Annotated in this window: 51 protein-coding genes and 1 tRNA gene (2 of these 52 running past the window's edge); 34 read left to right on the forward strand and 18 right to left on the reverse strand. The window is 74.0% G+C overall.

The genetic code is table 11. The features are described 5' to 3' along the window. Window positions 1–55 carry the 3' portion of a hypothetical protein gene (locus ACIOGZ_RS16035; RefSeq protein ID WP_063348761.1) on the forward strand. It extends 212 nt beyond the left edge of the window, so only the last 55 of its 267 coding nucleotides appear in the window; its start codon lies beyond the left edge, outside the window; the stop codon is at window positions 53–55. A gap of 88 nt (window positions 56–143) precedes the next feature. Here ACIOGZ_RS16035 and ACIOGZ_RS16040 read toward each other — a convergent pair whose 3' ends face one another. Continuing rightward, window positions 144–1,301 (reverse strand): acyl-CoA dehydrogenase family protein, encoded by a 1,158-nt coding sequence (locus ACIOGZ_RS16040; RefSeq protein ID WP_363582410.1) that lies wholly within the window; start codon window positions 1,299–1,301, stop codon window positions 144–146. A 209-nt stretch (window positions 1,302–1,510) separates the two neighbouring features. On the opposite strand from ACIOGZ_RS16040, the gene ACIOGZ_RS16045 reads away from it, so the two are divergent. Then, window positions 1,511–2,788, forward strand: a complete 1,278-nt coding sequence (locus tag ACIOGZ_RS16045) for a TetR family transcriptional regulator (RefSeq protein WP_400809922.1) — start codon at window positions 1,511–1,513, stop codon at window positions 2,786–2,788. Between the two features lie 53 nt (window positions 2,789–2,841). Here the strand turns inward: ACIOGZ_RS16045 and ACIOGZ_RS16050 are convergent, their stop codons facing one another. Further along, complete coding sequence (locus ACIOGZ_RS16050; protein WP_363582406.1) at window positions 2,842–3,162, reverse strand: hypothetical protein; 321 nt, start codon at window positions 3,160–3,162, stop codon at window positions 2,842–2,844. A gap of 344 nt (window positions 3,163–3,506) precedes the next feature. Between ACIOGZ_RS16050 and ACIOGZ_RS16055 the strand changes: the two genes are divergently transcribed. The 8 genes from ACIOGZ_RS16055 to ACIOGZ_RS16090 all read left to right on the forward strand — a co-directional run bounded on the left by ACIOGZ_RS16055 (window position 3,507) and on the right by ACIOGZ_RS16090 (window position 15,308). Continuing rightward, window positions 3,507–5,444 carry an ATP-binding protein gene (locus ACIOGZ_RS16055; protein WP_363631810.1) on the forward strand — a complete coding sequence of 646 codons (1,938 nt, stop codon included), beginning with the start codon at window positions 3,507–3,509 and terminating at the stop codon, window positions 5,442–5,444. Between the two features lie 61 nt (window positions 5,445–5,505). Further along, a complete protein-coding gene (locus tag ACIOGZ_RS16060; RefSeq protein WP_400986223.1) occupies window positions 5,506–7,863 on the forward strand; it encodes a hypothetical protein in 2,358 nt (785 codons plus the stop codon). A gap of 177 nt (window positions 7,864–8,040) precedes the next feature. Continuing rightward, window positions 8,041–8,694 carry a VTT domain-containing protein gene (locus tag ACIOGZ_RS16065; RefSeq protein ID WP_363617692.1) on the forward strand — a complete coding sequence of 218 codons (654 nt, stop codon included), beginning with the start codon at window positions 8,041–8,043 and terminating at the stop codon, window positions 8,692–8,694. A 209-nt stretch (window positions 8,695–8,903) separates the two neighbouring features. Continuing rightward, window positions 8,904–10,679, forward strand: coding sequence for a threonine/serine exporter family protein (locus tag ACIOGZ_RS16070; RefSeq protein ID WP_363582400.1), 1,776 nt, complete (start codon window positions 8,904–8,906; stop codon window positions 10,677–10,679). A 78-nt stretch (window positions 10,680–10,757) separates the two neighbouring features. Continuing rightward, entirely contained in the window at window positions 10,758–11,840 is a 1,083-nt protein-coding gene (locus ACIOGZ_RS16075) for a hypothetical protein (RefSeq protein WP_400842981.1), read from the forward strand. Between the two features lie 238 nt (window positions 11,841–12,078). After that, window positions 12,079–13,350 carry a C40 family peptidase gene (locus ACIOGZ_RS16080; RefSeq protein WP_363631805.1) on the forward strand — a complete coding sequence of 424 codons (1,272 nt, stop codon included), beginning with the start codon at window positions 12,079–12,081 and terminating at the stop codon, window positions 13,348–13,350. 115 nt (window positions 13,351–13,465) lie between these two features. Then, on the forward strand, window positions 13,466–13,987 hold the full coding sequence (locus ACIOGZ_RS16085; protein ID WP_400809928.1) for a GNAT family N-acetyltransferase: 522 nt from the start codon (window positions 13,466–13,468) through the stop codon (window positions 13,985–13,987). A 40-nt stretch (window positions 13,988–14,027) separates the two neighbouring features. Then, window positions 14,028–15,308 (forward strand): GNAT family N-acetyltransferase, encoded by a 1,281-nt coding sequence (locus ACIOGZ_RS16090; RefSeq protein ID WP_363631787.1) that lies wholly within the window; start codon window positions 14,028–14,030, stop codon window positions 15,306–15,308. 75 nt (window positions 15,309–15,383) lie between these two features. Here ACIOGZ_RS16090 and ACIOGZ_RS16095 read toward each other — a convergent pair whose 3' ends face one another. After that, window positions 15,384–16,160 carry a TetR family transcriptional regulator gene (locus ACIOGZ_RS16095; protein ID WP_363582390.1) on the reverse strand — a complete coding sequence of 259 codons (777 nt, stop codon included), beginning with the start codon at window positions 16,158–16,160 and terminating at the stop codon, window positions 15,384–15,386. A gap of 194 nt (window positions 16,161–16,354) precedes the next feature. On the opposite strand from ACIOGZ_RS16095, the gene ACIOGZ_RS16100 reads away from it, so the two are divergent. Continuing rightward, complete coding sequence (locus ACIOGZ_RS16100; protein WP_400809931.1) at window positions 16,355–16,927, forward strand: GNAT family N-acetyltransferase; 573 nt, start codon at window positions 16,355–16,357, stop codon at window positions 16,925–16,927. Here the strand turns inward: ACIOGZ_RS16100 and ACIOGZ_RS16105 are convergent. Both ACIOGZ_RS16105 and ACIOGZ_RS16110 read right to left on the reverse strand, forming a co-directional pair. Beyond that, window positions 16,912–17,391, reverse strand: coding sequence for a macro domain-containing protein (locus tag ACIOGZ_RS16105; RefSeq protein ID WP_363631783.1), 480 nt, complete (start codon window positions 17,389–17,391; stop codon window positions 16,912–16,914). The genes ACIOGZ_RS16100 and ACIOGZ_RS16105 overlap by 16 nt on opposite strands. 10 nt (window positions 17,392–17,401) lie before the next feature. After that, on the reverse strand, window positions 17,402–18,682 hold the full coding sequence (locus tag ACIOGZ_RS16110) for an MFS transporter (protein WP_400986225.1): 1,281 nt from the start codon (window positions 18,680–18,682) through the stop codon (window positions 17,402–17,404). A 112-nt stretch (window positions 18,683–18,794) separates the two neighbouring features. Here ACIOGZ_RS16110 and ACIOGZ_RS16115 point away from each other — a divergent pair, with 112 nt between their 5' ends. Beyond that, on the forward strand, window positions 18,795–19,757 hold the full coding sequence (locus ACIOGZ_RS16115) for a LysR family transcriptional regulator (RefSeq protein WP_400986226.1): 963 nt from the start codon (window positions 18,795–18,797) through the stop codon (window positions 19,755–19,757). Window positions 19,758–19,898: 141 nt separating this feature from the next. Here the strand turns inward: ACIOGZ_RS16115 and ACIOGZ_RS16120 are convergent, their stop codons facing one another. Continuing rightward, window positions 19,899–20,507, reverse strand: coding sequence for a YceI family protein (locus ACIOGZ_RS16120; RefSeq protein WP_400986228.1), 609 nt, complete (start codon window positions 20,505–20,507; stop codon window positions 19,899–19,901). A 182-nt stretch (window positions 20,508–20,689) separates the two neighbouring features. Between ACIOGZ_RS16120 and ACIOGZ_RS16125 the strand changes: the two genes are divergently transcribed. The 7 genes from ACIOGZ_RS16125 to ACIOGZ_RS16155 all read left to right on the forward strand — a co-directional run bounded on the left by ACIOGZ_RS16125 (window position 20,690) and on the right by ACIOGZ_RS16155 (window position 27,867). Then, entirely contained in the window at window positions 20,690–23,932 is a 3,243-nt protein-coding gene (locus ACIOGZ_RS16125; protein ID WP_400986230.1) for an SNF2-related protein, read from the forward strand. Further along, a complete protein-coding gene (locus tag ACIOGZ_RS16130; RefSeq protein ID WP_400809938.1) occupies window positions 23,929–24,210 on the forward strand; it encodes a hypothetical protein in 282 nt (93 codons plus the stop codon). Before ACIOGZ_RS16125 ends, ACIOGZ_RS16130 begins: the two co-directional genes overlap by 4 nt. A gap of 43 nt (window positions 24,211–24,253) precedes the next feature. After that, window positions 24,254–25,147: an RNA polymerase sigma-70 factor gene (locus ACIOGZ_RS16135; RefSeq protein WP_400809940.1), complete on the forward strand. Its 894-nt coding sequence runs from the start codon at window positions 24,254–24,256 to the stop codon at window positions 25,145–25,147. A 34-nt stretch (window positions 25,148–25,181) separates the two neighbouring features. Beyond that, a complete protein-coding gene (locus tag ACIOGZ_RS16140) occupies window positions 25,182–26,297 on the forward strand; it encodes a MerR family transcriptional regulator (RefSeq protein WP_400986232.1) in 1,116 nt (371 codons plus the stop codon). A 69-nt stretch (window positions 26,298–26,366) separates the two neighbouring features. Next, window positions 26,367–26,837: a helix-turn-helix domain-containing protein gene (locus ACIOGZ_RS16145; RefSeq protein WP_400986234.1), complete on the forward strand. Its 471-nt coding sequence runs from the start codon at window positions 26,367–26,369 to the stop codon at window positions 26,835–26,837. Between the two features lie 2 nt (window positions 26,838–26,839). Continuing rightward, window positions 26,840–27,394: a hypothetical protein gene (locus tag ACIOGZ_RS16150; RefSeq protein ID WP_363582368.1), complete on the forward strand. Its 555-nt coding sequence runs from the start codon at window positions 26,840–26,842 to the stop codon at window positions 27,392–27,394. Between the two features lie 122 nt (window positions 27,395–27,516). After that, window positions 27,517–27,867 (forward strand): DUF2516 family protein, encoded by a 351-nt coding sequence (locus ACIOGZ_RS16155; RefSeq protein ID WP_063348783.1) that lies wholly within the window; start codon window positions 27,517–27,519, stop codon window positions 27,865–27,867. An 83-nt stretch (window positions 27,868–27,950) separates the two neighbouring features. Here the strand turns inward: ACIOGZ_RS16155 and ACIOGZ_RS16160 are convergent, their stop codons facing one another. Further along, window positions 27,951–29,447 (reverse strand): SpoIIE family protein phosphatase, encoded by a 1,497-nt coding sequence (locus ACIOGZ_RS16160; protein WP_363582366.1) that lies wholly within the window; start codon window positions 29,445–29,447, stop codon window positions 27,951–27,953. A 455-nt stretch (window positions 29,448–29,902) separates the two neighbouring features. Next, window positions 29,903–30,733: a class I SAM-dependent methyltransferase gene (locus ACIOGZ_RS16165; RefSeq protein WP_400986236.1), complete on the reverse strand. Its 831-nt coding sequence runs from the start codon at window positions 30,731–30,733 to the stop codon at window positions 29,903–29,905. 230 nt (window positions 30,734–30,963) lie between these two features. Between ACIOGZ_RS16165 and mshA the strand changes: the two genes are divergently transcribed. Both mshA and ACIOGZ_RS16175 read left to right on the forward strand, forming a co-directional pair. Continuing rightward, window positions 30,964–32,334: a D-inositol-3-phosphate glycosyltransferase gene (gene mshA / locus ACIOGZ_RS16170; protein ID WP_400809995.1), complete on the forward strand. Its 1,371-nt coding sequence runs from the start codon at window positions 30,964–30,966 to the stop codon at window positions 32,332–32,334. A gap of 120 nt (window positions 32,335–32,454) precedes the next feature. Then, window positions 32,455–32,967, forward strand: a complete 513-nt coding sequence (locus tag ACIOGZ_RS16175) for a YbjN domain-containing protein (RefSeq protein ID WP_363582360.1) — start codon at window positions 32,455–32,457, stop codon at window positions 32,965–32,967. Between the two features lie 22 nt (window positions 32,968–32,989). On the opposite strand, the gene ACIOGZ_RS16180 is transcribed toward ACIOGZ_RS16175, so the two are convergent. Then, the gene (locus tag ACIOGZ_RS16180) at window positions 32,990–34,336 is read right to left on the reverse strand and encodes an MDR family MFS transporter (protein ID WP_400986238.1); all 1,347 of its coding nucleotides are present in this window, start codon (window positions 34,334–34,336) and stop codon (window positions 32,990–32,992) included. A 149-nt stretch (window positions 34,337–34,485) separates the two neighbouring features. Here ACIOGZ_RS16180 and ACIOGZ_RS16185 point away from each other — a divergent pair, with 149 nt between their 5' ends. Together ACIOGZ_RS16185 and ACIOGZ_RS16190 are read left to right on the forward strand one after the other, a co-directional pair. Further along, window positions 34,486–35,244, forward strand: coding sequence for a phosphoglyceromutase (locus ACIOGZ_RS16185; protein WP_063348789.1), 759 nt, complete (start codon window positions 34,486–34,488; stop codon window positions 35,242–35,244). A 282-nt stretch (window positions 35,245–35,526) separates the two neighbouring features. Continuing rightward, window positions 35,527–36,117 carry a lytic polysaccharide monooxygenase gene (locus ACIOGZ_RS16190; RefSeq protein ID WP_063348790.1) on the forward strand — a complete coding sequence of 197 codons (591 nt, stop codon included), beginning with the start codon at window positions 35,527–35,529 and terminating at the stop codon, window positions 36,115–36,117. Between the two features lie 114 nt (window positions 36,118–36,231). Here the strand turns inward: ACIOGZ_RS16190 and ACIOGZ_RS16195 are convergent, their stop codons facing one another. Both ACIOGZ_RS16195 and phoU read right to left on the reverse strand, forming a co-directional pair. After that, window positions 36,232–36,411, reverse strand: coding sequence for a hypothetical protein (locus ACIOGZ_RS16195; RefSeq protein WP_063348791.1), 180 nt, complete (start codon window positions 36,409–36,411; stop codon window positions 36,232–36,234). 270 nt (window positions 36,412–36,681) lie between these two features. Beyond that, the gene (gene phoU, locus ACIOGZ_RS16200) at window positions 36,682–37,362 is read right to left on the reverse strand and encodes a phosphate signaling complex protein PhoU (RefSeq protein WP_350878362.1); all 681 of its coding nucleotides are present in this window, start codon (window positions 37,360–37,362) and stop codon (window positions 36,682–36,684) included. Window positions 37,363–37,669: 307 nt separating this feature from the next. Here phoU and ACIOGZ_RS16205 point away from each other — a divergent pair, with 307 nt between their 5' ends. Together ACIOGZ_RS16205 and ACIOGZ_RS16210 are read left to right on the forward strand one after the other, a co-directional pair. Further along, window positions 37,670–39,091, forward strand: coding sequence for an ATP-binding protein (locus ACIOGZ_RS16205; RefSeq protein ID WP_363631769.1), 1,422 nt, complete (start codon window positions 37,670–37,672; stop codon window positions 39,089–39,091). A 2-nt stretch (window positions 39,092–39,093) separates the two neighbouring features. Next, window positions 39,094–39,789, forward strand: a complete 696-nt coding sequence (locus ACIOGZ_RS16210; protein ID WP_030061050.1) for a response regulator transcription factor — start codon at window positions 39,094–39,096, stop codon at window positions 39,787–39,789. Between the two features lie 109 nt (window positions 39,790–39,898). Here the strand turns inward: ACIOGZ_RS16210 and ACIOGZ_RS16215 are convergent, their stop codons facing one another. Continuing rightward, on the reverse strand, window positions 39,899–40,567 hold the full coding sequence (locus tag ACIOGZ_RS16215; protein WP_363582351.1) for a DUF461 domain-containing protein: 669 nt from the start codon (window positions 40,565–40,567) through the stop codon (window positions 39,899–39,901). Between the two features lie 428 nt (window positions 40,568–40,995). Between ACIOGZ_RS16215 and ACIOGZ_RS16220 the strand changes: the two genes are divergently transcribed. The 7 genes from ACIOGZ_RS16220 (at window position 40,996) to ACIOGZ_RS16250 (ending at window position 48,048) form a co-directional block, all read left to right on the forward strand. Next, complete coding sequence (locus ACIOGZ_RS16220; RefSeq protein ID WP_030244332.1) at window positions 40,996–41,478, forward strand: CarD family transcriptional regulator; 483 nt, start codon at window positions 40,996–40,998, stop codon at window positions 41,476–41,478. 281 nt (window positions 41,479–41,759) lie between these two features. Then, window positions 41,760–42,515 (forward strand): 2-C-methyl-D-erythritol 4-phosphate cytidylyltransferase, encoded by a 756-nt coding sequence (gene ispD / locus ACIOGZ_RS16225; RefSeq protein WP_363631814.1) that lies wholly within the window; start codon window positions 41,760–41,762, stop codon window positions 42,513–42,515. After that, complete coding sequence (gene ispF / locus ACIOGZ_RS16230; protein WP_363582349.1) at window positions 42,505–43,026, forward strand: 2-C-methyl-D-erythritol 2,4-cyclodiphosphate synthase; 522 nt, start codon at window positions 42,505–42,507, stop codon at window positions 43,024–43,026. Before ispD ends, ispF begins: the two co-directional genes overlap by 11 nt. A gap of 146 nt (window positions 43,027–43,172) precedes the next feature. Next, on the forward strand, window positions 43,173–43,565 hold the full coding sequence (locus tag ACIOGZ_RS16235) for a PPOX class F420-dependent oxidoreductase (RefSeq protein WP_063348796.1): 393 nt from the start codon (window positions 43,173–43,175) through the stop codon (window positions 43,563–43,565). 94 nt (window positions 43,566–43,659) lie between these two features. Next, window positions 43,660–45,069 carry a cysteine--tRNA ligase gene (cysS, locus tag ACIOGZ_RS16240; RefSeq protein ID WP_363582347.1) on the forward strand — a complete coding sequence of 470 codons (1,410 nt, stop codon included), beginning with the start codon at window positions 43,660–43,662 and terminating at the stop codon, window positions 45,067–45,069. A 135-nt stretch (window positions 45,070–45,204) separates the two neighbouring features. Then, the gene (gene rlmB, locus ACIOGZ_RS16245) at window positions 45,205–46,197 is read left to right on the forward strand and encodes a 23S rRNA (guanosine(2251)-2'-O)-methyltransferase RlmB (RefSeq protein WP_363582345.1); all 993 of its coding nucleotides are present in this window, start codon (window positions 45,205–45,207) and stop codon (window positions 46,195–46,197) included. A gap of 252 nt (window positions 46,198–46,449) precedes the next feature. Then, a complete protein-coding gene (locus ACIOGZ_RS16250) occupies window positions 46,450–48,048 on the forward strand; it encodes a DoxX family membrane protein (protein ID WP_400986241.1) in 1,599 nt (532 codons plus the stop codon). Between the two features lie 104 nt (window positions 48,049–48,152). On the opposite strand, the gene ACIOGZ_RS16255 is transcribed toward ACIOGZ_RS16250, so the two are convergent. The 3 genes from ACIOGZ_RS16255 to ACIOGZ_RS16265 all read right to left on the reverse strand — a co-directional run bounded on the left by ACIOGZ_RS16255 (window position 48,153) and on the right by ACIOGZ_RS16265 (window position 50,789). Continuing rightward, window positions 48,153–48,944, reverse strand: a complete 792-nt coding sequence (locus tag ACIOGZ_RS16255; protein ID WP_400809953.1) for an NDP-sugar synthase — start codon at window positions 48,942–48,944, stop codon at window positions 48,153–48,155. A 108-nt stretch (window positions 48,945–49,052) separates the two neighbouring features. Then, a complete protein-coding gene (locus ACIOGZ_RS16260; protein WP_363582339.1) occupies window positions 49,053–49,502 on the reverse strand; it encodes a hypothetical protein in 450 nt (149 codons plus the stop codon). 195 nt (window positions 49,503–49,697) lie between these two features. Continuing rightward, a complete protein-coding gene (locus ACIOGZ_RS16265; protein WP_363582337.1) occupies window positions 49,698–50,789 on the reverse strand; it encodes a sn-glycerol-3-phosphate ABC transporter ATP-binding protein UgpC in 1,092 nt (363 codons plus the stop codon). Window positions 50,790–51,072: 283 nt separating this feature from the next. On the opposite strand from ACIOGZ_RS16265, the gene ACIOGZ_RS16270 reads away from it, so the two are divergent. Continuing rightward, window positions 51,073–51,146 (forward strand) — tRNA-Thr (locus tag ACIOGZ_RS16270). A gap of 120 nt (window positions 51,147–51,266) precedes the next feature. On the opposite strand, the gene ACIOGZ_RS16275 is transcribed toward ACIOGZ_RS16270, so the two are convergent. After that, window positions 51,267–51,680 carry a CU044_2847 family protein gene (locus tag ACIOGZ_RS16275; protein WP_400986243.1) on the reverse strand — a complete coding sequence of 138 codons (414 nt, stop codon included), beginning with the start codon at window positions 51,678–51,680 and terminating at the stop codon, window positions 51,267–51,269. A 124-nt stretch (window positions 51,681–51,804) separates the two neighbouring features. Here ACIOGZ_RS16275 and ACIOGZ_RS16280 point away from each other — a divergent pair, with 124 nt between their 5' ends. Continuing rightward, the gene (locus ACIOGZ_RS16280) at window positions 51,805–53,028 is read left to right on the forward strand and encodes a hypothetical protein (protein WP_400986245.1); all 1,224 of its coding nucleotides are present in this window, start codon (window positions 51,805–51,807) and stop codon (window positions 53,026–53,028) included. On the opposite strand, the gene ACIOGZ_RS16285 is transcribed toward ACIOGZ_RS16280, so the two are convergent. Beyond that, window positions 53,018–53,611: an NUDIX hydrolase gene (locus ACIOGZ_RS16285; RefSeq protein WP_363582190.1), complete on the reverse strand. Its 594-nt coding sequence runs from the start codon at window positions 53,609–53,611 to the stop codon at window positions 53,018–53,020. The two genes, ACIOGZ_RS16280 and ACIOGZ_RS16285, sit on opposite strands and share 11 nt — an antisense overlap. A 43-nt stretch (window positions 53,612–53,654) precedes the next feature. Further along, a protein-coding gene (locus tag ACIOGZ_RS16290; protein WP_400986247.1) for a trypsin-like peptidase domain-containing protein crosses the window boundary here: on the reverse strand, window positions 53,655–55,818 show its 3' portion. The gene runs 1,019 nt beyond the window's last position; only the last 2,164 of its 3,183 coding nucleotides appear in the window; its start codon lies beyond the right edge, outside the window; it ends in the stop codon at window positions 53,655–53,657.

Genomic DNA, 55,818 nt, shown 5'->3' on the forward strand with positions numbered 1-55,818 from the left:
GGCGTCCAGCGCGGGCTGGGAGGCCTGGCGCGCGGAGCACGGTTCGCCCAACTGAGCGCACCCGTCGACCTGAGCCGCACCCGCGCCCGTCCGGGTGCGGCGGGCCGCCATGGGGGTGCGGCCCGCCGCGGCTGTGGACCCGCCTAGAGGCCGAGGGACTTGGCGATGATGCTGCGCATGACCTCGCTGGTGCCGCCGTAGATCCGGAACACCCGGTTGTCGGTGTAGAGCCGGGCGATCGGGTACTCCAGGATGTAGCCGTAACCGCCGTGCAGCTGAAGGCACTTGTCGATGACGGTGGAGGCCGACTCGGTGCAGAACAGCTTCGCGGCGGCCGCGTCGGCGACGGTCAGCTCCCCCTGCTGGTACAGCTCCAGCGCGCGGTCCACCATCGACTGCTGCGCCACCACCTGGGCCTCGCAGTCGGCCAGGGTGAACTTGGTGTTCTGGAACTCGGCCACCGCTTTGCCGAACACCTTGCGGTCCTTGACGTACTGGAGCGTGAACCGCACCGCCGCGGCCGCCGACGCGTACGCGCTGACGGCGATGGCCAGCCGCTCCTGCACCAGGTTGTGGGTCAGGTAGGAGAAGGCCCGGCCCTCCTCGCCGAGCAGGTTCTCCACCGGCACCCTGACGTCGCTGAAGGCCAGTTCGGCGGTGTCCGAGGTGCGCAGGCCGATCTTCTGCAGCTTGCGGCCGACCGTGTAGCCGGGGGAGGTGGTGTCCACGCAGAGGATGGACAGGCCGGCCCGGCGGTTGTCCGGGTCGTACGGGGCGGTGCGGCAGACCACCAGGACGAGGTCGGCCAGCACGCCGCCGGTGATGAAGGTCTTGGCGCCGTTCAGGACGTAGTGGGTGCCGTCCTCGGAGAGCTTCGCGGTGGTGGCGATGCCCGCGAGGTCGGAGCCGGCGCCCGGCTCGGTCATCGCGATGGCGGTCATGATGTCGCCGGAGACGAAGCCGGGCAGCCAGCGCCGCTTCTGCTCCTCGGTGGCGTACTCCAGCAGGTAGGGCAGGACCAGCGCGGTGTGCACGCCCGAGGAGCCGAAGCTCACGCCCGCCCGGGCGGTCTCCTCGGTGATCACCGTCTGGTACTTGAAGCCGCTCTCGCCCGCGCCGCCGTACTCCTCCGGCACCTCGATGCCGTAGACGCCGAGCGCGCCGAGCTGCCGGTAGAAGTCGCGCGGCGGGTGGCCGTCGGCCTCCCAGCTCTCGTAGACCGGGACGACCTCGTTGGCGATGAAGTCCCGGATGGTCTCCCGGAAGGCCTCGTGGTCCTCGTTGAACACGGTGCGGCGCACGGCGGCGCTCCCTTCGGTGGTGACCGGCTGCGGGCGCCGGCGGGGGCTGAACGTGCCAGGTGATGGCCTCACAAGTTAATCCCGGGTAGCTTCGGCTGTCCAGGGTCGACGGCACCGGAAAAGGCTGGTGGCCACCGGCGGTCGGCGCCCTCAAGTGAATCCTTGCTAGCCTTCGGGCGGCAGTCCGGAGCGCGGGAGGGGGGCTCGCCATGGTGGTCCGACGACCTCCCGGGCGGCGCGCCCAGATCCTCGCCGTGGCGGCCGACCGGTTCCACCGCAGCGGCTACCACCAGGTCTCCATGACCGAGGTCGCCGCCGGGGTCGGCATCACCGCGCCCGCCCTCTACCGGCACTTCCGAGGCAAGCCCGAACTGCTCGACCGCGCCGTCCGGCTGGGGCTGGACGCGCTGGCCTGCGGGCTGCGCGGGGCCCGCACCGCCGGCGACCTCGGCGCCGCGCTGGCCGCCGTCGCGGTCGGACACCGCCCGCTCGGCACCCTGGTGCAGCGTGACGCCAGGCTGCTGCCGCCGGCCCGGCGGGCGGCGCTGCGCCGCGAACTGCGCGCCGACGTCGCGCTGATGACCGCCGTGCTGCGCGCCGGACGGCCGGAACTTCCGCTGCCGGACGCCGAGTTGCTCTGCTGGTCGGCGCTCTCGGCCTGCACCGGGCTCTCCTACCAGTCGGCCGCGCCGCAGCCGCGCCGCGCCGAGGCGGTGTTGCGCGAACTTGTCGCCGCCGTCCTCGCGGCCTCCCCGGGCGGCGCCGCCGCCCACCCGGATCCCGCCGCCCACCCAGGTCCCGCTGTCCACCCGGATCCCGCTGTCCACCCAGGTCCCGCTGTCGCCCCCGCTCCCGTCCCCGCCGCCGATCCCGTCGCCCCGGGGTCGCCGGAGCCCAGGCCGCAGGCGCGCCGCGAGGAGCTGCTCGCGGCGGCCGTCCGGCTCTTCCACCAGCGCGGCTTCGACAACGTCAGCACCGACCAACTCGGCGCCGCCGTCGGCATCTCCGGCCCCAGTGTCTACCGGCACTTCGACAGCAAGGCCCAGTTGCTCGCCGCCTCGCTGGTGCGCAGCCGCGAACGGCTCTGGCAGGAGGTGGACGGCGCGTTCGCCGCCGCCGCCGGGCCGGAGGCGGCGCTGGCGGCCGGCCTGGGTGCGTACGTCGGCTTCGCGCTGCGCAACGGCGACTACCTGGGCGCGATGCTCAGCGAGACGGAGCGGCTGGCCCCGCCGGACCGCCGGGTCGCGGTGGACTTCCGGCGCGACTTCCTGCGCACCTGGGTCGGCCTGCTGCGGCGGGTCCGGCCCGAGTACGACGCGGTCGAGGCCCGGATCCGGGTCCACGCCCTGTTCGCGCTGGTCAACGACGGGGTGCGGAACCGCCCGCACAGCGCCCGCCCGGACCTCGGGAACTGCCTGCTGCACCTCGGCCGGGCCGTCCTCGGACTGCCCGGAACGGACGGCGGCCGGGTGCCCGCCCCGCGTTGACGGGGCGGGCACCCGGCCCGGAGGGTGTGGCTGCGCCCGGGGCCGGACAGGACCTAGCCGACGGCGCCCGGGAAGAAGGCCCGGGCGTCGAGGTTGCCGTTGCCCTGCAGAGCGCCGATGTTGCCGCCGTTGCCGGTCGCGGCGAGGCCGTTGTTCTGGTTGCTCGCGCCCGAGCCGGTGGCCGTCTGCTGGGTGACGACCACGTTGCCGTGGACGTTGCCGATGACGTTGGCGGAGCCGGTGTTGCTCACGACGCTGCTGTTGGAGTGGTCGATGGCACCGGCGCCGTTGTCGGCGTGGGCGCTGGCGGCGCCGAAGCCGACGAGGAGGAACGCCCCGAGGGCGGTGGCGGCGGCTGCGCGGATACGGGACACGGTGGTCTCCCTGAGCTGGGGGTGCGAAATGTGGCGCGATCCGGAGTGGCCGCTCCGTGGCGCCGTTGCCTGACGTCGCACGTTCAGCATTCACCAGCAGCGTGGACGAACTCCACCAAACAGGTGGCAATTCCCCCGATGGTGTCATGGTGACGCCGTATCCGGAGATAGCCCGACGGTTGCGACGGCGGCATCTCCACTCCTCAAAACTGCTGGTGGAGATGGAAGTTGACGTGCAAGGCGGCAAGGCCGGACAACCCTGAGCTGTCAACGCGGAGTTGACCGAGTTTTCTCAGGGAGAAAGAAATGGTGGCCGGATAGTCGCACTGGCACACTGGGGACCCATGTCTGAAGGTGCCCCGCCCGAGCCCGCCCCCGCCGAGGATCTGCGTACGACCGAGGTCGATCTCGGCGGACTGGTGAACGTCCTCGCCACCCACCTCTACTCCACCCCGCTGGTCGCTCTGCGCGAACTCGTCCAGAACGCCCACGACTCGCACACCCGCCGACTCCTGGAGGACCCGGACGGCGACCACCGCCCGCTGATCCGGGTGCGCGGCGACGCCGCCCGGCGGACCGTCTCCATCGAGGACACCGGCGCCGGCCTCACCGAGCCGGAGATCCATGCCTACCTCGCCACCGTCGGCACCGGCTACACCCGGATGCTGCGCGACCTCACCGGCAACCAGGAGCTGATCGGCGCCTTCGGCCTCGGCTTCCTCTCCGCCTTCTCGGTGGCCGACGAGGTCGCCGTCACCACCACCTCGCACCGCGAACCGCACCTCGGCCACCGCTACCGCAGCCGGGGCGGCGAGCAGTACCAGGTCGACCCGGTGCCCGCCCGGCCCCGCCCCGGCACGGTCGTCGAGCTGACCCTCAAGGCCGAACACGCCCACCTCGCCGACGAGGACGCGCTGCGCGACGTGCTCGGCCGGTACTGCGTGCTGCTGCCGATCCCGGTCCACGTCGGCGACGACGAGCAGCCCGTCAACAACGTCGAGGTGCCCTGGCGCCACAGCGTGCCGGGTGACCAGCACGCCGCCCGGATGCGCTTCGCCACCGCCTTCGGCCGCCGCTTCGAGCCGCTCACCGCCTTCCCCGTCCACCCGGCCGAGGGCGGCACCGGGGGAGGGGCCGCGGGCGGCACCGACGCGATCGGCCTGCTCTGGGTCCAGGACGGCGGCACTTACGGCAGCAGCGACAACCGCGACCTCGCCGTCTACCTGCGCGGCATGCTGCTCGCCGAGGACGCCCGCGACCTGCTGCCCAGCTGGGCCGGGTTCATCGGCGGCGTGGTCGAGTCCAGCCGGCTCACCCCCACCGCCAGCCGCGAGGACCTCCAGCGCGACGACCACTACCGCGCACTCCAGCGCGCCCTCACCGACGCCATCGTCGACGGCCTGTACGAGACCGCCCGGCTGCGGCCCGCCGCCTGGCGCCGCATCCTCACCCGGCACGGCCAGGACCTGCTCGGCGCCGCGCTCTGCGACGAGCGGCTGTTCACCCTGCTCGCCGACGACGTCCCCGTCCCCACCTCCCAGGGCGACCTCACCGCCGGCGCGCTGCGGGCCGCGGGCGGGGGCGCGGTGCACGTCGCGCTCGGCAGCGGCGGCGGCTTCGAGGAGATGCTGTACCGGGCGATGCGGGTGCCGATCGCCCGCGGCGACCGCTACGCCGTCCTGCCCTTCCTGCGCCGCTACGCCCAGCTGCGCGGCTGCCGCCTGGTCGAGCTGGGCAGCGAGCACGGCGACCGCGAGCTGTTCCGCGACCCGGAGCGCCCGCTGCCGGCCGGCGAGGCGGCCTGGCTGGCCGGCGCCCTCGCGGACGAGGGCGAGCAGCTCGTCCCTGCCCGGTTCGACCCGCCCGGCCTGCCGCTGGTCCTGGTGCCGGACCGCGAGGCCGAGCTGAAGGCCCGGATCGAGGACGACCAGGCCGACGCCCGGATCCCGTCCGCGGCGCTGCGGCTGGCCCGGGCGTTCACCGCCCGCACCGACGGCGAGGTCAGGGCCCGCCTCTACCTCAACCTGTCCTGCCCGGCCGTGCTGGACCTGCTCGCCGCCTACCGCGCCGGGCACACCGGCAGCGCCACGGCGGCGGGGCTGCTCCGCTCGCTCAAGGTGATCATGGCAGCCGCCTCGGCGGGCCCGGCCGGCTCGTCCGGAGGCGACCTCACCGCCGCGCTGTCCGGCGTCGGCACCGCGGTCTCGGCACTGACCGCCGCCGTCCCGGCCGGCCTGCCGGGCGTCCCGGACACCCTCGGCGCCCTCCCGGACGAGGCGTGACGGACGGATTGTCAGTGGTCCGCGGTAGACATCACATCAGCACCACGCAGGGGGACACCACATGAGTACCGACATCTGGGCCTGGGTCCACGACGCCCACCGCCAGCTGGCCGAGGCCGGCCACCGGCGGCTGGCCGACGCCATCTACGAGCTGCCCGGCCACGCCAACGAGGGCCGCAACGACCAGGTGGACGCCGTCTACCCGGAGGCGCTGGCCGCCTCCCGGGCGCTCGGCCTGCCCTGGGTCGAGGTCTACCTGCGGCACTGGCGGATGCAGAACCTGCTGAACAAGCGCCACCAGGGCGAGCAGGCCCTGCCCGAGGCGGTCGACCTGCTGGAGTTCGCCCACCGCGAGGAGACGGCGGGCTGCCCGCAGTCCGTCTGCGTGGTGCAGGACTTCGCGATCTGCCACGCCCGGGTCGACGGCCCCGGCTACGTGCCGGAGCGGCTGGCGGTGCTCGGCGAGACGCTGGAGCGGATCGAGCCCGGCCGCGCCTGCTTCGACTGCCTCTCCCGCGAGTACTCCGACGCGCTGGAGGACGACGGCCGCCACACCGAGGCGCTCGCCCACCTGGACACCGCCGCCACCCGGATCCAGGCGGCCGGCGAGCGGCTCTCGCTGCACTTCCACCACGCCCGGGCCGGCACCCTGCACCGGCTCGGCCGGCACCAGGAGGTGCTCGCGCTGCTCGACACCGCCGAGCAGGCCGAGCGCTCCCGCGGCCACGAGATCGACGAGAGCGACCGGCTCTGGGGCGGCCTGCTGCGGGCCCGCGCGCTGGCCTCGCTCGGTCGGACGGAGGAGGCGCTGGCGCTGCTGCCCGACCGGGAGGCCGCCGAGCGCCACGCCGACCTGCGGGACGGCTGGACGCACACGGTCGAGCTGCTGGTCGCGGCCGGCGCCTGGGAGAACGACGCCGAGCTGGGCGCCGCCGTGGCCGGCTGGGTCGGCTACCTGGACGGCACCGGCTCGCACCGCCCGTGCGTGGACCTGCTGCTGGCGGCGGGTCGGCTCGCCCTCGCCCGCGGCGCCCGGACGGTGGCGCTGACCCTCGCCGCGACCGGGGAGCGCAAGCTCGCCCAGCTGCGCCGCACCGACGGCGTGGCCGCGGAGGTCGCCGCGCTGCGGGCGGCCGCCGAGGCGCTGCCGGAGCCCGAGCTGCCCGTCCCGCCCGGCGAGCTGGCGGCGCACCTGGCCGAGGTCGGTGTGCCCTACGAGACCGGCGCCGACCTGCTCTCCGTCGCCCTGGACCAGTACCGGGGCGAGCCGGCCGGTGCCACCGAACTGGCCGTCAACCTGGCCGCGGTGCTCGGCGGCCTCGGCCACGCCCGGGCCGCCGGCGACCTGCTCTGGCACTGGCTCGACACCGCCCCGACCGACGAGGTGCTGATCGGCATGCTCGGCTCCGCCCTGATCGACGCGGGGGACGGCGAGGGCGTCCGCCGCCTCGCCGACCGGCTGGCCGACGACAGCCCGGAGGACGGGCACTGGATACGCGCCCGCTGGGCCGCCGCCGAGGGCCGCTGGGCCGAGGTGCTGGAGCAGTGCGAGGCGATCCTGGCCCTGGACGCCGGCCGGATCAACACCCGCCGGCTGGCCGCCGGCGCCGCCACCGAGCTGGGCGACCACGCCACCGCGCAGCGGCTGTACCAGGAGCTCCTGGAGCACGCGCTGCCCGCCGAGGCCGCCCCGGAGGAGGAGCGCCACCGCACCGTCCAGGAGTCCGACCTCTGGCACCTGATCACGGCGGCCACCGCCAACCGGGACTGGGCCGCGGTCCGTTCCGCCGGCGCGCTGCTCGGCATCGAGTTCGACGAGCCCGAGGGGCCGGTGGACGAGGAGTGGCAGCTGGTCACCGTCCGGGCCACCCGCACCAACGGCGCCACCGCCGACCTGCCCGCCGTCCGCACCGGTCCGGCCACCGCCCGGATCCTGCCGGTGCTCGGCGAAGACCTGACGCTCAACCACGGCGACGTGGTGGTCTTCGCCCCGGCGCTGCTGGAGCCGCCGCCGGCCGAGGACGCCCCCGAGGAGGAGCGGCGCGGCTGGCGCCCGGTGTTCGAGCTGCTCACCCTGCTCGACCCGGCGGGGTACACCACGTACTGGATCGACGGCGGCTGGCCCGGCGACGAGCCGTGGGCGGCGCTGCGCGAGAGCCTCCAGCAGGCCGGCTACGCGGTCTGGGCGTACAGCGGGGAGCAGTACCGCATCACCGACCCGGCCGACGAGGACGGCACGCTGCCCGGCGTGTACGCCGCCCTCGGGGTGCCGCCGACGGCCTCCGCCGCCGAGGCCGACGCGCTGCTGCACCGGCTCACCGGGGACTGGGCGCACCCGCTCGCCTGGCTCGACCTGGCCAAGGCGGCGGGCGCGGACGCCGCCCGGCACGAGGAGGTCGTCGAGCGCTACGGCCTCTGACCCGGTCCGGCCCCGGCCGCCGGCCCCGGTCTGGTCCGGCCCCGGCCCGGTCCGGGCACGCGCGCCACGGGGGCGGGGCGCGCGTGCCCGGACCGGGAACCATCCCGGGATCTGTCGAGTCTTGGTAAATGCTTTACCATTTCATTGCCAAGACTCGACCCCCAGGAGTGTCCGCCCGTGACCAGCCTCGCCCTCGGCCCGTCCTGGCTCGATCCGACCAACCTGATCTCCGCCTTCGGTCTGATCGGCATCCTGGCCATCGTCTTCGCCGAGTCCGGCCTGCTGATCGGCTTCTTCCTGCCGGGGGACTCGCTGCTGTTCACCACCGGCCTGCTGGTGGCCGGCGGCACCTACCTGCACCAGCCGCTCTGGCTGGTCTGCGCGCTGATCGTGGCCGCCGCGGTGGCGGGGGACCAGGTCGGCTACCTGTTCGGCCGCAAGGTCGGGCCGAGCCTGTTCCGCCGCGCCGACTCCCGGCTCTTCAAGCAGGAGAACGTGGAGAAGGCCGCCGCCTTCTTCGACCGGCACGGTCCCAAGGCGATCGTGCTGGCCCGCTTCGTGCCGATCGTGCGCACCTTCACCCCGATCGTCGCCGGGGTGAGCAGGATGAACTACCGCACCTTCGTGGTCTTCAACCTCGTCGGCGGCGTGCTGTGGGGCGCCGGTGTCACCGTGCTCGGCTACTTCCTGGGCCGGATCCCGTTCGTCCGGGAGAACATCGAGGCGATCCTGGTCGGCATCGTGCTGGTCTCGGTGGTCCCGGTGGCGGTCGAACTGCTGCGGGCCCGCCGTTCCGGCGCGGCGTCCGCCGACCGCCACCGCGCCGGGTAGGCGTCCGCGGCCCCCGCCGGGGTACGCCACGTACATGTGCGTCCGGCAGTTCGATCAGGCAAGGTGTAACCCGAGATCGAACGGTGGCCGACGGCCACCAGGGGCGGCAAGGAGCGGAAGTGCCTAAGCGGGGCCGACCGGGCGCAGGCAAGCGGGCGAGGGGAGGCCGGGCGGTCCGTCAGACCCGGCGGACGCCGCCGGTACGGCCGGTGAACCCCGCCGAGGCGCCGCCCACCGAGGGCCTGCTGGGCCATCCGGCCCCGACCGTCGAGCCCGCCACCGTCGTCCCCTTCGTCCCGCCGATCACGGAGACCAGGGGCCTGCTGTCCCCGGAGCCGGAGCCGGAGCCGGCCCCCGAGTCCGGGGCGCCCGCCGGGTCCGGGCCGCACCCCGCGCTCGGGCCGCACCCCGTGCCCGGGCAGGCGCCCGGCCCGGAGGACGCGCGCCCGGCCCGCCGCCGATCGGTCGCCGAGGACACCCTCACCCCCGAGGAGTGGCGGGCCGCCGGCTACACCCCGCCGATGGGCATCCCGGTCCCGGAGCTGACCGCCGGTGCCCCCGGCGAGGCGCCCTGGCCGGACCGGATGCGCACCCTGCTGCGCATGCCGATGTCCGAGCGCCCCGCCTTCGAACGGACCGCCCGCGAGCTGCACCCCTCCGCGGGTGCGACCCGCAACGTCCCCCGCATCCTCGACCTGACGCTGCGCATCGGCGAGCTGCTGCTCGCCAGCGGCGAGGCCGCCGAGGACGTCGAGGCGGCGATGCTCGGCATCGCGCACGCCTACCGGCTGGACCGCTGCGAGCCGCAGGTGACCTTCACCCTGATCGGCATCTCGCACCAGCCCTCGCTGGTCGAGCCGCCGATCACCGCCGACCGGGTGGTGCGCCGCCGCACCTCCGACTACACCCGGCTGAACGCGGTCTACGAGCTGGTCGCGGACATCACCGCGGAGAAGGTCACGGTCAACGACGCCTACCGCCGGCTCGCCCTGATCCGCCGCAACCGGCACCCGTACCCGGGCTGGATGCTCGCGCTGACCACGGGTCTGCTGGCCGGCGCGGCCACCTTCCTGGTCGGCGGGCGGATCGACGACAAGGCCTGGCTGGTGTTCGCCAGCGCCTTCGTCGCGGCCGTCCTCGGCGACCGGCTGGCCTCCACGCTGGCCCGGCGCCGGCTGCCGGAGTTCTACCAGTTCGTGGCAGCCGCGATGCCGGCCGCCGCCTCCGGGATCATCCTGTCCTTCAACGACTGGGGCCTGCGCGGCTCGGTGGTGATCACCGGTGGCCTGTTCGCGCTGCTGCCCGGCCGGGCGCTGGTCGCCGCCGTCCAGGACGGCCTGACCGGCTTCTACATCACCGCCGCGGCCCGCCTGCTGGAGGTGATCTACCTGGTCGCGGGCATCGTGATCGGCGTGATGCTGATCCTCTACCTGGGGGTCGGCTTCGAGGCGAAGCTGCGGCCGGACGAGAGCCTGGCGGGCGTCACCTACCCGCCGGTCCAGATGATCGCCGCGATGCTGCTGACCCTGGCCTTCGCCACGCTGCTGCAGACCGACCGCCGCTCGCTCGCGCTGGTCACCCTGAACAGCGGCATCGGCTGGGCCAGCTACGGCGTGCTGGCGTACAACGCGGGCATCTCCCCGATCGTGGCGACGGGGGTGGCGGCCGGCCTGGTCGGCCTGTTCGGCCAGCTGATGGCGCGCTACCGCAACGGCTCCGCGTTGCCGTACGTGACCGCCGCGATCGGCCCGCTGATGCCCGGTTCGGCGCTCTACCTGGGGATGCTGTCCTTCGCCCAGGGCCACGCCAGCGCGGGCCTGGTGTCCGTCTCCCGGGCGGCGGCGATCGCGATGGCGCTGGCGATCGGGGTGAACCTCGGCGGTGAGATCGCCCGGATGTTCATGAAGCTGCCGGTCGGCGGCGAGCGCCCGTCGCTGTACCCGGTCGTGCCGCGCCGGGCGGCCAAACGCACCCGCGGGTTCTGACCGCGCGTTGGACCGGTGTTGGGCTCCGGGCCATGTCACGGCAGGCCGCACGCAGGACCAGGAACGAAGGTAAGACGCATGACCACACTGCTGGACGGCTACCGCGAGCACATCGTCGCCGCGCACAAACAGCCGCTGTTCCTGCTGCTGGTCGGCTTCATCACCTCCTTCGTGTGCATCCGGTTCAGCGTCCGGATGATCCGCGCCGAGGTGCGGTGGTGGTTCGGCAACGTCACCCCCGGCGGCCTGCACATCCATCACATGGTGTTCGGCCTGGGCTTCCTGCTGGTCGGCGGCGTCGGGGTGTTCGCCACGTACGGCGGGCACCCGTGGATCGACTGGTTCGGGCTGGTCTTCGGCATCGGCTGCGGCCTGGTGCTGGACGAGTTCGCGCTGATCCTGCACCTGGACGACGTGTACTGGAGCGAGCAGGGCCGCAAGTCGGTGGACGCGGTGATCTTCGGGATCCTGTTCACCGCCCTCCTGCTGGTCGGGTACGTGCCGCTCGGCGTGGTGCCCAGCCAGGAGACCAGGTGGGGCCTGATCACGGTGATCTCGGTGAACGCCCTGGCCTCGGTGATCACCCTGATCAAGGGCAAGATGTGGACCGGCCTGCTCGGCATCATGGTCCCCGGCCTGTCCTGGATCGGGGCGATCCGGCTGGCCCGCCCGAGCAGCCCGTGGGCCCGCTGGCGGTACGCCACGCGCCCGCGCCGCCGGGCGCGTGCGCTCCGGCGCGAGCGCCTGCTGCACCGGCGTGCGGACCGGGCCCGTACCTGGCTTTTCGACCTGATCGCCGGCGCTCCCGACAAGGTGCCCGCGAACCACCCCGCCGCCCACCGGGTGGCCGAGCGGATGTCCGCCCGGGCCACCGCCCACCTCGACGCGCATGCCGCCCGGGCGCTGGCCCGGCGTCAGGCGCGGCTGGCGGACCGCCGCTCGGCGGCCGCCGCCGGGGCCGGGGCGGCGAACTCCCCGGCGGCGGGTGGGCCGTACGGCGGGGGCGGCCCCGGCGCGGGCCCGTCCCTCGGGGCGCAGCAGCGCCGTCGTGCGATCCGGGCGGGGCGCAATCGGACGTACGCGGTTCGTCCGACCGGGGTGGAGCACCGGTCCGGGCGACACCCCCACCTGCGGCCGCACACCCGCCGGATCCACCGGTAGTTCGCATACCCTGTGCGCCCGGCTGAAGGTGACTTGTGGTCAGATCATCTGATGGTCACCCGCCCGGCGGAGTGCGTCCGAGGTGTGAAAAGCGCCGGAGTTGAGAACATGATCGGCGAGTGACCGTTCTGTCATGTGATGGGATGATTCGTCGGACCTGCTCCGCCCGGCCGCCCCGCCCGAGCGCCGCGGACCGTCCGCCGCCGTCCCCTCCGGACCCGTGAGAAGGGGATGTCTCGTGGCGCGCAGGCTCCTGCCGACCCTCCTGTTGTCCCTCACCGCCCTGCTCGGGCTGCTCCCCGCAGCCCAGGCCGCCCCGGCGGACCCCGAACCGGCCGCCGGCCCCGCCCGGACGGAGGACCCGTACCCGACCACCGGGGAGATCGACCGGGCCCGCGCCGAGGCCGACCGCACCGCCGCCTCCGTCACCGCCATCGAAGCCGGCCTCGCCGCCGCCCGGACCGAACTCGACCAGGCCGGCCGCAGCGCCGAACAGGCCGTCGAGGCCTACAACGGCGCCCAGCTCGCCCTCGTCCGGGCCCGCGCCGACGAGACTGCCGCCGCCCGGAGCGCCACCGCCGCCGAGGCCGACCGCACCGCGGCCGCCGAGGACGCCGCCCAGCTCGCCGCCGAAACGTACCGCCAGGGCGCGGGCGCCGCACTCTCCGCCCTCAACGCCCTGCTCGGCGCCCACGGCCCGCGCGAAGCCGGCGACCGCGCCGCCGTGATCGGCGTCGCCAGCGAGCGCACCCGGCAGATCCTCGACGCCGCCACCTCCACCGCCGCCGCCGCGACCCGAGCCTCCGCCGCCGCCCGCGCCGCCACCGAGAACGCCGAGAAGGCCGCCGCCGAGGTCGGCGCCGCCAGGGCCAGGGCCGAGGCCCGGCTCGCGGCCCAGCAGGAGGCGGTCACCGCCGCCGACCGCCGCCGCGAACAACTGCTCACCGACCTGGCCGCCGCCCGGCACACCACCGTCGACCTGGAGCGCCGGCGCAGCGAGGCCCTGGAGGCGATCGCCGCCCGCGAGGCCGAGGCCGCCGCCCGCGCCGCCGCCGAGAAGGCCGCCGCCGAAGCGGCCGCCGCGGCCGAGGCCGCCGCCAAGGCCACCCCGGCCGCACCTCCCGCCGCCGGCGGCGCGTGGTCCGCCGAGGGCGCCGCCGCCGCCATCGCCTTCGCCCGCTCCAAGATCGGCCTGCCCTACATCTGGGGCGGCGAGGGCCCGGCCGGCTACGACTGCTCCGGGCTCACCATGATGGCCTGGCGCGAGGGCGGCAAACAGCTCAACCACTTCGCCGCCGACCAGTACGCCCAGAGCACCCCGGTCAGCTACCGCCAGCTGCGCCCCGGCGACCTCGTGTTCTGGACGGACACCGGCCGCGCCGTCGACATCCACCACGTCGGCCTCTACATCGGCGACGACCAGATGATCGAGGCCCCCCGCGTCGGCATGCCGGTCAAACAGGCCAGCCTCTGGATCATGGGCACCCCCGACTTCTACGCCCGCCCGTAGCGCCCGGCCCGCTTCCGCGCCCGCCCGCAGGGCCCGATGTGCGCGTCCGGCTCGCGTCGGGGCTGTCGGCGGCGGGCGCTAGCGTGGCCGCGTCGATCACTCGGGAGGAGACGCGATGAGGCTGCGGGACGTCGAGGCGGGGGACGTCGGGGCGTACGTCCGGATGCGGTGCGACGCGGTGATGATGGCCCAGCTGGGCGGGCCGCTGCCGGAGGAGCGGGTGCGGGAGCGGCTGCGCAAGGACGTCGTGGAGGTCGCCGAGGACCGTTCGTGGATCAAGGTGATCGTCCCGGACGGCGCCGGGCCGGAGGTGGTGGCCGGCTCCGTCACGCTCTGGTCGCACGAGGAGGACGGCGCCGCCGTGGCCGAGATCGGCTGGATGGTGCTGCCCGAGTTCCAGGGGCGCGGCCTCGCCAAGGCGGCCGTCCGGGAACTGCTGGACGCGGCCGCCCGGGACGGCCGGTGGGGCCCGGTGCACGCCTTCCCGGCGACGGCCAACGGCCCGTCCAACGGGATCTGCCGGGCGCTCGGCTTCCGGCTGCTCGGCGAGCTGGACGTCGACTTCGCCGACCGAGTCCTGCACTGCAACCACTGGGTGGTGGTGCCGGGGGAGCACCACGCATCGGGCACGGAATAAATGGGATGCCGCCCGAAAGCGGCGCCCGTACGGTGGCCCGATGGGCAACACAACCGATGACGGGGCCGTCGACATCGTGAACGGCCTCCAGATCCGCGCGATCGCCGAGAGCGAGGTGGCCGCGTGGGACCGGGCGCTCGCTCTGGGCTTCCTGCGTTCGCACGCGGAGAGCACGGCCGACTTCCGCCGCCTGCAGTGGGAGCCGGGCCGGATGCTGGCCGGCTTCGACGGCGACCGCTGCATCGCCACCTTCCGCAGCTTCGACGTCGAGCTGACCGTCCCGGGCGGGGCCACCGTCCGGGCCGACGCCGTCACCGCCGTGACGGTCAGCACCACCCACCGCCGCCGCGGCCTGCTCGGCACGTTGATGCGCCGCGACCTCGCGGCCGCCGCCGAGCGGGGTTCGGCGGTCGCCATCCTGATCGCCGCCGAGTACAACATCTACGGCCGCTACGGCTTCGGCCCGGCCACCCGCGGCCACGGCTGGAACATCGACCTGCACCGCACCCGCGGTCTGCGCGACGGCCTGCCCACCGTGCCCGGCGGGCGGATCGACTTCGTGACCATGGCGCAGGCCCGCGAGCTGGGCCCCGACCTGCACGAGCGCTGGCGGCGCACCCAGCCGGGCGCGATCGCCCGCGACGAGCTGTGGTGGAAGCGGAACACCGGCGAACTCAAGGTGCCGGGGAACGAGTTCAAGGAGCCGTTCGCGGCCGTCCACCGGGACGCCGACGGTACGGTCACCGGCCTGGTGGCCTACCGGGTCGACGACACCTGGGACGGCAGCTACCCGAACTGCACCCTGACCGTGGCCGACTTCCTCGCCCTCGACCGGGCGACCGCCGCCGAGCTGTGGCGCTTCGTCCTCTCCGTCGACTGGGTGCACAAGGTCGTCGCGGAGAACATCGGCCCGGACGACCCGCTGCCGCTGCTGCTCCAGGACCCGCGCGCCGCCACCCCGTACGTGGACAACGCCGACTTCACCTGGCTGCGGGTGCTGGACGTGGCGGCCGCGTTCGACGCCCGGACGTACGGCGCGCCCGGCCGGGTGGTCCTGGAGGTCGAGGACCGGCTCGGCTACGCCTCCGGCCGCTGGGCGATCGAGGTCGCCGCGGACGGCACCGGCCGCTGCACCCGGACCACGGACGACGCCGACCTCGCCCTGGACGCCTCCGAGCTGGCGTCGCTCTACCTGGGCGGCGAGACGGCGCCCCGGCTGCTCGCGGCCGGCCTGCTCACCGAACTGCGCCCCGGCGCGGCGGCCGCCGCCGACCTGCTGCTGCGCACGCCGCTGCAGCCCTGGAACCCGGACGGCTTCTGAGCGGCCGCCACGCCGAGGACCGGATCGCACCGCTGCGGTCCGGCCCTCGACGCGTCCGAGCTGCCCTCGGGCGGGTTACTTGACGGCGGTTTTCCCGATGGTGGGCAGGATGAAGTCCTGAATGAGGCCCTTGGCATCGCGGACGATCGGGCGGAACACCCGATAACGCGAGAGGTTGATCACCCGGGCCGCCATGGGAGTGGACCGGCGGACGAATTCCCGCGTCCGCTCGGTGTCCTCGGTCCGGTCGAAGACCCAGTAGAGCACCACGACCATCAGGTGCAGCCAGAGCACGTCGGGCAGCAGCTCGCCCAGCTCGGCGTCCAGCTTGGGGGCCAGCTCCGATCCCTGCAACACGTCGCGGAACAGTTCCACGGCGGTCGCTCGCGCCGGGTGGGACTCGTTGGAGAACGGGCTCAGCGAGCTGGTGGGGTCGGCGGCCGTGCGGAAGAACTGCGCGGCGAACTCGTGGTACGGCGCGGCCGTGTCGAGCCAGGAGGTCAGCGCGATTTCCAGGCGCTCGGCAAAGTTCCGCGTATGGGCCATGCGGTTCCTGGCATCCGCCGCATGGTCGTACGTCATTCGGTCATAGAACCCTTGAATCAGGAATTCCTTCGCCGAGAAATAGTAGTAAGCATTGCCGACCGAGACGCCCGCCTCGGTGGCGATCGCGCGCATGGTGGTCTTCTCGTAGCCGCGCTCCTGGAAGAGCCGCATCGCGGTCTCCAGGATCAGTGCCCGGGTCTGCTCGCTCTTGTCGGTCTTCGGCTGCGCCCGGCCGCCGGGCATGGGCCCGCTGTCGGCCGCACCGCTCGTGCCGTCCGTTCGGTTCGTCGCTGCCAGGTCGTCCACGGGCACGAGCCTAACCGGAGACGAAGCTCCGACCTGTGTCGGTGGACGCGGCACCGGGCGTCCCCTCCGTGCTCGGTGCCACATCCACCACCCCCGCCATTTCGAACGCGTTCAAAATGATGTGAGCACTGTAGAGGTTTCGCTTGAACATGTTCAACTCCAATCTGTGGGAGGCTCGTCACATGATCAGTCCCGTGCAGACCACCATCCGGCGCGGCGGAGCGCAGGACGCCGCGGCCGTCGCCGACCTGCACGCCCACAGCTGGAGCACCGCCTACCGCGGGATCGTCCCCGCGGACGCACTCGGCGACGGGCTGCCCGTCCAGCGGCGCGAGCTGTGGGAGCTGCGGCTGACCGTCGACTACGGCGATCCGGCCGCCGAGCCCGAACTGCTGATCGCCGAACAGGCCGGGGAGGCGGTCGGGTTCATCTACCTCGTCCCGCAGCCGGACGGCCGGGTACTGGTCGACAACCTGCACGTCCGCCCCGGGCGGACCGGCGGCGGCGTCGGCCGCGCGCTGTTCGCCGCGGCCCGCGCCCACGTCGCCGAACGGCACCCCGGGGCCGAGCTGTACCTGGAGGTGCTGCGCGACAACGTCCGCGCGATCGCCTTCTACGAGCGCGAGGGCGGCGTGCGGACGCGGGTGCAGGAGGGTGTGTTCCCGGGCGGGTACGTGCTGCCCGAGTGCGTGTATAGCTGGTCCGCCGAGAGCCTCGCGGCGCAGGCGGTGTCAGCGCAGGCGGCGCCGGCTCAGCCGACGTCGTAGACCGTCACCGGCACCCCTCGCTCCACCAGCCGCGCGGACACCAGCGGTTCGACCCGCTCCCAGCGCCCGCCGGCCAGCCCGCAGCCGATCCGCGGCATGTGGACGGAGGCGCCGAGTTCCCGCGCGTGGTCGCCCAGCGCGGCCAACGCGGTGTCGATCGCCTCGTACCGGACCGGCACCCCGGTGGAGCGCCCCGTCCGGATGCCGCGCTGGCCGACCAGGTTGGCCACCCAGACGTACGGCTCGACCTGCACCAACTGCAGGGCGCCGAGCCCGAAGTCGTTCCCCGCCCGCTCCCGGTGCCAGCGCCGGAACGCGGCCTCGGGCTCGGGCCAGCGTCCGGACAGCGCGAGCACGAAGCCCTTGCCCCAGCCGCCGAGGTCGTTGCAGACGTGCGCGATCACCTTCACGCCCTTGCCCTGCGGCGCGGTGGCATCGCCCCGGACATAGGTGATTTCCGCCATGCCTCGAACGCTAGACCGAGGCTCTGACAGTCCGCTCGGCATTTTCCGCAGGGGCCCCGGCGGCGGGTGCCGCCCCGACCCCGCCGGCGCGCAGGTGCCGCCGCCCGGCCAGGGCGATCAGCAGGGCGAGCGCGGCGGCGCAGGCCGGCAGCGCGTAGCCGGTGCCGGGGGCGGCGTGCTCGGCGACCGCGCCGGCGAGCGCCGCGCCGCCCGAGATGCCGACCACGATGCCGGACACCGCGACCGCCATCCCCTCGTTGAACTGCCGCCCCGGCAGCAGCTCCTGGACCAGCGTCATGCCGGTCACCATGGTCGGCGCGGTGGCCGTGCCGGCCGCGAACAGCGCGATCCCGAGCAGGCCGAGCCCGGCCCCGCCCAGTCCGGCGGCGAGCGGCAGCAGCAGCACCCCGGCCATCGCCGCGGCCCCGGACAGGAAGCGCACCCCGGTCGCCCGACGCGGCGTCAGCAGTCCGAACAGCAGCCCGGCCAGGCAGGATCCGCCCGCGACCAGGGCCAGCAGCGCGCCCGCCGCCGCCTTGTGCCCGAGCGCGTCGGCGTACGCGACGGTGGTGATCTCGGTCGAGCCGAAGACGACGCCGGTGGCGAGGAAGGCGAGCAGCAGCACCCGCAGCCCGGGCACCCGCAGCGGCGAGCCGTGGCGGTCGCCCTCCGAGCGGGCGGGCAACGGTGGTTCGGTGCGCCGCTGGGCCGCGAACAGGAGGGCGCCGGTGGTGCCGAGCGCCCCGGCGGCGAGCAGTCCGGCCTCCGGGGCGACCGCCGTGCAGAGCGTCATGGCGAGGACGGGCCCGGCCATGAAGCAGAGTTCGTCCAGGGCCTGTTCGAGGGAGTTGGCCAGGTGCCGGGCGGCCGAGTCGGCCCGGTACAGGTGTGCCCAGCGGGCCCGGGCCATGCCGCCGAGGTTGGGCGCGGCCGCGCCGGCCGCCCAGCAGGCGTAGAGCGTCCAGTCGGGTGCGCCGAGCCGGAGGCAGAGCAACAGGGCGGCGAGCGGGGCGGCGTTGTAGAGCGCGGCCGGTACGGTCACCCGCGCCTGCCCGTACCGGTCCACCAGCCGACCGAGCAGCGGCATCCCGATCGCGCCGGTGATCAGCCCGGCCGCCGAGACGGTGCCGGCCAGCGCGTAGGAGCCGCGCCGTTCGGCGAGCAGCACGACCAGCGAGACGCCGTTCATCGACAACGCGAGCCGGCCGAGCAGCCCGGCGAGGGTGAAGGCGGCTGCGCCGGGGGCCGCGAACAGCCGCCGGTAGGAGGTGAGGAGGGCGCGCGAGGGCATCGGGCTCCTGGGGAGAGTGAGGGGGGTGCCCATCAGCCTCCCGTCGGTGCCCGGCGGCGGTCCAACACCTGTTCCGTCGCATTCACAGCAGGTTGTTGTTAATCTGCCGCCCATGCCCCGTGACCTGCACCCCCGACTGCTCCGCGGCTTCGTCGCGACCGCCGAGAGCCTGCACTTCGGCCGGGCCGCCGGGCGGCTGCACGTCGCCCAGCAGGCGCTCAGCCGGGACATCCGGACCTTGGAAGGGCTGCTCGGCGACGCGCTGTTCACCCGCACCACCCGCAGCGTCGAACTCACCCCGGCCGGGCAGCGGTTGCTGCCCCGGGCGCGCCGGCTCCTCGCCCTGCACGACGAGATCCTGGCGGGCGCCGCGGCCCGGCCGCTGCTGCTGGACCTCAACAGCGACGTCACCGGCCCGGACCTCACCGCCGACCGGGTGCTCGAACGCGCCCGCGCCGCCTGGCCGGAGGGCGAACTGCTGGCCCGCTTCCACGGCGGCCTCGCCGCGGCCGCCGCCGAACTGCTGGCCCACCGGCTGGACGTGTCCTTCGGCCGGTTCGCCGGACTGCCCGCCCCGCTGCGCGACCAACTCGCCCAGCGGCCGGTCCGGTTGGAGCGGATCTCGGTGATGATGGCGGACACCCACCCGCTGGCCGGCCGTCCGGTGCTGCGGGTCGCCGAGCTGACCGGGCATCCCGTCGACGTCTGCGCCGGCAACCCGGCCACCACCGAGTGGGCCGATCTCGGCGTCCGCCTGCTGCGCGAGCACGGCCTGACGCCGGCCGCGCCGTACGTGCCGCCGGTGGGCGTGGACGAGACGGCCCGCTACCTGGCCCGGCACGGCGATCCGATGCTGACCACCGTCGGCGGGCCGAGGATTCCGGGGGCGGTGAACGTGCCGCTGGTGGAGCCGGTGCCGCTGAGCCTGGTCAGCCTGGTGCACCGGCCCGGCGAGCGCCACCCGGGGCTGGCCGCACTGGGCGCCGCGGCCGCCGGGCTCGGTGCGGCCGAGGGCTGGCTGCGCCGGCCGGCGGGCAGCTGGCTGCCGGTGGCGGACGCGGCGCTGCTCGGGTGAGACCGGGCCGTCGGGACGGGCCGCCGGAAACCCTGGGACGCGACACCGCCCCTGCCGTCGGGGGTCGGCAGGGGCGGCGGGTGGGCGGACCGGGCCGCGCGGCGGGTCCGGTGGCCCGGGTGGCGGTCGTGGACGGCCGGGTCAGGCCGCCTTGACGGCGGAGATGTCGAAGCTGAGCTTGACCTTCTCGCTGATCAGCACGCCGCCGGTCTCCAGGGCCGCGTTGTAGGTCAGGCCGAACTCGGTGCGGTCGAGGACGGCGCTGCCCTCGAAGCCGACCCGCTCGGCGCCGTAGGCGTCGGTGGCGCTGCCGGTGTACTCCAGGTCCAGGACCACCGGGCGGGTGGTGTCCTTGATGGTCAGCTCGCCGCTCATCCGGTACGTGTCGCCGCGCAGCCGTTCGGCCGAGGTGCTGCGGAAGCGGATCTCCGGGTAGGTGTCGGCGGCGAAGAAGTCGCCGGTGCGCAGGTGCTCGTCGCGCTGGGCCTGGTTGGTGTCGATGCTGGCGACCTTGATCATCAGGTCGGCGGAGGAGTTGCCCGGGGTGCTGCCGTCCAGGTGCAGCTTGCCGTCGTACTCGGTGAAGCGGCCCTTGACGTTCGTCACCATGGCGTGGCGCACCGAGAAGGCGACTTCGCTGTGCGTGGTGTCGATGGTCCAGTCGCCGGTCAGGTGGGCGAGGTCCGGGCCGGTCGGGGTCTCGGCGACGGCGGTGGGGGTGGTGGTCTTGGTGCGGTTGAACAGGCCCATGGCTCCTCCTCGGGTCCGAAGCCATTTGTTTAGGCTTCAACTTGTTGGTTTCAGCGTAGGCCGCTTTCGTTCAAATTTCAACCACAGCCCTCGGCGTTTCGCGAAAGACTTGGCGGAGCGGCACTGTCGGACCGCCCGGTTAGGCTGCGAAGGACGGTTCCGCCGACCGGAAGGCCTCCCGCATGTTCGTCCTGCACGCGCTCTGGCGGGCGGGCGGACGGCTGGCCCTGTGGGCCGAGGACGCCCGCGCCCATCCGGGCGCCGCCGAGCCCCGCCCCGGCCGGGCGGCCCCGCGCGCCCACCCCTACGCCTGCCCGGCCGGCGAACTCGCCGCCGTCCTCGGCGGCATCGGGCCCGGCCTCGGCTGGCTCGCCGGCCAGGCCCCCGAGCGCTGGGCCACCCTGCTGCTGCCCACCACCGGCGCCCTGCCCGCGCCCTCGCCCGACCTGCCCGTCACCCCGGTCCGGGGCGCGGCGGTCCTGGCGCCCTGGCGCGTCCCCGCGCTGCTCTTCGACACCGGGGCGGCCGCCCAACTGCTCGGCGAGGTCTTCGACCCGCACTGGGCCGTCACCAGCACCGATCTGCCCGGTACCGGGCGCGTAGAGGTCGTCCAGGGCCCCTCGCTGCGCTGGCTGACCGGCGTGCACGACCTCGCCTGGCGAACGGTCGGCCGGGGCCGGGTGCTGCCGCTGCCCGTCCTGGCGGACGGCCGTCCGCAGGCCCGTTGGCGGCCCGACCCCACCCCGGCGGGCCGCCGGGAGGCCGCCGCACTGGCGGACGGCTGCCCGCCCGTCCTGCTGGGGGAGTGGCCGGCCGGCGCCGCCGGCACCGGCGAGGCCCTGCTGGACGCCGCGCTGGGCGCGCTGGTGGACGCCGAGGCCCGGGCCGCCCTGGCCGGCACGCCCCCGTTGGGCCCGGGCGGTGCCCGGACCGGCGACGCCCGAACCGGTGGCGCTCCGGCGCCCGCCCCGACGGCCGCCGCGCTGGGAGCCGACGCCCCGACGGCCGCTGCGATGGGGACCGCCGCGGTGGGGGCCGCCGCCGAACGCTGGCTGCACGCCCTGACCACCCCGGACGGCGGCCTCGCGAACGTCCAGTCCGAGGGCTTCGCCGAACTGCGCCGCCGGCTCGCCGCCTGGTACGCCGCCGCCGAGCCCACCGCGCCCGCGCTCCGGCTCTGCTTCCGCCTGCTGGAGCCGCTCGGTCCCGACCCGGACGACCCCGAGGGCCGGCCCTCCGACGACGCCTGGCAACTGGAGTTCCTGCTCCAGGCCGTCGACGAGCCCTCCCTGCTGGTCCGTGCCGCCGACCTGCACGAAGGCGGCGCCGCCCACGCCGCGCTGGCCCGCAAGGCGCCGGACCCGGCCGACGTCCTGGTCACCGAGCTCGCCCGCGCCGCCCACCGCTGGCCGGCCCTGGACGGCCTGCGGCACCGCTCCCGCCCGGCCGCCCTGCCGCTCGACCGGGCCGGCGCGCTGGACTTCCTGCGCACCGCCGCGCCCGCCCTCGCCGAGGGCGGCTTCGGCGTGCTGCTGCCCGCCTGGTGGCGCCGCCGGCCCAGGCTCGGGCTCGCCCTGCGGGCCACCACCCCGCCCGCGCCGGGCTCGCTCGCCGTCGCCTCCCAGGTGGACCGGGACGCCGTGGTCGCCTTCCGCTGGCAGGCCGCGCTCGGCCCGGAGGGGGCGCCGCTGACCGAGCAGGAACTGGCCGAACTCGCTGCCGCCAAGCAGGGGTTGGTCCGGGTCCGCGGCACCTGGCTGGAGGCCGACCCGGAGCAGATCGCCGCCGCGCTCGCCTTCCTCGCCGACCGGCGCGACGGCGTGCTGGCCACCGCCGACCTGCTGCGGCTGGCCCTCGATCCGGAGGCGACCGTCGCCGGGCTGTCCGTCACCGCCGTCCGCGCGGACGGCCCGCTCGGCGACCTGCTGGCCGGGCGCGCCGCCCCGGCCCCCGCCCCCGTGCTGCCGCCCGACTTCCGGGCCACCCTGCGCCCCTACCAGGAGCGCGGCCTGGCCTGGCTGCGGGCGATGGCCGGGCTCGGCCTCGGGGCCGTGCTGGCCGACGACATGGGCCTCGGCAAGACCGTCCAGACCCTCGCCCTGCTGGCCACCGAGCAGGCCGAGGGGGCGGTCGGCCCCACCCTGCTGGTCTGCCCGATGTCCCTGGTCGGCAACTGGCAGCGCGAGGCCGAGCGCTTCGCCCCCGCGCTGCGGCGCCACGTCCACCACGGCTCCGGCCGCCTCGGCGCCGACCGACTCGCCGAAGCCGTACGGGGTGCGGACCTCGTCATCACCACCTACGGGCTGGTCCAGCGCGACCTCGCCGCGCTGCGGGCGATCCGCTGGCGCCGGGTGGTCGCCGACGAGGCGCAGTACGTCAAGAACGCCGGCACCGCCCAGTCCCGGGCCGTCCGCGCGCTGCCCGTCACCCGCCACCGGATCGCCCTGACCGGTACCCCGGTGGAGAACCGGCTCGCCGAACTGCACGCCGTCCTGGACTTCGCCAATCCCGGGCTGCTCGGCCCGGCCGAGCGCTTCAAGGAGCGCTACGCGATCCCGGTCGAACTGCACCGCAGCCCCGAGCGCACCGCCGAACTCCAGCGCCGTACCGCCCCGTTCGTGCTGCGCCGGCTCAAGTCCGACCCGGCGGTGGCCGCCGAGCTGCCGGCCAAGCAGGAGATGACCGTCTGGTGCAGCCTCACCGCCGAGCAGGCGGGCCTCTACCAGGCCGTGGTGGCCGACCTGCTGCAGCGGGTCGAGGGGATCCGGGGCGTGGAGCGGCGCGGCACCGTGCTGGCCGCGATCGGCAAGCTCAAGCAGGTGTGCAACCACCCGGCCCAACTGCTGCACGACGGCTCGGCGTTGGGCGATCGCTCGGGCAAGGTGGCCCGGCTGGCGGAACTGCTGGAGGAGGCGCTGGCCGAGGGCGACCGGACGCTGGTCTTCACCCAGTACGCCGAGTTCGGCACGATGCTCCGCCCGTACCTGGCCCGCCGGCTCGGGGAGGAAGTGCTCTACCTGCACGGCGGCGTCCCCCGGGCCCGCCGCGAGGAGATGGTCGAGCGCTTCCAGTCCCCGGACGGGCCAAGGGTGTTCCTGCTCTCGCTGCGGGCCGGAGGCACCGGCCTCAACCTGACCGCCGCCAACCAGGTGATCCACCTGGACCGCTGGTGGAACCCGGCGGTCGAGGAGCAGGCCACGGACCGCGCGTTCCGGATCGGCCAGCGCCGGGACGTCCAGGTCCGCCGACTGGTCTGCGTCGGCACCGTCGAGGAGCGGATCGACGAACTCCTCGCCGCCAAGCGCTCGTTGGCCGCAGCGGTGGTGGGGGAGGGGGAGCGCTGGCTCACCGACCTGCCGGTCGAGGCGCTGCGTGAACTGGTCGCGCTCACCCGTGAGGACGCCGTCGCCGAGGAGGACGCATGACACCCGACCGCCCCGCCCCCGTCCCGCCGGGTAACGCCCCCGCCGGTAACGCCCAACCCGGGGACGCCCAACCCGGGAACACCCCCGCCGTGAACGCCCCCGCCGTGAACGTCGCCGCCTACTGGGGCGGCGGCTTCACCCTGCGCCCGGCCCCGCCCGGGCCCGAGGAGGAGCCCGACGAGCCCTCGCTGCGCCGTCTCGGCCGCTCCGGCGTCACCGTGCGCGGCCGCGACCTCGCCACCCTGCTCGCCCCCGCGTACGAGGCGTTCCGCGGCTGACGAGGCCTCGGCTCGCCACGGCCCGTGCGGTAGCGTCGGAGCGGTGACCGACACTCTCACCGACCCCGCCCTCGACGACTTCGAGCGGCACCGCCGGATGATCTTCGGTATCGCCTACCGGATGCTCGGCAGCGTCGCCGACGCCGAGGACCTGGTCCAGGACACCTGGCTGCGCTGGAGCGGGGTCAGCGGCCCGGTCGCCAACCCGGGCGGCTACCTGGCCCGGACGGTCACCAACCTCGCGCTCAACCGGCTCGACTCGGCCGCCGTCCGCCGCGAGGCCTACGTCGGCCCCTGGCTGCCCGAGCCGCTGGTCGCCGAACCGGATGCGACCGCCGACGTCGAGCGCGTCGAGATGGTCTCGTTCGCCCTGCTGGTGGTGCTGGAGAGCCTGTCCCCGCTGGAGCGGGCCGTCTTCGTCCTCAACGAGGCCTTCGGCTTCTCCTACCGGGAGATCGCCGAGGCGCTGGAGCGCACCGAGGCCGCCTGCCGGCAGGTCGGCAGCCGGGCCAAGGCGCACGTCCGGGCCCGTCGGCCGCGCTACGACGCCCCGCCGGAGCTGCGCCGCCGCGCCACCGACGAGTTCCTCGCGGCCTGCGTCGGCGGCGACCTCAACCGGATGCTGGACCTGCTCGCCCCCGACGTCACCTCCTGGACCGACGGCGGCGGCGTGGTCCGCGCCGCGCTGCGCCCGGTCACCGGCGCCGGCAACGTCGCCCGCTTCCTGCTCGGGGTGCTCGGCCAGCTGGGCGAGGGCGTCGAGCTCCGGCCGGTCCTGGTCAACGGCCAGCCCGGGCTGCTGGTCACCCAGGACGGCGCGATCGACGCCGTCTCGGTGTTCGACTTCGTCGAGGGGCCCGACGGTCGGCCCCGGATCGCCGAGCTGCGCATCGTCCGCAACCCGTCGAAGCTCGCCCACCTCGCCGGCCGGGCTTGACCCTCGACCTGGTCGAGCCCGCAGAGTCACCGGCATGGAGAGCGAGCTGCACAGCATCGGCGAGCTGGCCCGCGCCAGCGGCCTGGGCGTCGGCACCCTGCGCTACTACGACGGCGCCGAGGTGCTCACCCCCGCCTGGGTCGACCCGCAGACGGGCTACCGCTGGTACCGGCCCGGGCAACTCGCCGACGCCCGCCTGCTGGCCCGGCTGCGCCGGGTCGGCCTGCCGCTGGCCGGCATCCGCGCCGTGCTCGGCGCGGCGCCCGGCTCCGGCGAGGCCTCGCGGGTGCTCGACGCGCACCGGCGCCGGCTGGAGGACGGCCTCGCCGACGCCCGCCGCGAGCTCTCCCTGATCCGCGTGATGATCGACCAGAGGGAGCAACCGATGAGCACCACCCCCGCCGAAGTCCGCTTCACCGTCCCCGCCGAGGAACTGGCCGCCGCACTGGACGCGGTCCGCTTCGCCGTCGGCGGCGACCCCGGAACCCCGGCGCTCGCCGGGGTGCTGTTCGAACCGGACGGCCCGGTGCTGCGCCTGGTCGCCACCGACCGCTACCGGATGGCGCTCGCCGAGGTGCCCGCCACCACGGCGCCCGCCCGGCCGGACGGCGGCACGATCGTCCCCACCGCCCTGGTCGACGCCCTGCGCGCGCTGCTCGGCGCGGGCGCGGGCGCGGCCGAGGTCGCGGTGACCCTCGGCGGCGGCCTGGTCCGGGCCGAGACCGGCGGCCACCGGATCGAGGGCGCCGCCCTGGACTTCGACTACCCCGACCACCGGGTGCTGACCCGGCTCGAACCGGAGCACCGGATCGACCTGTCCGCCGCCGAACTGCGCGGCGCCGTCGAGACCGGCGCCACCCGCACCCTGCCCTCCGGCCCGAACGGCGCGGACTGCGCGGTCACCGTCCTCACCCTCACGGCGGACGGCCGCCTGGCGGTGGCCGGTGCCGAGCCCGGCCCCGAATCCGCGTCCGGAGACCTGAGGGTGGCGGTCAACCGCGACTTGCTGCTGGACGCCCTGCGGGTCGGCCGGCCCGAGCAACTGGTGCTCGAACTCGGCGGCCCGATCGCCCCCTTGGCGATCCGCACGCCGGGCCGGGAGGGCACCTTCTCGCTCCTGATGCCGGTCCGCGTCCCCGACCTCGGCTGAGCCCGCCCGCCGTTTGCTGTTGTTAACATCCTGCTTGCATCTGCAAGCAGGATGTTGCAGTCTGCTGGCATGGCCTCACTGAACGTCGGCTCGCTGGGCGAGTACATCCGCGAGCAGCGCCGGAACGCGCAGTACTCACTGCGCCAGCTGGCGGAGGCCGCAGGCGTGTCGAACCCGTACCTCAGCCAGATCGAGCGCGGGTTGCGCAAGCCGAGCGCGGAGATCCTGCAGCAGATCGCGAAGGCGCTGCGGATCTCGGCGGAGACGCTGTACGTCCAGGCCGGGATCCTGGAGGAGCGGCGTGGTGAGGGCCTGGAGCTGCGGGCCTCGATCCTGGCCGATCCGCTGGTCAACGAGCAGCAGAAGCAGGCGTTGCTCGCGGTCTACGACGCCTTCCTGAAGGAGAACGCCGTCCAGCGGGGCGCGGTGGCCGAGCGGTCGCCCGCGGCCGGCACCGGCACCGGCACCGGCGTTCCACCAGCCTCCGGCCCGACGACCGACGGCTCAGCCACCCAGAACATCCACCGGGAGGACCGGTAAGCATGCCGATCACCGACGAGATCAAGAAGACCCTGAGCGACCCGACCCCGCTGTACGCCATCGCCGGCGCCGGGGATCTCGCGTACGAGAAGCTGCGCGAGGTGCCGGGCCGGGTGGAGGCGCTCACCGCGGACCGCAAGGGCGCGCAGGAGAAGGCCACCGCCCGGTTCCAGGAGGCGCAGACGAAGCTGGCCGAGGCGCAGGCCAAGGTCACCGAGACCGTCACGACGCTCCCCGTCGACCTGCGGACCCTCCAGGAGCGGGCGCAGGGCTTCGCCCTCCAGCAGGTCGGCCGCGCGGTCGAGCTGGCGGTGAAAGCCAAGGAGACGTACGACGAGCTGGCCGAGCGCGGCAAGGTCGTGGTGGATCGGGCCCGCCCGGGCGCGCCCGCCGAGCCGGGGCAGCCGGCCGGGGAATCGGAGCTCGCCCGGGCGTCCGAGCCGGTCGAGGCCGAGCTGGTCGAGGACGACACCGACACTGACACCCCGGCCGCCGACGCCCGGCCCGCCCCGAAGAAGGCCGCCCGCGCCCGGAAGGCCACCGACCGCGCGGAGTGAGGGTAGGGCCGCCGGACGGGCACATCCGGTGACCGCAGGACGTTGACAGGAGAGCGGACGGTCGACCGTGCCAGGATGGGCGGTGGCCGGAGCGCCGGAGGCGAGAGACAGAGGAGAGCGTGATGGGCGGAGTGGCCCAGATTCTGGACTTGGCCTATCTGAACCCGATCTGGTGGCTGTCCGTCGCCATCCTGGGCTTCAAGCTGTTCGCCCTGGGCGACGCGGTCACCCGCCGTGAGGACGCCTACCGGGCGGCGGACAAGAAGACCAAGCCGTTCTGGCTGGCGATCCTGGCGATCGCCTTCGGCTGGGACCTGCTGTTCGGGGTGAACTTCTTCACCGGCATCGGGACGCTCGCCGGGCTGGTCGCGTCGATCGTCTACATGGTGGACGTGCGTCCGGCGATCCGGGAGCTGACCGGTGGTGGCGGCCGTGGCGGCCGCAGCAACACCGGTCCGTACGGCCCCTGGTAGGCCGCGCGATCGGGCGACGACCAGGCAACGGCGAGGCCCGGGCGGGGAGTTCACCCGCCCGGGCCTCGCCGTATCCAGCCGGCTCAGCCGAGGATCAGCTGCACCGGGTTGCGTTCCAGCAGCAGCACCGCGACGTCGTCCGTCAGCGCGCCGCCGTTCAACTCCTCGACCTCGGCGATGGCGCTGTCGACGAGCCGGCCCCGGGTGAGCCCGGCGGACTGGTGGTCGCCGATGAGGTCGGCCAGGCCGTCCTGGCCGAGGCGGCGGGAGCCGGCCCCGACCCGGCCCTCGATCAGCCCGTCGGTGTAGAGCAACAACCGCCAGCCGGGCTGGAGTTCGAGCTGGTGGGCGGGCCACGCGGCCTGCCCGTCGTGGCACGGCAGCAGGCCGAGCGCCGGACCGGCGAGGTCGGCGGGCAGGGTGACCGGCTGGTGGTCGCGGCCGAGCAGCAGCGGCGCCGGGTGCCCGGCGAGGTAGAGCCGGGCAGGCTCGCCGGCGCCGAGCGAGTCGAGGCCGCCGCTGGCGCCGCCCGGCTCGATGACGAGCATGCAGAGCGTCGCGAAGATCTCGTCGCTGCGCCGCTCGTGTTCCAGCACGTGCTGGAGGGTGGTCAGCAGGGCCTCGCCGGTGAGGCCCGCGAAGACGAGGGTGCGCCACGCTATCCGGAGGGCGACGCCGAGCGCGGCCTCGTCCGGGCCGTGGCCGCAGACGTCGCCGATCACGACGTGGACGGTGCCGTCGTCGGTGCGGACGGCGTCGTAGAAGTCGCCGCCGAGCAGGGCGCGGCGGCGGCCCGGGCGGTAGCGCCGGGTGAAGGAGAGGCCCGCGCCGTCGAGCAGCGGGGTGGGCAGCAGGTGGCGTTGGAGCCGGGCGTTCTCCTGGCCGCGCAGTTCGGCCTCGACGAGGCGGCGCTGCGACTCGTCGGCGCGCTTGCGCTCGACGGCGTAGCGCAGGGCGCGGCCCAGCAGCGGGCCGTCCGTCGCGTGCTTGATCAGGAAGTCCTGGGCGCCCGCGGCGACGGCGGCCGCGCCCAGTTCGGCGCCGGCCGCGTCGGTGAGCACCACGACCGCGGTGTGCGGGGCGCGGCGGAGCAGTTCGTGCAGGCCTTCGAGGCCGTCGGAGTCGTCGGACGGGTGCGGCAGGTCGGCGGGGGCGGCGAGGTCGAGCAGCACGCAGCTGAACTCGCTGCCGCGGGAGCGCCCGCGTCGGGTGCCGGACGGGGACACGGCGAGCAGTTCGGTGGCCTGTTCCAGCCCGCGGGCCCAGTGGATCTCGATCGAGGTGCCGCTGTCGGCGACCGCCGCCTTGATCAGCTGGGCGTCGGAGGCGTCGTCCTCGATCACCAGCAGTTTGAGCGGAGCGGTGCTGCTGGCGGCCACCGCGGCGGGGGCGTCGGCGGGGGCCGAGGTGTGTCCGGTCTGGTGCCGGGGGTGCGGTATCGGGGGAGCGGCCGTCACCGGGCCGGCCGGCGTCGGGCCGGTCAGGGCCGGGCGGTTGCGGGCATGGTCAACGGGGGCGCCGGCCTGGGCGCCCGACAGGCTCGTGGCACCAGGTGCCCGCCCGTCTCCCGTTGCGGGCATCGGTGGTTCCTCCCTTTCCCCGAGTGCGTAACGGTCAGCGCCCGTCCGCAGTGCCCGCCTGGCACCGTGCGCCGGGGAACTTCTCGCGACCATAACGTGATCTCCGGGGATTTCTCTGGCCGACCGGCGCCGTTGTGGTTTTTGCCACGCCGGTGGCGGTGCGGTGATCTGACTCGGACGACGGCTGGGATCCCCGCGTCGGCGGGGAAGGAAGGGGGACGGGCGAGGGTGACGCGGATCACCCTGGTCGAGGGTGACGTCGGGGGCCGCAGGTGGACGCCGTGGCACCGGGCGGCGACGGCGCACGGGCGGGTCGTCCGGCGGCGTCCATCGTGACGTGATGGGGCGTCAACACGCCAGTGGTATTCGATAACTCGTTCGAGTGAATGCGGCGAGTCGCTCACCCGCACCGGCCCCGGTCCGTGCCTGGCCGGCGGCTCCGGCCGCGCGACCCACTACGGTGCGAGCGCGCTCCAGGGCACCGTGACCTCGCCCTGCCGCCACCGCCCGCGCGCGTCCACCAGCGGCCAGTCGCCCGCCAGTGCCGTGCAGGCTGCCACCCAGCGCTGCCGCGCCCCGAACGCCCCGTACGGCGCGGCCGCCGCCCAGGCCCGGTCGAAGTCGGCCAGGAAGGCGTGCACCGGTCGGCCCGGCACGTTGTGGTGGATCAGCGCCTTCGGCAGCCGTTCGGCCAGGTCGGAGGGCTGGCCGAGGCCGCCCAGCCGGGCCGCGAAGGTCACCGTCCGGGGCCCCTCCGGGCCGAGCGCGACCCAGACGTGCCGCCGTCCGATCTCGTCGCAGGTGCCCTCCACCAGCAGCCCGTCCGGAGCCAGCCGGGCGCAGAGCCGCTCCCAGACCCCGGCCACCGCCGACTCGTCGTACTGCCGCAGCACGTTGGCGGCCCGGATCAGCTGGGCCGGCGCGCCGCCGTCCAGCGGAACCTCGAAGCCGCCGCGCCGGAAGGTGAGCAGTGGCGGTTCGGCGTACGGCAGCGCGGCCGCGACCCGCTCCGGCTCGATCTCGATCCCGACCACCCGGACGTCCGGGCGCACCGTGCGCAGCCGCCCGGCCAGTTCGACGGCCGTCCACGGCGCGGCGCCGTAGCCGAGGTCGACCGCCACCGGCGGGCGGCCACCGGCGCGCAGCGTGCGGCCGAGGGTGTGGGCGATCCAGCGGTCCATCCGCCGCAGCCGATTGGTGTTGGTGGTGCCCCGGGTGACCGTCCCCACCGGCCGTCCGGTCCGCCCACGGGTGGGTGCGGTCGCGGAGTCGAAGGAGGCAGCCATGCCTGGAAGGGTAGTCGGGTCCGCGTCGGCACCGCTGTGACCTGGGACGTCACCCCGTCCGACATCTCGTCCGGCATCTCGTCCGCCGGACCGGGAATGCCGGACGCGGGCCGGGTGGTTGGCTGTCTGGTGGTGATGTGTGCCCGGGACGGGGCAGCGCACACCGGACAGCGGGCGGCCCGTGCGCGGGCCGCCGAGACGGGCCGCACAGAGGAGGCTTCAGCCAGGTGATCCAGCACCCCGTCCGTTCGGTACGCCGTGCCCAGCCCGCCGCGCCCGCGCGGGGCCGGCTCCAGTCGCTCGTCCCGGGCCGCCGCCGCCCGCGCCGGATAGCGATGCTGAGTGTCCACACCTCGCCGCTGCACCAGCCCGGCACGGGGGACGCCGGCGGGATGAACGTCTACATCGTCGAGCTGGCCAAGCGCCTGGCCGCGCTCAACATCGAGGTCGAGGTGTTCACCCGGGCGATCTGCTCGGACGACGCCCCCACCGTCGAGCTGGCCCCCGGCGTGCTGGTCCGGCACGTCACCGCCGGCCCGTACGAGGGCCTGCTGAAGGAGGACCTGCCCGCCCAGCTGTGCGCCTTCACCCACGGGGTGCTGCGGACGGAGGCGGGCCACCGCCCCGGCCACTACGACCTGGTGCACTCGCACTACTGGCTCTCCGGGCAGGTCGGCTGGCTGGCCGCGCAGCGCTGGGGGGTGCCGCTGGTGCACACCATGCACACCATGGCGAAGGTGAAGAACGCCGCGCTGGCCGAGGGTGACACGCCCGAGCCCGCGGCCCGGGTGATCGGCGAGACCCAGGTGGTCGAGGCGGCCGACCGGCTGATCGCCAACACCACCGAGGAGGCCGCCGAGCTGGCGCTGCACTACGCTGCCCGGCCGGACCAGCTGGCCGTCGTCCACCCTGGCGTCAACCTGGACGTCTTCCGCCCCGGCGGGGCGTCGGCGCGGGCCGCCGCCCGGGCCCGGCTGGGCCTGCCGCAGGACGCCGCGGTGCTGCTCTTCGCGGGCCGGATCCAGCCGCTGAAGGCCCCGGACGTGCTGCTGCGGGCGGTCGCCGAGCTGCTGGCGCGCCGCCCGGGGCTGCGCGAGCACCTGCTGGTGCCGGTGGTCGGCGGTCCGTCCGGCACCGGACTGGCCCGGCCGGAGAGCCTGCACAAGCTCGCCGCCCAGCTGGGCATCGGCGACGTGGTGCGGTTCCATCCGCCGGTCGGCCAGGCCGAGCTCGCGCAGTGGTACCACGCGGCGACGGCGCTGGTGATGCCCTCGTACAGCGAGTCCTTCGGGCTGGTCGCTCTGGAGGCGCAGGCCTGCGGCACCCCGGTGGTGGCGGCCTCGGTCGGCGGCCTGCCGGTCGCGGTGCGGGACGGCGAGACGGGCACGCTGGTGCACGGCCACGACCCGGCGGCCTGGGCGCACGCGCTGGAGCCGTACGTCACCGACCGGGGCCTGGTCGCCCGGCGCGGCGCGGCGGCGGCCCGGCACGCGGCCGGCTTCGGCTGGGACACCGCCGCGGCCGGCACCGCCGAGGTGTACGCCGGAAGCCTGGCCCGCCCGGCCGGCCGCTTGGCCGCCGCCCGGCGGCGGCTGGCCTGACCGCGGCCTGACCGCGGCCTGACCGCGGCCGGACCACGAGCCGACTGCGGCCCGACTGCGGCGGCCGGGGGTACGCACCGCTGGTGCGCGCCCCCGGTACCGCCGAGTAACGTCACCCCCATGGCAATCCGCACCAAGGACGAGGCCCTGACCCTCCTGCGCACCGCCCTGGACGACGCCGGAGCGGCCTGGGAGCCCGCCGCCACCGACCCGTACACGCTGGTGGTGACGCTCCCGGGCACCCGCAAGCTGAGCACCGCCTGCGCGCTGCGGGTCGGCGACCACACCCTGTCGGTGAACGCCTTCGTGATCCGCCGACCGGACGAGAACCACGAGGCCGTCTACCGCTGGCTGCTGGAGCGCAACACCCGGCTGTACGGCGTCGCGTACGCGATCGACCCGCTCGGCGACGTCTACCTGGCCGGCCGCCTGCCCCTGGAGGCGCTCACCCCGGACGCCGTGGACCGGCTGCTCGGGACGGTGCTGGAGAACGCCGACGAGCCGTTCAACACCCTGCTGGAGCTGGGCTTCGCCTCGGCGATCCGGCGCGAGTGGGAGTGGCGGACCAAGCGCGGGGAGTCCACCCGCAACCTGGCCGCCTTCGCCCACCTGGCCGCCCCGGCGGCCGACTGACCCGGCAGCGGGGCCGACGCCCTCAGATGCCCGCCGGAGCCTTCTTCTCCGCGGCGGGCTCCGTCACCTCGGTCACCGGCACCTCCGTCACCTCGGTCACCTCGGTCACCGCGACCTCCGGCACCGCCCCGGCGCGGCCCGCCGTCGCGTCCGTGCGCCGCCCGAGCACCACGTGCCCGGCCGCCGCGACCGTGCCGCAGACCCCGCACACGATCCAGAGCACCGCGGAGCCGGCGTGCTGCAGCAGCAGACCGCCGATCGCCGGGCCGAGGAACGAGGCGAGCGACCAGGAGAGCGAGTAGACGCCCTGGTAGCGGCCGCGCGCGTGGGTCGGCGCCAGTTCGGCGACCAGTCCCATGATGGTCGGCGCGTTCAGGACCTCGCCGACCGTCCAGACCGCCACCGAGAGGGCGAACAGCCACGCGGACGACCCGGCCAGCGCCGCCAGCCCGAAGCCCCAGCCCGTGATCAGGCAGCTGGCTATCAGCATGGCGGTCCGGGAGCGGGCCTCCATCCACCGGGTGAGCGGGATCTGGAGCACCACGATCAGCAGCCCGTTCAGGCCGATGACCAGCCCGTACTCGGTGGAGCTGATGCCCGCGGCACCCATGTCGACGGCCAGGGTGGTGCTGCCCTGCTGGAGGATCAGGGCGAGCAGCAGGTTGAGCCCGACGACGGCCATGAACCGCCCGTCCCGGAACACCGCGCCGAGGCCGACCGTCGGTTCGTCCGTCCCCTTCCCGTGCTGCGGCGAGTCCTGCGGCTTGGTCTCGGGGATCCGGATGAAGATCACCACCGCGCACACCAGCGTGGAGAGCGCGTCGAGCAGGAAGAGCGTGAGGTAGCCGTGGGTGGCGATCAGGCCGGCCACGGCGGCGGAGAGGCCGAAGCCGATGTTGATCGCCCAGTAGTTCAGCGAGTACGCGCGGACCCGGTCCTCGGCCGGGACGAGGTCGGCGATGATCGCCGAGGTCGCGGGCCGGGTGGCGTTGTTGCAGAGGCCGACCAGGAAGGCCACCGTGGCGATCGCCACCTGGCCGTCCGTGAAGCCGAGTACGGCGGTGAACAGTGCGGTGCCGAGCTGGGCGGCGACCAGGGTCGGGCGCCGGCCGATCCGGTCGGTCAGCACGCCGGCGCCGATCGCGGCGACGGCCGAGCCGAGGCCGTAGAGGGAGGCCACCAGGCCCGCGTAGGAGGCCGAGTACCCCCGGTTGGTGGTCAGGTAGAGCGCGAGGAAGGTGAGCACGAAAGCGCCCAGCTTGTTCACCAGCGTGCTCACCCAGAGCCACCAGAACTCCCGTGGCAGCCCGCCCACCGTCTCCTGTATCAGCCTTCGGATCCGGGGGTTGGTGATCAGGGCGACGGGCATGTGGGGGGCTCCCGGGGCAGGCGTCCGCCGAGCGGCACGGGCAGGTCCGGTCAGCCGACGTATGTAAGTGTCAGATGGGCGGTGCACACATTACACATCTGTCGTAGGTCCGGACCAGCGCTTTTCCTGCCTCCACTAAGCTGGGGGCCATGGCTGACACGACGTACCGACTCATCCTGCTCCGCCACGGCGAGAGCCAGTGGAACCAGAAGAACCTGTTCACCGGTTGGGTCGACGTCGACCTCAACGAGAAGGGCGAGAAGGAGGCCGCGCGCGGTGGCGAGCTCCTGGCCGCCGAGGGCCTGTTCCCGGACGTGCTGCACACCTCGCTGCTCCGCCGTGCGATCCGCACCTCGCAGATCGCCCTGGACAAGGCCGACCGCCACTGGATCCCGGTCAGCCGCAGCTGGCGCCTGAACGAGCGACACTACGGTGCGCTCCAGGGCAAGGACAAGGCCCAGACCCTGGCCGAGTTCGGCGAGGAGCAGTTCCAGCTGTGGCGCCGCTCGTACGACACCCCGCCGCCGGTGCTGGCCGATGACGCCGAGTACTCGCAGGCCGGTGACGCCCGCTACGCGGACATCCCGAGCGAGCTGCGTCCGCGCACCGAGTGCCTGAAGGACGTCGTCGACCGGATGCTCCCGTACTGGTACGACGCCATCGTCCCGGACCTCGCCGCCGGCAAGACCGTCCTGGTCACCGCCCACGGCAACAGCCTGCGCGCGCTGGTCAAGCACCTCGACGGCATCTCCGACGAGGCCATCGCGGGCCTGAACATCCCGACCGGCATCCCGCTCGTGTACGAGCTCGACGCCGACTTCAAGCCCGTCACCAAGGGCGGCCGCTACCTCGACGCCGACGCCGCCGCCGCGGCCATCGAGGCGGTCAAGAACCAGGGCAAGAAGTAACCCGCCTGGCGAAACGGCCCCGCCTCCCGGTTCGCCGGGGGCGGGGCCTTCGTCGTTCAACCGGCCTGTGCGGAAGTCGAGTTGAGTCCGTATTCGGCGGCCGGATCCGGGCTCGTCCCAATAGTGGTTCAGACCATTGACGGGTGGCGGAGTCCGCTCCTACGGTGAGGGCGCCGGACTGCCGCAGGCATGCCAAGGATCTCCCCGTCCCGGCCGCCGCACCCCCACGCGCGCGCGTCTGCGTCCCGGCGCACTCTCCATCCACCCCCACGGAGGAGCATCATGCGCACACGTCACATCGTCGGGGCGGTGGTCGCCGCCCTCGCGGTGCCGCTCACCCTCGCCGTCCCGGCGCAGTCCCACGGGTACATCTCGACGCCGCCCAGCAGGGCCGCGCTCTGCGGAGCGGGCGGGGTGTCGTGGGACTGCGGCGACATCCAGTGGGAGCCGCAGAGCGTCGAGGGCCCCAAGGGCTTCCCGAACGCCGGGCCCGCCGACGGCACCATCTGCGCCGGCGGCAACTCCCGCTTCGCCGAGCTGGACGACCCGCACGGCGGTGCCTGGCCGACCACCGCGGTGACGGCGGGGCAGCAGCTCACCTTCACCTGGACGTTCACCGCCCGGCACGCGACCACCGACTTCCGCTACTACCTGACCAAGCCGGGCTACGACGCGAGCCAGCCGGTCACCCGGGACAGCCTGGACCTGACGCCCTTCCTGATCGCCCCGTACGGCGGGAAGCAGGTGCCCAGCACGCTCAGCCACACCGCGACCGTCCCGAGCGGGCGCACCGGCCACCAGGTCGTGGTCGCGGTCTGGACGATCGCCGACACCGGGAACGCCTTCTACTCCTGCACCGACGTCCAGTTCTGACGCCCGGGGCGGCACGGTGACGCCGTGCCGCGGACGCGGGGCACCAGGACGCGCAACGAGGTGCACGGCCGACGGAAGGCCGTGCACCTCGGGAACTCCTCGGCGGCGGACCGCTCAGTGGCCGCCGCAGCAGCCGCCGTCCGCGCCGCCGCACTGGCAGGGCGCGCCGGACTGGCAGCCGCAGCCGCAGCCGGGGCCACAGCCGCAGCCGGCCGCGAGGACGGGCAGGAGCTTCGGGGTGGGCGGCTCGACGGTTTCGTGGGCGCGTGCCGGTCGGGTGGGGTTGGCCTTCATCGAGCTGTTCCCTCCTAGTGACGGGCACAGTCCTGTGCCCCCAACGTCGAGTGAAGCCGCCGATCGGAGGGAGCGTCAACAGGCGCGCAGTGGTGGGATGTACGGGGCGTCGTGCGCCCCCACCACCCCTGTCGCAGGTTTACTCACCCCGCGGGGGGAGCGGCCGCCCCTTGAAGCCCCGAGCCCGATCCCCGAGCCTGAGCCCGTGCCCCGATATACCGAGCCCCGAGACACCGAGCCCCGAGGCGGCCGCACCGCACCCGCACGAGGTCACTCCGCCGCCGCGGCCTCCGAGGCGGCCACGAACTCGGCCACGTGCTCGCCCGTCACCAGGTACACCACGCGCTTGGCGACCGACACCGCGTGGTCCGCGAAGCGCTCGTAGTAGCGGCCGACCAGGGTGATGTCGACGGCGGTCTCGATGCCGTGGTGCCAGCGGTCGTCGATCAGGTGCGACAGCAGCTCGCGGTGCAGGGAGTCGATGGCGTCGTCGTCCTGCTCCAGCTCCAGTGCCTTGTCGACGTCCTTGGTGGCGATCACCAGGCCGGTCTTGGCCACCAGGCGCTGGGCGAGCTGGCCCATCTCCAGGACGGTGGAGTGCAGGTCGCCGGGCACGGCGGAGTCGGGGTAGCGCATCCGCGCGACCTTGGCGACGTGCCGGGCGAGGTCGCCGCAGCGCTCCAGGTCGGAGCTCATCCGCAGCGAGGTGACGACGATGCGCAGGTCGGTGGCGACCGGCTGCTGGCGGGCGAGCAGGTCGATCGCGCGGTTCTCCAGCTCGTGGTGGAGGTCGTTGATCTTCTCGTCGGCGGCGATCACGCTCTCCGCCAGCGCCAGGTCCGCGTCCAGGAGTGCGGTGGTGGCCCGGCCCAGGGCCGAGCCGACCAGTCGGGCCATCTCGACCAGGCTGTCGCCGATCGCATCGAGTTCCTCGTGGTACGCGTCGCGCATGCTCTCTCCTCAGTAGCTGTGTCGGTGGCGGTGCCGACCGGCCGGCCCGTCCGACGATCGTCTTGTCGTCCGGGTGACCGCTGCTGGTGGCGCGAATCGTACGCGCACACCTGAGGCGACGGCCGGTGGTTCGGCCCGCCGCCCACTCCCACACGGGCTGCATGGCCAACTCTGGGCCGTCCGGGCGACGATGCACGGCCGGTGTGGTGAATCAGCGGCCACGTGAAGGTGAATTCTCGGCAACGCGTGGCCGATGCCTTGATCGGGCCCTTGGGGAGTGGCCTGGCCGTGCGCTTACGCTGGCCACATGGACGTGAACGTGGCCGCCGCCGCTGCCTGCGCCATAGCCGGGCTCGGCGTCGGCCTCACGGCCTCCATCGCCTTCCGTTGGAGCGAGCGCGAGCAGGCCAGGGGCAGGTACGGCGGCACCAGCAGCAGACACCACGGTCGGCACCAGGGCCTGGGCGCCGGCACCCCGGAGCCCCCGCTGCCGCCGGGGGTGGACACCGTCCTCTCCGTCCTCCGCTCCTGCGCGATCGTGCTGGGCGAGGGCGACGAGGTGGTCAAGGCCAGCTCCGCGGCGTACGCGATGGGACTGGTGCGCGGCGGCGCGGTCGCCGTGGACCAGATGCTCTCGCTGGCGCGCGCCACCCGCCGGGACGGCGAGATCCGCCAGGTCGAGTTGGAGGTGCCCCGCCCCGGCGTGGCCCGTGCGGGCGAGCCGCTCGCGGTCTCCGTCCGGGTCGCCCCGCTGGGCTCCCGGCTGGTGCTGGTGCTGGTCGAGGACCAGACCGAGCGCCGCCGGGTGGAGGCGGTCCGCCGGGACTTCGTGGCCAACGTCAGCCACGAGCTGAAGACCCCGGTGGGTGCCCTGTCGCTGCTCTCCGAGGCGGTCGCCGACGCGTCCGACGACCCGGAGGCGGTGCAGCGCTTCGCCGGCCGGATGCAGATCGAGGCGACCAGGCTGGCCAGCCTGGTCCAGGAGATCATCGACCTCTCCCGGGTGCAGGACGACCGGCTGATGGTGGACCCGGAGCCCGTCGCGGTGGACGAGCTGATCGCCGAGGCGATCGACCGCTGCCGACAGCAGGCCGCCGCCAAGCAGATCCTGATCACGGCCGGCGGCATCGCCGGGCTCTACCTGCACGGCAACCGCGGCCAGCTCGCCGCGGCGCTCGGCAACCTGGTCGAGAACGCCGTCAACTACAGTCCTCCCCGTACCCGGGTGGCGATCGCCACCCGCCGGATCTCCAGCGCCGCGGCGCTCGGGGAGGCGGACGGCGAGCTGATCGAGATCTCGGTCACCGACCAGGGCATCGGCATCTCGGAGAAGGACCGCGAGCGCGTCTTCGAGCGCTTCTACCGGGTCGATCCGGCCCGCTCCCGGGCGACCGGCGGAACCGGCCTCGGCCTGTCCATCGTCAAGCACGTCGCCGCCTCGCACGGCGGCACGGTCTCGGTGTGGAGCGTCGAGGGCCAGGGTTCGACCTTCACCATCCGCCTGCCCGCCGGGCAGGCGCCCGAGGCCGAGGACGGCGACGACCTCGACGACACCGGCGACCTCGGCACCCGCGGTGCCACCGGCGTCCGTGGCGCCGCCGCCGCGCCCACCAGAACCCTCACCACGGACCGGACGGCCACCACAGGCCGCACGGACCGTCCGCTCCCCACGGGGGAGCGGGAACACCCCCTGTCAGACGCAACCCCCCAGCTTGCCCCGGAGGCCTGATCGTGACCCGAGTACTGGTGGTCGAGGACGAGGAGTCGTTCAGCGACGCCCTGTCGTACATGCTCCGCAAGGAGGGCTTCGAGGTGGCCGTCGCCGCCACCGGCCCCGACGCCCTGGAGCAGTTCGAGCGCAACGGTGCCGACCTCGTCCTGCTCGACCTGATGCTGCCGGGCCTGCCGGGCACCGAGGTCTGCCGTCAGCTGCGGGTGCGCTCCAACGTGCCGGTGATCATGGTCACCGCCAAGGACAGCGAGATCGACAAGGTGGTCGGTCTGGAAATAGGTGCGGACGACTACGTCACCAAGCCCTACTCCACCCGTGAGCTGGTCGCCCGGATCCGGGCGGTGCTGCGCCGCCGCGGCGAGGACGGCGGTGCCGGCGAGAACGGCGGCGGCCCGGGCGCCCTGGAGGCGGGCCCGGTCCGGATGGACGTCGACCGGCACGTGGTGACCGTGGACGGCGCCAAGGTCGACCTCCCGCTGAAGGAGTTCGACCTGCTGGAGATGCTGCTGCGCAACGCGGGCCGGGTGCTCACCCGCATGCAGCTGATCGACCGGGTGTGGGGCGCGGACTACGTCGGCGACACCAAGACCCTGGACGTCCACGTGAAGCGCCTGCGGGCCAAGATCGAGCCGGACCCGGGCGCCCCGCGCTACCTGGTCACGGTCCGCGGCCTGGGCTACAAGTTCGAGCCGTAAACCGCGGGCGCGGACAGACGCGGAAGGCCCCCGCCGGCAGTTGCCGGAGGGGGCCTTCGCGTTGGTGTCCGGCGGGCCCGGGAGGGCCCGCCGGACACCGGGTGGTGCGTCAGTGGGCGCCGGCGGACTGGGTGGCACCCGGGGTGGCGGCACCGGACGGCGTGGCCGCACCGGTGGTGGCCGGGGCGGCCGGGGTGGTGGTGCCGGCGGCCGGGGTGGTCGCGGCGGTGGTGGCGCCCTTGGTGGGCGCGGCGGCCGGGGCCGACGTCGGGCCGAAGCCCTTGTAGAGGCCCTTGTTCGGGCTCACGCCGGCCTGGGCGTCGACCTTCTGGCCGTCCTTGAAGGTGAACGAGGTGGGGACGAAGCCGCCGACCTGGACGCCGACCGAGGCGACCTTGGCGGACGGGTTGCCCTCGCCACCGATCGCCACGGCGCCGCCGGCCGGGACGACGATGGTGGACAGCGGGGCGCCCGCGGCGTCGGAGAACGCGGCGGTGGCACCGTTGCCGACGGTGACGGACTGCAGCTCCGCCGGGGTGCTGCCCGTGTTGGCGATGTTGACGGTCACGTTGGCGGGACCGTTGTGCTCGCCCGAGGACTCGTCCCCGGTGACGACCACGATGTTGTTCAGCCGAAGGTTCGTTCCGAGGGTTGCCGCCGCGTTGTCGGGCTTGACCTGCAGCGTGTCCGGCGTGTTGCCGGCGGCGCAGGACGACAGCGAGGCGATGGCGATGGCGGCGATGGCGGCGATGCTGCCGCGTCGAAGGCTGCGGCTCACGGCGGCGGCTTCTCCTAAGTCAACGTGTCGATAGGTCAGGCCTCAGATTATCGACCTCACTTATGCGCTCCTCACGGGGTGGTCCCCGTGTCGCACTCCCGGGGTTCGCGGGGCGGCCGTCCGGCCGCACTTGTGGCGTGTCCGGGTCACCCTCGGGACAAGCTTCGACCAAGATCGAATAACGATGTGGATACGGCCCGATAAACGGTGAAAACCCAAGATCCAATCATGGTTTCCCGGGTGTTGCGCAAGGTTTCGCCGAACGCTGGAACCGCCTCCGACCTGCGGGAAGCCTCCCTCGAACACCGGTCGCAGCACGTCATGGGGGTCCTTGTCAAGCCCCGAGACCGGCCCTGACCTGCGAAAACGCCCTTCGGGTGCGCTGAAAAGCGTGTTATTCTGGAAAGCCACGGAAGGGGTCCTGTCACATGACGTTCAAGGTTGGCGACACGGTGGTCTACCCCCATCACGGGGCCGCGCTGATCGAGGCCATCGAAATTCGCCAGATCAAAGGTGTGGACAAGACCTACCTGGTGCTCAAGGTGCAGCAGGGAGACCTGACGCTCCGCGTGCCCGCTGAGAACGCGGAGTTCGTCGGCGTGCGCGATGTAGTCGGCCAGGAGGGTCTGGACCGGGTCTTCGAGGTGCTGCGCGCACCGTACACCGAAGAGCCGACCAACTGGTCCCGTCGCTACAAGGCGAACCTGGAGAAGCTCGCCTCTGGCGACGTTATCAAGGTCGCCGAGGTTGTGCGCGACCTCTGGCGCCGTGAGCGCGAGCGCGGCCTCTCGGCCGGCGAGAAGCGGATGCTCGCGAAGGCGCGCCAGATCCTCGTCAGCGAGCTCGCGCTGGCGGAGAACACCAACGAGGACAAGGCGGAGACGCTGCTCGACGAGGTGCTGGCCTCGTAGCGCAGTCGGGCTGCCGCCCACCGCTCACAGCGCCCGGTGTCGGCGCGCCGCTCCCAGGACCAAGCGTCCCGGGGTGGTGCAGTGGCACTTCGGGCGCTGAGGCGTGTCCGGACGACGCCCCCGCCCCGAGCCGGTCCAGGCCCGGCAAGACCGTTTTCCGTCCTGCAAGACCGATTCTGCGGGATTGTGCGGCGGACGGTTGGACCGTAATTCTTCGGAAGGGGCCCGTAGCGCCCGCCGGGCACGCCAAGGCCATACCCACTTCTCCGAAGGAGTGAAACCTGAACGCCTCAGCAGCAGTCGCAGCAGCAGTGGTGCCCGCCGCCGGACGCGGTGAGCGGCTGGGGCCCGGTGCCCCGAAGGCCCTGCGGGAACTGGGCGGCGTGCCGCTCCTGGTGCACGCCGTGCGGGCGCTGGCCCGCAGTCGGGCGGTCGGCCTGGTCGTGGTCGCCGCGCCCGCCGACGGGGTGGCCGAGGTGGTCGCCCTGCTGGACAGCCACGGGCTGGACGGCAAGGACATCCGGGTGGTCGCCGGTGGCGCCACCCGCCAGGAATCGGTCCGGCTCGGCCTGGCCGCGATCCCGGCCGAGGTGGAGATCGTCCTGGTGCACGACGCGGCCCGCCCGCTCGTCCCGGTCGAGGTGGTGGACGCGGTGGCGGCCGCCGTCCGGGCCGGGGCCGGGGCGGTGGTGCCCGCGGTGCCGCTGGCCGACACGGTGAAGCGGGTCGAGTCGAGCCCGGGCCGCCCCGAGCCGGTGCTCGACACGCCCGACCGGGCCACCCTGCGCGCGGTCCAGACCCCGCAGGGCTTCGACCGGGCCACCCTGGTCGGGGTGCACGCCAAGGCGCTGGCCGAGGAGGCCGCGGGCGCCGACGGCGCGCCGCCGGTCACCGACGACGCGGGCCTGGTGGAGCGCTACGGCGGCCAGGTCGTCGTGGTGCCCGGCCACGAGGAGGCGTTCAAGGTCACCCGTCCACTGGACCTCGTGCTCGCCGAGGCCGTACTCGCCCGCCGGAGGGCCGCCGATGCCTACTGACCCGCTGACGCCCGCCGCCCAGGCCCCGGCCCCCGTGCTGCCGCGCGTGGGCATCGGCACCGACGTGCACGCCTTCGAGGCCGGCCGCCCGCTCTGGGTGGCCGGACTGGAGTGGCCGGACGCCGGGGTCGGGCTCTCCGGGCACTCGGACGCCGACGTCGCCGCGCACGCGGCCTGCGACGCGCTGTTCTCGGCCGCCGGGATCGGCGACCTGGGCGCGCACTTCGGCACCGACCGGCCGGAGTGGGCCGGCGCCTCCGGGGTGAAGCTGCTCGGTGAGGCGGCCCGGCTGGTGCGCGCCGAGGGCTTCGAGATCGGCAACATCGCGGTCCAGGTGGTCGGCGTCCGGCCGAAGATCGGCAAGCGGCGGGCCGAGGCGCAGGCCGCGCTGTCGGCCGCGGCCGGTGCGCCGGTGTCGGTGTCCGGCACCACAACGGACGGCCTGGGCCTGACCGGTCGGGCCGAGGGGCTGGCCGCGATCGCCACGGCCCTGGTGTACGAACGGCGTTGAGCCGGGCGCGGTCAGCAGGGCAGGAATAGGCGGGTCCTGACGAGTGTTCACCCGGCGTGGCGGTGGATCGGTCGGTAGTGTGCGGTTTCGGGCCCGGGCGGGGCTTCCCCTCGGGCCGTACCGCCGACGATGAGAAGAGGTTCTCGATGGGCGTCGAACTCTCTGGCCCCGCCAAGGAATTGCTCGACCGCAAGAGTTTCGCCGTGGTGTCCACGATCCAGCCCGACGGCAGCCCCCAGTCCTCGGTCGTCTGGGTCACGCGGGACGGCGACGACATCCTGTTCTCCACCGTCCAGGGCCGCCGCAAGCACCTCAATCTGGTGCGGGACCCGCGCATCTCGCTCGTGGTCAACCCGCCGGAGAACCCGTACGAGTACGTCGAGGTGCGCGGCTCGGCGACGATGACCACCGAGGGCGGCCGGGAGCTGATCAACGAACTGTCCCGCAAGTACCGCGGCGAGGAGTACGGGTTCGACGGCCCGGACGACGTCCGGGTGGTCGTCCGACTCAGCCCGCGCAAGGTGGTCGGCAACATCTGACCGGCCCGCGCGGCCCGTGGTTCCCCGGGAGTGCGGCATATCATTCCCGGGGAATGTCGCGGGGCACCCCCTCCTGCCCACTACGCTTGACGCTGTGAGCATTCGCCTGTACGACACCAGCACCCGCCAGGTACGCGACTTCGTCCCGCTTGTACCGGGTTGTGTCTCGATCTACCTGTGCGGCGCTACCGTCCAGTCGGCGCCTCATATCGGGCACATCCGGTCCGGTCTCAACTTCGACATCATGCAGCGGTGGTTCGCCTACCGCGGCTACCAGGTCACCTTCGCCCGGAACGTCACCGACATCGACGACAAGGTGATCGCCAAGGAGCGCGAGTTCGGCATCCCGTGGTGGCAGATCGCCTACGAGAACGAGCGGGCGTTCAACGACGGTTACACCGCGCTCGGCTGCCTGCCGCCGACCGTCGAGCCGCGGGCCACCGGGCACATCCCCGAGATGGTCGAGATGATGCGGGGGCTCATCGAGAAGGGCCACGCCTACGCGGCCGACGGCAACGTCTACTTCGACGTGAAGTCGTACCCGGACTACCTCGCGCTCTCCAACCAGAAGCTGGCCGACCTGCGCCAGCCCGAGGGCGAGGGCGAGACCGGCAAGCGGGACCAGCGCGACTTCGCGATGTGGAAGGCCGCCAAGCCGGGCGAGCCGAGCTGGGAGACCCCGTGGGGCCGCGGCCGGCCGGGCTGGCACCTGGAGTGCTCGGCGATGGTCCACAAGTACCTCGGCCCGGCCTTCGACATCCACGGCGGCGGGCTGGACCTGATCTTCCCGCACCACGAGAACGAGATCGCCCAGTCCAAGGCCTACGGCGACGCCTTCGCCAGCTTCTGGGTGCACAACGCCTGGGTCACCATGGCCGGCGAGAAGATGAGCAAGTCGCTGGGCAACTCGGTGCTGGTCTCCGAGATGGTCCAGCGCTGGCGTCCGATCGTGCTCCGCTACTACCTCGGCACCCCGCACTACCGCTCGATGATCGAGTACAGCGAGGACGCCCTGCGCGAGGCCGAGGCCGGGTTCGGCCGGATCGAGGGCTTCATCCAGCGCACCGTCGAGCGCTGCGGGGCGGTCGACGCCGCCCCCGAGGTGCCGCCGGCCTTCGCCGAGGCGATGGACGACGACCTGGGCGTTCCGCAGGCGCTCGCCGTCGTGCACACCGCCGTCCGCCAGGGCAACAGCGCCCTGAACGCGGACGACAAGGAGAACGCGGTGGCGCGTCTGGCCGAGGTCCGTGCGATGCTCGGAGTGCTGGGTCTCGACCCGCTCGCCCCGCAGTGGGCCGGGTCGGAGCGCGGCGAGCCTGGGACAATGAAGAGCATGCACGGTGTGGTCGACTCGCTGGTCCGCCTGGTCCTGGACCAGCGGCAGGCGGCGCGTCAGCGCAAGGACTTCGCCACCGCGGACGCCATCCGCGACCAGCTCGGCCTGGCCGGGCTGGTGATCGAGGACACCCCGTCCGGCCCGCGCTGGACGATCAACAGCCAGTAACCCCATCTGACGATCGGGGTGAGGGTGGGCCGTACCGGACCGGTGCGGCCCTCCCGCATGACGTAGCGCATGCAGTCGGCCGCCGCCGGACAGAACGGGGCGGCCGGGCATGCCGGACAGACAGGAAGTACAGCCATGGCCGGCAACAGCCAGCGCAGGAACCGCCGCAACCCCGGGTCGAAGAAGGGCGCGTCTGTCGGTACCGGCGGCCACAGCCGGAAGGGGCTCCAGGGCAAGGGCCCGACCCCGCCCGGAGCGGAGCGCAAGGGCCACCCGAAGCAGCGCGCCGCCAACGCCGCGGTCAAGCGCGAGCGGGACGCCAAGGCCCGCGCCGGCATGCGCCGCGCCGGCGGCGCCGGTCGCGGTGGCCGGGGCGGCGCGGGCAGCGCCGAGCTCGTCTTCGGCCGCAACTCGGTCGTCGAGGCCCTTCAGGGCGGCGTCCCGGCCACCGCGCTGTACGTCCAGCAGTTCGTCGACACCGACGACCGCGTCCGCGAGGCCTTCCAGGCCGCCAACGACCGTGGCATCCCGCTGATGGAGGCCCCGCGCCCGCAGCTGGACCAGATGACCGGCGGGCTCAACCACCAGGGCCTCGTGCTCCAGGTGCCGCCGTACGAGTACGCGCACCCCGACGACCTGCTGGTCGAGGCCTCCGACTCGGGCCAGGACGCGCTGATCATCGCGCTGGACGGCGTCACCGACTCGCGCAACCTCGGCGCCGTGGTCCGCTCCGCCGCCGCCTTCGGCGCGCACGGCGTGGTCATCCCCGAGCGCCGCGCGGCCGGTATGACCGCCGGCGCCTGGAAGACCTCCTCCGGCGCCGCCGCCCGTCTGCCCGTCGCCCGGGCCACCAACCTCACCCGCACCCTGGAGGCCTACCAGAAGGCCGGCCTCATGGTGGTCGGCCTGGCCGCCGACGGCGAGGCCGAGCTGGGCGACCTGGAGCTGCTGACCGGCCCGGTGGTGATCGTCGCGGGCAGCGAGGGCAAGGGTCTGTCCCGGCTGGTCTCGGAGACCTGCGACATGCGGGTGCGGATCCCGATGTCCGGGCTGACCGAGTCGCTGAACGCCGGTGTCGCGGCGGGCATCGTGCTCTACGAGGCCGCGCGACTGCGCGCCAAGCGCTGAGCACAGTCGGTGTGCGGGGCGCAGGGGAACTTCTGAATTCTCCGCAATCCGAGTGAAAAGCGATCGGGCCCGACCAGGCCCGATCGCTTTTCTCATGATCATTTCAAGTATGCGCCGGACATCCACTCGGGAGAGTGTCCTAAGCGGTGGTCACCCGGTTAGACGGGCGTGGACACCAGAACACCTCGGCGCCCCCTGTTCGGCGGCGGCAGCACCGGGATAGACGCGGGCCCCGGCCTTGACACGGTCAAGGTGCCGTCCGACCCCGCGCGCCTCAGCATCACCCAGGCGAGCTTCCGGCTCCGGCTCGGCGCCCCGGTGGCGCCGCTGATCGAGGCCCCGGCCGGACTGCTGTCCACCGGCGCCGCGTTCGGCGACCCGTATGCCGACCAGGGCCTGATCCGCCGTCCGCTGGTCACCCCGCAGGTCGTGGTGCCCGCCTCCGCCGTCCCGGCGCTCGCGGGGGCCGCCGGGGGCGGTGCGCCGCGCCGCAAGGGCCGGGTCACCGCCGTCACCTGGACCGGGCAGGCGCCCCCCGGGGACCTCGCGGCCACCCAGCTGCTGGACGCCGTCCGGCTCACCGGCTCCGGATCCGACGGCGGCGGCCCGGGCGTGTCGGACACCCGGGTGATCCCGTCCTACTCGGGCGCCCGGACCGTCCCGCGCCAGCCCCGGGAAGGTGCCGGCACCGCCACCGACGCGGGCATCGGCCCGGTCGGCGCACCGCAGGGCTGGACCCCGAGCGGCGAGCTCCCCGAGGTCTCCGCGACGGCCGCCGAGGGCAAGCAGCCCTGGTACCCCGGCCGCCGGGTCGACCTCGGCCTGGTCCTGCTGCCGCTGCGCGCCGTCCTCGGCTCGCTGTCCGTCTACGCCGGGTTCAGCAAGCTCTGCGACCCGGTCTACTTCGACGGCGGCGAGCGCGGCTCGATGATGCGCTGGCTCGCCTCGCTGCACCCCTGGAAGGTCGCCGAACCGCTGCTGGCCTTCGCCATGGCGCACCCGGTCGGTGCCGGCCTGGTGGTGTCGTTCACCCAGGTCGTGGTCGGCGTGCTGACCGTCCTCGGCCTCTGGCAGCGGCTCGCGGCTGGGGCGGCGATGCTCCTCTCCGCCGCGCTGCTGTTCACCGTCAGCTGGCGGGCCGTGCCGGTCTACGACACCCCCGACCTGATCTTCCTGGCGGCCTGGAGCCCGCTGCTGATCGCCGGAGCGCCGTTCGCCTCCCTGGACGGGCGGCTCAACCTGGAGGCCTGGCGGCGCTACGGCGCCGACGCGCCCGCCGCGCTGCGCCGCCGGGTGCTGCGCCGCGGCACGGTGGTCACCACGGTCGTGGTCGGGGCGACCCTGCTGCTCGGCTCGATGCTCGGCGCGGCGGTGCGGACCGGGGCCCGGACGCACCAGGCACCGGCCCGTCCGGCCACCGACTACGGCACGCCGGTCTGGCCCAGCGGCGCCCCGACCGGCACCCCGGGCGGCCAGGGCTCGTCCACCTCGCCCTCGCCCGCCCCGCGCCCGGCCACCCCCACGCCGAGCCCGACCACCCCGCCCTCCTCCGCCCCGGCAACCCGCCCGGGCAGCCCGACGCCGAGCGGCAAGGGGCACTCCACCAAGGCGGAGACCGGGGCCGGCACGACCCCGACCCCCGCCGCGCCGGCCGCCGCCGCGCCGTCGGCCGGTTCCTCGCCCGCCCAGCGCAGCACCCCGGCCCCCGCCGGCTCGGGGGCGGCGTCCAAACCCAGCCCGAGCTCGGGGGCGAGCCCCGGGCTGCTCGGCGGGGTGCTGGGCAGCGGCCCGCTCGCCGACCTGTCCGGCGGCGCCCGCTCCTCCCACCCGGGGGCGCCCACGTCCACCTGACGGCCCGTGGACGCGATCGGCCGGGTGCTCCTTGGCGGAGCACCCGGCCGATCGTCGTGCGCAGGGGGCTGAGGTGCTGGGGCGCGAGGCTGGGGGAGCGGCGGTTACTGCGGTGTGCGGCCGGCCCCGGAGGCGAGCTCCTTGGCCGCCTCGGTGAGGTCCTTCGCGGTGTCGATGGCGCGCCAGTACACGCCCTGCGGCAGCTGGTAGCCCGCCAGCCGCTTGCTGCGCGCCAGCTGCGGGAACGTGGTGCGCTCGTGGTCGCCCACGTCCGGCAGCAGCTCGGCGAACTCCGGGCTGAACACGTACAGCCCGGCGTTGATCAGGAACGGCGAGGGCGGCGCCTCGATGAAGTCCAGCACGTTGCCGAACTGGTCGGTCTCCACCGCCCCCCACGGGATCCGCGGTCGGGCCAGCGCGAGCGTCGCGACGGCGTCCCGCTCGTGGTGGAAGGCGGCCATGTCGCGCAGGCTGAACCGGGTCCAGATGTCGCCGTTGGTGGCGTACCAGGGCTCGTCCGGGCGGGGCAGCGCCTTGGCCGCGTACTTGAGGCCGCCGCCGCGTCCGAGCGGCTCCTCCTCGACCACCGTGCGTACGCGCAGCGGCAGATCCGCCTTGTCGAGCCACTCCTCCAGCACGGCGGCGAGGTGCCCGCAGGAGACCACCACGTCGGTGACGCCCTCGGAGGCCAGCCAGGCCAGCTGGTGGCCGAGGATCGGCGTGCCCGTCCCGGGGATCTCGACCAGCGGCTTCGGGCGGTCGTCCGTGTAGGGCCGCAGCCGCGAGCCCTGGCCGCCGGCCAGGATCACGGCCTGGGTGACGGGCGTCGTGGTCGGCCGGGACGGGTGGGTCGGCGGGGACGCGAGGTCGGCGGTGGGGCCGGAGTCAGCGGTCATGCCTGAAGAATAGGGCGCCCACCGGAGGTGGGAACCCGAGGCCGCGGGCGCCGTCGGCCCGCGGCTGCCGGTGGGCCCGACGGCCTCGTCGGCCCGCGGCCGAGGGGGTCAGCCGGCGATGCCCGCCGCGAACGACCCGTCGCAGACCGGGCGGGCGAAGGACCGGGCCCGCTGGACGTCGCCCTGGTACTTGCGCACCGCCGCCTTGCCCAGCTCTCCGGCGAGCGAGGTGCAGTACGGCGTCAGCGACGGCTGTTCGCGCATCGAGCGCTCCAGCAGGTCCAGCGCGGCGGACGGGTTCTTGGCCCGCAGCTCGTCCAGCAGCACCACCCGCAGCGACTCCTGCGGGGCGAGCCCGTCCGGGGACGTGCCCGCGGTGGCGGTGGCGGAACGCCCGATCCCGGTGCCGTCACCACTGGACGCCGCCACGACCTGCTGGTCGAGGTTGGTCGGCGGGGCCCATGGCACCCGGGTCACGGCGAGGGTGCCGGTGGTCACCAGGACGACCGGCAGGGTCAGGGCGACGGTCTGGCCGATACGGCGTACAAGCTGCTTCACCCTCAGGAGAGTAGCGGTGGGTACGGGCCGGATCGCCCTCCGTGACACCATCGAGTGACACCGTGTCCGGGTTCGTCCCCCCACCGTGTTGACGTGGGGGTGTACGGACGGAGCCCGCCGGACCAGGAATGGTCCGACGGGCTCCGTCGTGCCGGCTTGCCCTGCCGGTCGACCGACCGGCAGGGCGCGCCGTGCTCAGCTGCTCAGACGGGCGCCCGAGCTGGTCGAGAACACGTGGGTCTCGTTGGCGATCGGCACGACGTGGATCGTCTCGCCACGGGCCGGGATCTGCCGGCCGTGCACGCGGACGACCAGCTCCTTGTCCTCGCCGCCGATCTTGGTGGTGCCGTACACGAAGCCGTCGGAGCCGAGCTCCTCGACGACGTTCACCGTCACCGCGACACCCTCGATGCCGCCCGCCGGGACGATCTCGAAGTGCTCCGGGCGGATGCCGACCGTCACCGACTTGTCGGTGCCGGCGCCGGCCAGGTCGTCGCGCGAGACGTTGACCACCGAGCCGCCGAACTTCACGCCGCCGTCCACCAGCGGGACCTCGACCAGGTTCATCGCGGGCGAGCCGATGAAGCCGGCCACGAACAGGTTGGAGGGTCGGTCGTACATGTTGCGCGGGGTGTCGACCTGCTGGAGCACGCCGCCCTTGAGCACCGCGACCCGGTCGCCCATGGTGAGCGCCTCGGTCTGGTCGTGGGTGACGTACACCGTCGTGATGCCCAGGCGGCGCTGGAGGCCGGCGATCTGGGTACGGGTCGAGACGCGCAGCTTCGCGTCCAGGTTCGACAGCGGCTCGTCCATCAGGAAGACCTGCGGCTGGCGCACGATCGCGCGGCCCATCGCGACACGCTGCCGCTGACCACCCGACAGCGCCTTCGGCTTGCGGTCCAGGTACTCCGTCAGGTCGAGGATCTTCGCGGCCTCCTCGACCTTGGTGCGGATCTCCGCCTTGTTCACGCCGGCGATCTTGAGCGCGAAGCCCATGTTCTCGGCGACGGTCATGTGCGGGTACAGCGCGTAGTTCTGGAACACCATGGCGATGTCCCGGTCCTTCGGCGGCAGGTGCGTGACGTCCCGGTCACCGATCCGGATGGAGCCGCTGTTGACGTCCTCCAGGCCGGCCAGCATGCGCAGGCTGGTCGACTTGCCGCAGCCCGAGGGGCCGACCAGCACGAGGAACTCGCCGTCCGCGATCTCCAGGTCCAGCGCGTCCACCGAGGGCTTGTCCGCCCCGGGGTAGACGCGGGTCGCCTGGTCGTACGTGACAGAAGCCATGGTTGTTCTCTCCTTCACCGGCAGGAACGTGCCGGACGATCCGAGTAAAGGGGCGTTCGTTCGCCTCCGTCAGCCCGCCCAGTGGTCTGAACCACCTCACGAACCGACTCCGGGCGACGCTACCTGCGCCTCCGCCGCTTGTCAGCCCCCAGCCCGCCCGATTTCGGCATCGGTTCCATCACGCCCACCCAGCCCGCCAACCCCCGGATATCCCCCCACCCCACCTGCCGGGCCCGGTAGACTGCCCCCGGTGCCGCCGTGATCCCTCGCGGACGGTCACCGTGCCTCCTTAGCTCAGCTGGCCAGAGCACCGCTCTTGTAAAGCGGGGGTCGTCGGTTCGAACCCGACAGGGGGCTCGCGTAGGAAGCAATGCGACCGGTGCCCGAAGGGCCGGCTCACCGGAGTGATCCGGCGGAGCCGGCCCTTCGTCGTTGCCGGGGCGTGCTGCAGGCCGTGGGGTGGTGCGTGGCGGTCGATCAGGTGGGTTCGGGTGCGGATTCGCCCGGTTCGCCGGATTCGGTGGGTTCGTTCGAGTCATCGGATTCCTCCGATTCCTCCGGTTCGTTCGGCGGGTCGGAAAGGGCGGTCTCGCCGCTTTTCCGCCAGGTTGCCGTCACCTTCAGGCTGGCCTTTCCGTCGACTCCCGTCACCGCGCTCACGAGGACTCCCGTCTTGACGGAGAGCTCGATTCCGAATTCGAGCGTGAATTCGTCGGGGGCGGCCGCCCGCAGACCGGATCGCACGTTGCCGACCACGGTCTGGAGGGTGCTCGCGAGGTCGTCCAGCTGGTAGCTGGGGCGGCGCAGGGCGACGTCCCTGGGCCCGCGCTGCTCCTCGATGCGGGCCCAGAATGTCCCCTCGGGCGTCACTACTTGGACAAGCTCCGACATTTCTCCTCCAAGGGGTGCCGTTGCCGGGGTCGAATTGCCGGAAAACCGGTGACCGGCCCGGGCCGTGGGCCTATCCTTCTTCTTCGCGAGGGGAACTGTATCGGGCGCCGAGGGGTGGCAGGCCATGGATATGGGACAGCGGGCGGCGGGTACTGAACGCATCTACCTCTCCGATGTGGAGCCGCACGCGGCGGCGCCGATCGACCGGGCCTCGGACCTGCGGTCGCGGGTCCTGCTGCATGTCCTCTTCGCCGACACCCTGCTGATCGGCGACTCGCAGGGCCTCAACAACAGGTACTTCCGGGCACTCGTCGACGCCGAGGAGGCGCGGAAGGTCCGCTGGTCCCCGGGTACGGCGGCGCTCTCGGACTTCGGCGCCCTCCTGGAGGCGGGCCGGCTGCGGGTCGCGCTGCGGGCGGGCGGGAGCCTGCACCGGATCAGCGACGGCCACCGGGCCGAGGGCGTGGAGAACGCGCCCGACGTCCCCTACGTGGAGCGGCTGACCGGGGTGTCGTCCGCGCACACGGTGCCGTACGACGGGTCGGCCGTCGCCGCCGCGTTCAAGTCCGGTGTCCTGACGCGGATCGAGGCCGCCGAGCGGGACTTCGCCGGGAGCGCGCGGGAGGCCCTCGAAGCCGCTCGCGCCTGGGTCTCCGAGCAGGATCCGCTGCTCTACAAGCAACTCCGGGACTGGCTGGCCGGCTACCGGAGCGCGCGCCCGGGGGGCAGCGCCGAACTCGTCCTCGTGCTCCAGTCGGTGGACGACTGGGCCGGCGAGTCCTACCGGCGGGCGCTGCCGCAGGCCCTGGGCGTCGGCATGGCCGGCCCGCGCGACGGCGAGGGCACCATCCCGGTCTTCCGGAGCCGGCGACTCGTCGAGTACGCGGGGTTCCCGGCGGTGATGCTCGACAACCTGCTGCTGTCCCAACTTCCGGTGGAGGTGGTGTTCGAGGCGATCGAGCAGCCCTCCCGGGTGGCCCTGGTCGCGGAGTTGGGGCGGCTGCGCCGGGGGATCCAGCCGGACACGGCGGTGCTGCGTTCGGCGGTCGACGAGTTCAGCTCGTGGACGCTGGAGGCGTTCGAGCGCACCTTCCGCCGTGTCGGGGGTCTGGCGTGGGAGCACTTGCGGGGTGAGGTCCGGCTGATGCGCTTCGGGCTGGACGAGGACCCGGTCGCCGGTCGGCTGGGGGCCGGCCTGGAGGTGGTCTCCCCGGCGACCGACGGCGTTCGCGACCTGTCGCTCCACGTGGTGAACGGCCCGGGTGCGGCGGGCCCGGACCCGCAGCGCCGGGCCCAGCCGCGGCCGTTGCGCGAGCTCGATCCCTTCGAGCGGGTGGTCACCCTCTGACGGTCCCGGTCTGCGGGTCGGGGTGGGCCTGGAGGAGGGCGAAGGCGGCCAGGGTGACGCCGCAGGTGATCCGGCCCTGCCGCAGCCAGCGCGCCATCAGGTCGGGGGAGACCCAGACCGGGTCGGTCACCGATTCCATGGCCTCCGGACGGGCGGTGGCGGTGCCTCCGGGGAGCACGGTGGCGCGGCAGACGTGGATGCCGTTCTCGATCAGGCCGGTGTCCGCGTGGATCAGGCCGAGGCTTTCCACGGTGGAGGCGATGAGGCCGGTCTCCTCCCTGAGCTCGCGCGCGGCGGCCTCCTCCGGGGGTTCGCCGGGCTCGCAGCCGCCGCGCGGGAACTCCAGCGAGGCGGCGCCGACCGGGTAGCGGTAGGAGGGCACCAGCGCGATGCCGTCGGGGCCGGTCGCCACCACGACGACGCCGGTCTGCGACCACTGCCACCGGAGGTAGTTGCCGGCCGTGCCGCCCGGGGCGACGACCTCGTCGTTGTAGAGCCGGCCGAAGCGGTTCCCGAAGACCTCGACGGCCTGGCGGCGTCGGATCGGGGCGGGCGCGGCGAGGTCCTGAGAGTCCGTGGGCATCATGCTCCTACCTGCCGTCGTAGGGCCGCAGGTGGCGACGGCCTCACCTGCCATGATTGCCCATGGTCGCCAGCTGCTCCACCCAGTGTGCGCGCTCGTCGGTGAACTCGGTTATCTCCGAGGAGAGTTGGACAAGCATCCGGAGCGAGGACCGTTGTGCGGCGAGCCGTTGCCGGTCGCCGGGCGGAAGGGCGGCGCGCAGCTGTGCGGCTTCCCGCAGCGCGCGGTACGCCTCGTCGTCCCGTCCGGCCCGGACGAGGCCGATCGCCTGCCGGTGCAACGCCTCCGGGAGCCTGGCCAGGTAGCGGCCGGGCTGCTGGTCGGCGAGCTCGCGCAGCAGCGCGAGCGCCCGGTAGCCGGCCGCCACCGCTTCGACGGGTCGGCCGGCCAGTTGCCCGCACCGGGCGAGGAGTTGGAGGCAGGTCAGCAGGGTGTCGTCCTGCCGGGCCCCCGGTTCGGCCTCCTCGCACAGCTCGACGCCGTGCGCGGCCGCGTCGAGGGCGGCGCTCACCTGGCCGTCCTCCATCCGCACCAGGGCCAGGGTGCTCAGCACCGTCGCGGTGTCCAGGAGGTACGTCTGGCGCAGGGTGTCGTCCCCGTCCGCCCCGGCGAGGAGTTCCTCGTAGTGGGCGACGGCCGACCTGGCGTGTTCGAGCGCCGGTTCGGTCCGGTGGGCGCGGTGCAGCAGGAGGCTCACGTTGTGGAGCGCCCTCGCGTACTCGGGGAGGTGGCGTCCGGTCTGCCGGACGAGGTCCCGGCTGAGGCGGACGGCCTGCTGGGCGGCGGTCAGCGCCGAGTCGCCGGGGCGGACGCCGTCCGCGCCGAGTCCGCCGGGGGCCAGTCCGTCCGAGGCCGGTCCGCCCGGGGCCGGTCCGCCGGGGGCCAGTCCGCCCGGGGCCAGTCCGTCCGCGGCGGGTCCGTCCGGGGCGGTCTCGTCGAGCCGGAGGCTGTAGCTGATGAGGCGGCGCAGCCTGCGCAGCTGGTCCTCCTCGCCGAATTCGGGGTCCGGCTGGTCCAGCAGGCGCTTCAGGACCAGCGCCGCCACCGGCGACATGCTGGAGGGGTAGCCGGGCAGCCGGCTCTCGACGGCGGCGAGGACGTCTGGTCCGCACGCCCGTACGGCGGGCAGCATGAGGGCCGCCAGCGGTTCGGCGTGCGGCAGTACGGCGCCGTTGGCGGCCAGGGCCGGCAGGAGCGCGTCGGGCCGCTCGGCGATGCTCCGGGCCAGTGCGGCGTCCAGGGCCGGGTGGGCGGGGTGGTCCACGACCCGCCCCACCCCGGTGCAGCCGCGGGCACGGGCGAGGATCTCCACGGTCTCGGTGGCCGCCGCGATCCGCTGCTGCGGCGAGGCGGGGTGCGGCGGGTCCAGCAGGGCGAGCAGGTACTCCTCGGAGCGTCCCGAGCTCTCCGGCGTACTCAGCACCCGTCGGACCAGGATCTCGCCGATCCGGCTCGGGCCGACGGGGGCGACCAGGCCGTCCTCGGCCGGGTAGAGCATGCGCAGGAGGGCGTTGACGACGTTCATGTTGAGGGGCGGATGGTGGGGGAACGCCTCGGCCCGGACCCGTTCCAGCAGGGCGATCAGCCGGTCCGAGCGTCGCCCGGGGGCGAGCACCGGGACGAGGAGGAGCCCTTCCGCCAGGAGCCGGCCGGCCTCGCCGGCCAGGGCCGGCTCCGCGGGCAGCCACGCCGTGAGCTGCGCGTGCCAGACCCGGACCTCGTGGTCGCAGAGCCGTTCGAGCGGATCGCCGTGCCCGGACCAGCTGCTTCCCCGGGCGAGGGTGAGGACGGCGTCCAGCGCGAGTGCCAGCACGCCGAGCAGCGAGTCCTCCCGCCCGGCGCGCGACGGAAGGCTCCTCGGTACGGGCAGGCGGTCGTGGCCGAGTCGTCGGGCGAAGACCTCGAAGGCCGAGACGACCAGCGCGGCGGGTGAGGCGTCCCCGGTGGCGGTGGCGGTGGCGGTGGCGGTGGCGGCGGCGGCGGAGGGGACGGAGGGGACGGAGGGGACGGAGGGGATCGTCCTGGGGAGTTCCACGACGCTGGCGTCGGCCAGTGCCCAGTCGTCGACGCCGCTCTGCAGCGCCCGCCAGAAGGGCTCGGCCGTGCGGGCGAGCAGCAGCAGGCGCAGCCGGGGCTGCTCGGGTCCGAACCGCGAGACGTGGTCCACCAGGGTGCGGATGTCCTCCAGCCGGGCCTGGGCGTAGTCG

It is taken from the genome of Kitasatospora sp. NPDC088160 (assembly GCF_044741445.1).
Taxonomy (GTDB): domain Bacteria; phylum Actinomycetota; class Actinomycetes; order Streptomycetales; family Streptomycetaceae; genus Kitasatospora.

Coding starts and splice junctions, on each gene's coding strand:
- ACIOGZ_RS16235 (WP_063348796.1), top strand. CDS start 43,173: ATGGGCGTCGAACTCTCTGGCCCCGCCAAGGAATTGCTCGACCGCAAG.
- ACIOGZ_RS16205 (WP_363631769.1), top strand. CDS start 37,670: ATGGACGTGAACGTGGCCGCCGCCGCTGCCTGCGCCATAGCCGGGCTC.
- ACIOGZ_RS16160 (WP_363582366.1), bottom strand. CDS start 29,447: ATGCCCGCAACGGGAGACGGGCGGGCACCTGGTGCCACGAGCCTGTCG.
- ACIOGZ_RS16055 (WP_363631810.1), top strand. CDS start 3,507: ATGTCTGAAGGTGCCCCGCCCGAGCCCGCCCCCGCCGAGGATCTGCGT.
- ACIOGZ_RS16185 (WP_063348789.1), top strand. CDS start 34,486: ATGGCTGACACGACGTACCGACTCATCCTGCTCCGCCACGGCGAGAGC.
- ACIOGZ_RS16090 (WP_363631787.1), top strand. CDS start 14,028: ATGGGCAACACAACCGATGACGGGGCCGTCGACATCGTGAACGGCCTC.
- ACIOGZ_RS16275 (WP_400986243.1), bottom strand. CDS start 51,680: ATGTCGGAGCTTGTCCAAGTAGTGACGCCCGAGGGGACATTCTGGGCC.
- ACIOGZ_RS16150 (WP_363582368.1), top strand. CDS start 26,840: ATGCCGATCACCGACGAGATCAAGAAGACCCTGAGCGACCCGACCCCG.
- ACIOGZ_RS16140 (WP_400986232.1), top strand. CDS start 25,182: ATGGAGAGCGAGCTGCACAGCATCGGCGAGCTGGCCCGCGCCAGCGGC.
- ispF (WP_363582349.1), top strand. CDS start 42,505: ATGCCTACTGACCCGCTGACGCCCGCCGCCCAGGCCCCGGCCCCCGTG.
- ACIOGZ_RS16175 (WP_363582360.1), top strand. CDS start 32,455: ATGGCAATCCGCACCAAGGACGAGGCCCTGACCCTCCTGCGCACCGCC.
- ACIOGZ_RS16120 (WP_400986228.1), bottom strand. CDS start 20,507: ATGGGCCTGTTCAACCGCACCAAGACCACCACCCCCACCGCCGTCGCC.
- ACIOGZ_RS16115 (WP_400986226.1), top strand. CDS start 18,795: ATGCCCCGTGACCTGCACCCCCGACTGCTCCGCGGCTTCGTCGCGACC.
- ACIOGZ_RS16110 (WP_400986225.1), bottom strand. CDS start 18,682: ATGCCCTCGCGCGCCCTCCTCACCTCCTACCGGCGGCTGTTCGCGGCC.
- ACIOGZ_RS16060 (WP_400986223.1), top strand. CDS start 5,506: ATGAGTACCGACATCTGGGCCTGGGTCCACGACGCCCACCGCCAGCTG.
- ACIOGZ_RS16220 (WP_030244332.1), top strand. CDS start 40,996: ATGACGTTCAAGGTTGGCGACACGGTGGTCTACCCCCATCACGGGGCC.
- ACIOGZ_RS16265 (WP_363582337.1), bottom strand. CDS start 50,789: ATGGCTTCTGTCACGTACGACCAGGCGACCCGCGTCTACCCCGGGGCG.
- ACIOGZ_RS16125 (WP_400986230.1), top strand. CDS start 20,690: ATGTTCGTCCTGCACGCGCTCTGGCGGGCGGGCGGACGGCTGGCCCTG.
- ACIOGZ_RS16280 (WP_400986245.1), top strand. CDS start 51,805: ATGGATATGGGACAGCGGGCGGCGGGTACTGAACGCATCTACCTCTCC.
- ACIOGZ_RS16085 (WP_400809928.1), top strand. CDS start 13,466: ATGAGGCTGCGGGACGTCGAGGCGGGGGACGTCGGGGCGTACGTCCGG.
- rlmB (WP_363582345.1), top strand. CDS start 45,205: ATGGCCGGCAACAGCCAGCGCAGGAACCGCCGCAACCCCGGGTCGAAG.
- ACIOGZ_RS16075 (WP_400842981.1), top strand. CDS start 10,758: ATGACCACACTGCTGGACGGCTACCGCGAGCACATCGTCGCCGCGCAC.
- ACIOGZ_RS16255 (WP_400809953.1), bottom strand. CDS start 48,944: ATGACCGCTGACTCCGGCCCCACCGCCGACCTCGCGTCCCCGCCGACC.
- ACIOGZ_RS16130 (WP_400809938.1), top strand. CDS start 23,929: ATGACACCCGACCGCCCCGCCCCCGTCCCGCCGGGTAACGCCCCCGCC.
- ACIOGZ_RS16045 (WP_400809922.1), top strand. CDS start 1,511: ATGGTGGTCCGACGACCTCCCGGGCGGCGCGCCCAGATCCTCGCCGTG.
- ACIOGZ_RS16180 (WP_400986238.1), bottom strand. CDS start 34,336: ATGCCCGTCGCCCTGATCACCAACCCCCGGATCCGAAGGCTGATACAG.
- ACIOGZ_RS16165 (WP_400986236.1), bottom strand. CDS start 30,733: ATGGCTGCCTCCTTCGACTCCGCGACCGCACCCACCCGTGGGCGGACC.
- ACIOGZ_RS16190 (WP_063348790.1), top strand. CDS start 35,527: ATGCGCACACGTCACATCGTCGGGGCGGTGGTCGCCGCCCTCGCGGTG.
- ACIOGZ_RS16105 (WP_363631783.1), bottom strand. CDS start 17,391: ATGGCGGAAATCACCTATGTCCGGGGCGATGCCACCGCGCCGCAGGGC.
- phoU (WP_350878362.1), bottom strand. CDS start 37,362: ATGCGCGACGCGTACCACGAGGAACTCGATGCGATCGGCGACAGCCTG.
- ACIOGZ_RS16195 (WP_063348791.1), bottom strand. CDS start 36,411: ATGAAGGCCAACCCCACCCGACCGGCACGCGCCCACGAAACCGTCGAG.
- ACIOGZ_RS16285 (WP_363582190.1), bottom strand. CDS start 53,611: ATGCCCACGGACTCTCAGGACCTCGCCGCGCCCGCCCCGATCCGACGC.
- ACIOGZ_RS16145 (WP_400986234.1), top strand. CDS start 26,367: ATGGCCTCACTGAACGTCGGCTCGCTGGGCGAGTACATCCGCGAGCAG.
- ACIOGZ_RS16155 (WP_063348783.1), top strand. CDS start 27,517: ATGGGCGGAGTGGCCCAGATTCTGGACTTGGCCTATCTGAACCCGATC.